40 protein-coding genes are annotated in these 51,462 nt (G+C 43.8%); 38 read left to right on the top strand and 2 right to left on the bottom strand.

Annotation, left to right across the window (positions count from 1 at the left end; all coding sequences use genetic code 11):
- The 6 genes from A3762_RS20320 to A3762_RS20300 all read left to right on the top strand — a co-directional run.
- A partial coding sequence (locus A3762_RS20320; RefSeq protein WP_231878876.1) for an ATP-binding protein occupies positions 1–200 on the top strand: 200 nt, incomplete at its 5' end.
- A gap of 12 nt (positions 201–212) precedes the next feature.
- A complete protein-coding gene (locus A3762_RS28625) occupies positions 213–335 on the top strand; it encodes a hypothetical protein (protein ID WP_255375068.1) in 123 nt (40 codons plus the stop codon).
- A gap of 38 nt (positions 336–373) precedes the next feature.
- Entirely contained in the window at positions 374–739 is a 366-nt protein-coding gene (locus tag A3762_RS20315; protein ID WP_156493627.1) for a response regulator, read from the top strand.
- A gap of 11 nt (positions 740–750) precedes the next feature.
- Positions 751–1,896 carry an HDOD domain-containing protein gene (locus A3762_RS20310; RefSeq protein ID WP_068757364.1) on the top strand — a complete coding sequence of 382 codons (1,146 nt, stop codon included), beginning with the start codon at positions 751–753 and terminating at the stop codon, positions 1,894–1,896.
- Positions 1,897–2,165: 269 nt separating this feature from the next.
- Positions 2,166–3,095 carry a hypothetical protein gene (locus tag A3762_RS20305; RefSeq protein ID WP_068757362.1) on the top strand — a complete coding sequence of 310 codons (930 nt, stop codon included), beginning with the start codon at positions 2,166–2,168 and terminating at the stop codon, positions 3,093–3,095.
- Positions 3,096–3,243: 148 nt separating this feature from the next.
- Positions 3,244–3,684 carry a VOC family protein gene (locus A3762_RS20300; RefSeq protein WP_068757361.1) on the top strand — a complete coding sequence of 147 codons (441 nt, stop codon included), beginning with the start codon at positions 3,244–3,246 and terminating at the stop codon, positions 3,682–3,684.
- A gap of 987 nt (positions 3,685–4,671) precedes the next feature.
- Here A3762_RS20300 and A3762_RS20295 read toward each other — a convergent pair.
- Positions 4,672–6,003 carry a DASH family cryptochrome gene (locus A3762_RS20295; protein WP_068757359.1) on the bottom strand — a complete coding sequence of 444 codons (1,332 nt, stop codon included), beginning with the start codon at positions 6,001–6,003 and terminating at the stop codon, positions 4,672–4,674.
- Between the two features lie 192 nt (positions 6,004–6,195).
- Between A3762_RS20295 and A3762_RS20290 the strand changes: the two genes are divergently transcribed.
- Entirely contained in the window at positions 6,196–8,109 is a 1,914-nt protein-coding gene (locus A3762_RS20290) for a PhoX family phosphatase (RefSeq protein WP_068757357.1), read from the top strand.
- 357 nt (positions 8,110–8,466) lie between these two features.
- Complete coding sequence (locus tag A3762_RS20285) at positions 8,467–9,300, top strand: SDR family oxidoreductase (protein ID WP_068757356.1); 834 nt, start codon at positions 8,467–8,469, stop codon at positions 9,298–9,300.
- Positions 9,301–10,225: 925 nt separating this feature from the next.
- Here A3762_RS20285 and A3762_RS20280 read toward each other — a convergent pair.
- Positions 10,226–12,655 (bottom strand): DUF748 domain-containing protein, encoded by a 2,430-nt coding sequence (locus tag A3762_RS20280; RefSeq protein ID WP_156493626.1) that lies wholly within the window; start codon positions 12,653–12,655, stop codon positions 10,226–10,228.
- A gap of 267 nt (positions 12,656–12,922) precedes the next feature.
- On the opposite strand from A3762_RS20280, the gene A3762_RS20275 reads away from it, so the two are divergent.
- From A3762_RS20275 to A3762_RS20135, 30 genes are all read left to right on the top strand, one after another.
- Positions 12,923–14,305, top strand: a complete 1,383-nt coding sequence (locus A3762_RS20275; RefSeq protein WP_068757352.1) for a hypothetical protein — start codon at positions 12,923–12,925, stop codon at positions 14,303–14,305.
- Positions 14,280–15,152 (top strand): hypothetical protein, encoded by an 873-nt coding sequence (locus A3762_RS20270; protein ID WP_156493625.1) that lies wholly within the window; start codon positions 14,280–14,282, stop codon positions 15,150–15,152. The genes A3762_RS20275 and A3762_RS20270 overlap by 26 nt, the downstream gene beginning before the upstream one ends.
- 708 nt (positions 15,153–15,860) lie before the next feature.
- On the top strand, positions 15,861–18,257 hold the full coding sequence (locus A3762_RS20265) for a fatty acid cis/trans isomerase (protein ID WP_068757349.1): 2,397 nt from the start codon (positions 15,861–15,863) through the stop codon (positions 18,255–18,257).
- Positions 18,258–18,353: 96 nt separating this feature from the next.
- Positions 18,354–19,391 (top strand): zinc-binding alcohol dehydrogenase family protein, encoded by a 1,038-nt coding sequence (locus A3762_RS20260; protein WP_197469441.1) that lies wholly within the window; start codon positions 18,354–18,356, stop codon positions 19,389–19,391.
- 88 nt (positions 19,392–19,479) lie between these two features.
- Positions 19,480–22,236, top strand: a complete 2,757-nt coding sequence (locus A3762_RS20255; RefSeq protein WP_082869268.1) for an SLBB domain-containing protein — start codon at positions 19,480–19,482, stop codon at positions 22,234–22,236.
- 449 nt (positions 22,237–22,685) lie between these two features.
- Positions 22,686–23,678, top strand: a complete 993-nt coding sequence (locus tag A3762_RS20250) for a Wzz/FepE/Etk N-terminal domain-containing protein (protein ID WP_068757346.1) — start codon at positions 22,686–22,688, stop codon at positions 23,676–23,678.
- Positions 23,679–23,683: 5 nt separating this feature from the next.
- Positions 23,684–24,946, top strand: coding sequence for a dTDP-glucose 4,6-dehydratase (gene rfbB, locus A3762_RS20245; RefSeq protein WP_082869267.1), 1,263 nt, complete (start codon positions 23,684–23,686; stop codon positions 24,944–24,946).
- Entirely contained in the window at positions 24,943–25,821 is an 879-nt protein-coding gene (gene rfbA / locus A3762_RS20240; protein WP_068756115.1) for a glucose-1-phosphate thymidylyltransferase RfbA, read from the top strand. The genes rfbB and rfbA overlap by 4 nt, the downstream gene beginning before the upstream one ends.
- Positions 25,822–25,837: 16 nt before the next feature.
- A complete protein-coding gene (locus A3762_RS20235; protein WP_068756112.1) occupies positions 25,838–26,923 on the top strand; it encodes a DegT/DnrJ/EryC1/StrS aminotransferase family protein in 1,086 nt (361 codons plus the stop codon).
- On the top strand, positions 26,920–27,624 hold the full coding sequence (locus A3762_RS20230) for a WbqC family protein (protein WP_068757344.1): 705 nt from the start codon (positions 26,920–26,922) through the stop codon (positions 27,622–27,624). The genes A3762_RS20235 and A3762_RS20230 overlap by 4 nt, the downstream gene beginning before the upstream one ends.
- Before the next feature lie 44 nt (positions 27,625–27,668).
- The gene (locus tag A3762_RS20225; RefSeq protein WP_068757342.1) at positions 27,669–27,896 is read left to right on the top strand and encodes a hypothetical protein; all 228 of its coding nucleotides are present in this window, start codon (positions 27,669–27,671) and stop codon (positions 27,894–27,896) included.
- A complete protein-coding gene (locus tag A3762_RS20220; protein ID WP_156493624.1) occupies positions 27,877–28,854 on the top strand; it encodes a hypothetical protein in 978 nt (325 codons plus the stop codon). Before A3762_RS20225 ends, A3762_RS20220 begins: the two co-directional genes overlap by 20 nt.
- The gene (locus A3762_RS20215; RefSeq protein WP_068757338.1) at positions 28,851–29,843 is read left to right on the top strand and encodes a sulfotransferase; all 993 of its coding nucleotides are present in this window, start codon (positions 28,851–28,853) and stop codon (positions 29,841–29,843) included. Before A3762_RS20220 ends, A3762_RS20215 begins: the two co-directional genes overlap by 4 nt.
- A gap of 204 nt (positions 29,844–30,047) precedes the next feature.
- Positions 30,048–30,770: a sulfotransferase gene (locus A3762_RS20210; RefSeq protein WP_197469440.1), complete on the top strand. Its 723-nt coding sequence runs from the start codon at positions 30,048–30,050 to the stop codon at positions 30,768–30,770.
- A 68-nt stretch (positions 30,771–30,838) separates the two neighbouring features.
- Entirely contained in the window at positions 30,839–30,997 is a 159-nt protein-coding gene (locus A3762_RS28945) for an IS3 family transposase (protein WP_156493628.1), read from the top strand.
- A 186-nt stretch (positions 30,998–31,183) separates the two neighbouring features.
- On the top strand, positions 31,184–32,641 hold the full coding sequence (locus A3762_RS20205) for a lipopolysaccharide biosynthesis protein (RefSeq protein WP_068757337.1): 1,458 nt from the start codon (positions 31,184–31,186) through the stop codon (positions 32,639–32,641).
- Positions 32,642–32,733: 92 nt separating this feature from the next.
- Positions 32,734–33,705: a sulfotransferase gene (locus A3762_RS20200; RefSeq protein ID WP_068757335.1), complete on the top strand. Its 972-nt coding sequence runs from the start codon at positions 32,734–32,736 to the stop codon at positions 33,703–33,705.
- Positions 33,677–34,723 carry a glycosyltransferase gene (locus A3762_RS20195; protein WP_156493623.1) on the top strand — a complete coding sequence of 349 codons (1,047 nt, stop codon included), beginning with the start codon at positions 33,677–33,679 and terminating at the stop codon, positions 34,721–34,723. Before A3762_RS20200 ends, A3762_RS20195 begins: the two co-directional genes overlap by 29 nt.
- Positions 34,724–34,731: 8 nt before the next feature.
- Entirely contained in the window at positions 34,732–36,612 is a 1,881-nt protein-coding gene (gene asnB / locus A3762_RS20190; RefSeq protein ID WP_068757331.1) for an asparagine synthase (glutamine-hydrolyzing), read from the top strand.
- Positions 36,613–37,094: 482 nt separating this feature from the next.
- The gene (locus A3762_RS28490) at positions 37,095–37,871 is read left to right on the top strand and encodes a hypothetical protein (protein ID WP_231878875.1); all 777 of its coding nucleotides are present in this window, start codon (positions 37,095–37,097) and stop codon (positions 37,869–37,871) included.
- A complete protein-coding gene (locus tag A3762_RS20180) occupies positions 37,862–38,935 on the top strand; it encodes a glycosyltransferase (protein WP_068757327.1) in 1,074 nt (357 codons plus the stop codon). Before A3762_RS28490 ends, A3762_RS20180 begins: the two co-directional genes overlap by 10 nt.
- An 8-nt stretch (positions 38,936–38,943) precedes the next feature.
- Positions 38,944–40,833 (top strand): asparagine synthase (glutamine-hydrolyzing), encoded by a 1,890-nt coding sequence (asnB, locus tag A3762_RS20175; protein ID WP_068757325.1) that lies wholly within the window; start codon positions 38,944–38,946, stop codon positions 40,831–40,833.
- Complete coding sequence (locus tag A3762_RS20170) at positions 40,830–41,921, top strand: glycosyltransferase family 4 protein (protein WP_068757324.1); 1,092 nt, start codon at positions 40,830–40,832, stop codon at positions 41,919–41,921. The genes asnB (A3762_RS20175) and A3762_RS20170 overlap by 4 nt, the downstream gene beginning before the upstream one ends.
- Before the next feature lie 39 nt (positions 41,922–41,960).
- On the top strand, positions 41,961–43,853 hold the full coding sequence (gene asnB, locus A3762_RS20165) for an asparagine synthase (glutamine-hydrolyzing) (protein ID WP_068757322.1): 1,893 nt from the start codon (positions 41,961–41,963) through the stop codon (positions 43,851–43,853).
- Between the two features lie 85 nt (positions 43,854–43,938).
- A complete protein-coding gene (locus tag A3762_RS20160) occupies positions 43,939–46,125 on the top strand; it encodes a bi-domain-containing oxidoreductase (RefSeq protein WP_068757367.1) in 2,187 nt (728 codons plus the stop codon).
- On the top strand, positions 46,122–48,089 hold the full coding sequence (locus A3762_RS20155; protein WP_082869266.1) for a heparinase II/III family protein: 1,968 nt from the start codon (positions 46,122–46,124) through the stop codon (positions 48,087–48,089). The genes A3762_RS20160 and A3762_RS20155 overlap by 4 nt, the downstream gene beginning before the upstream one ends.
- On the top strand, positions 48,089–49,351 hold the full coding sequence (locus A3762_RS20150) for a glycosyltransferase family 4 protein (RefSeq protein ID WP_068757320.1): 1,263 nt from the start codon (positions 48,089–48,091) through the stop codon (positions 49,349–49,351). The genes A3762_RS20155 and A3762_RS20150 overlap by 1 nt, the downstream gene beginning before the upstream one ends.
- A complete protein-coding gene (locus A3762_RS20145) occupies positions 49,348–49,941 on the top strand; it encodes a sugar transferase (RefSeq protein ID WP_068755312.1) in 594 nt (197 codons plus the stop codon). The genes A3762_RS20150 and A3762_RS20145 overlap by 4 nt, the downstream gene beginning before the upstream one ends.
- A complete protein-coding gene (locus A3762_RS20140; RefSeq protein ID WP_068757318.1) occupies positions 49,938–50,570 on the top strand; it encodes an acetyltransferase in 633 nt (210 codons plus the stop codon). The genes A3762_RS20145 and A3762_RS20140 overlap by 4 nt, the downstream gene beginning before the upstream one ends.
- Positions 50,567–51,462, top strand: an 896-nt coding sequence (locus A3762_RS20135) for a DegT/DnrJ/EryC1/StrS aminotransferase family protein (RefSeq protein WP_068757316.1), incomplete at its 3' end; no start/stop codon positions are given. The genes A3762_RS20140 and A3762_RS20135, both read left to right, overlap by 4 nt.

Below are 51,462 nucleotides of genomic sequence, written 5' to 3'. Positions count from 1 at the left end.
ATGCAGCGCATGCCATTGAAGAGCGACGAGTAAAAGAAAACAGTGCAGGGCTTGGGCGTATCCTCGTGTCTGCAAAAACAGAAGGAAAAGTCTTAACGCTAAAAGTGACAGACAATGGCTGCGGAATTTCAAAAGAAAACCAAGAAAAAGTTTTTGAACCATTTTTTACGACTAAGGTTGTTGGCAAAGGAACAGGGTAAGGCCTCAATATTGTGTATTCGGTGATTGTTGAAAAGCATCGAGGATCGATTGATATCAAATCAAAAGAAGGTGAGGGAACGACATTCATTCCGACGTTACCCACCACACAAGACGAACAAGAGTCTGAAATATAAGCTCTTATTAATGAGTGCTCAAAGGTGAGATTGAAACGATGGATATTCTATTTGTAGATGACGAACGGATGATTATCAGCGCATTAGAGCGCAATTTGCGAGATTCAGATTGGTATATCGATTACGCCCTAAGTGGACCCGAAGCATTGATTAAATTGGGTAAGCGTCATTTTGATGTAGTGGTGACCGACATGGCAATGCCCGCAATGACAGGAGATCGACTTTTGCGAGAGGTTAAAGAACTAGATCCGGAGATTACACGCATCATTATGTCTGGTCATGCTGATCAAAGTTTAGGTGTTGCAGATGGTGAATTGGCGCACCGTTGGCTCGATAAACCTTGTGATCCCACCTACTTGTTGCAGGTGCTTCAAGAGGTCGAAAAAGAGAAACGATTTAACTAGGAACGCTTGCGATGCGCATTTTATTTGTCGATGACGAGCAAATGATATTAGACGGCATCCAGCGCGCTCTATTTGATTCTGATTGGGAGATTGATACAGCCGATTCTGGACAAAAAGCACTCGGTCTTTTTGCAGATGAACCTTATGACATCCTTGTCTCAGACATGCGTATGCCCGGCATTGATGGCGAAGAGTTACTGTCAAAAATCGAGACGAGCTACCCTGATACAGTGCGTATTGTTCTGTCTGGGCAAGCCGATCAAGCGGCCGCGTTGCGAAGCAGTTTTATTTCTCATCGATGGTTAGATAAGCCCTTCGACCGTGATGCTTTGCTGCACATTCTTAGCTTGATTGAAAATGCACTTGAGTCGATGCCAAGTCGTGAAATGCGCACACTCATTTGCGGCATTAGTTCGCTACCTAGTCCTCCTCGTGTCTATGCCCAAATTCAAACCTTCATTCAACAACGCGCTGACCTTGAAGACGTTGCTAAAGTGATCAGTGAAGATGCCGCACTGACAACGAAAGTACTGCAAGTCACCAATTCGGCCTTATTTTCAAGAGGTGGTGAAACCACAGATGTGCAAGCCGCTGTCGTGCGTTTAGGCGTCGAAATGGTCAGTGAATTTGTCTTGTTCGCTGAAACCTATTTCTTGGCAACGAGCTCGCCATTTTTGAATGTTGATAAGGTCACCAAAGAAAGTTTTGTGATCAGTAAAATGGCGGCAGAAGTAGCTGAAACCATAGACGAAAGCTTAGTCTCTGAAGCGAAGCTTGCTGGTCTATTAAGTGATTTAGGACAGGGCGCTTTACTACAAGCCTTCCCCGACAAAGCGCAAGACTATCTTGACAAAATTGCTTATGCCAATGAGGCTGAAATCGAACAAATTGAACTTGAAATGTTTGGTCTTGCGGATGCTCAGATTGGTGCCTATTTGTTACTCATGTGGGGTTTTTCTGCTGAGATTTTTAATGCGGTATTGATTGGTCGTCAATATGAACGAAGTATCAGCTCTTGTTCCACATTGCCCATCATTATTCATATCGCTCGACATCTCGCGAGAGGCCGTGATATTCATGAGGAGGTTGTGAGCTCTCTTTGTATTGCAGATAAATTGCCTGAGTGGAAAGAGCAGGCAGAGCGATTGAGGGCATGATAAATCATGGATGAGAACCTACCAAAAATATTGTGTGTGGATGATGAACCCCATCAGCGACTCAAACGCCTAGCTATCTCAATATCGGGGGGGGGGCAGAGTAAAAGTACTCTTACCCCATTTTCAAAGGCTTAGGTATCTCGCAAGTTTCTAGCTTTTTACAAGCGTTGACGTTTGATATGACGGATTGTCTGGTTACTTTCTGATCGCACGCTACACTCAAATTAAAGTAAGACAAAAATAAATGAGCTTTAAGACGAGAGTGTCCCATGAACTTAATTAAACCACTTAGCTCAGGCTTGCCCGTAATCGTGTTATCAGCCGTGACCATGATCGGCTGTGCAAGTAACCCTGCCGTGGATGAAAATATTGATGCTCCACCTGCGGAGCAAACAGAATCAAACCCAGCGAGCGCTGAGCAGCAGGCTGCGAATTCAAACCCAGTTGAATTAGAGCCTACAGCAGATAAAGAGCTTGCAGTTAATAAAGAGCCTTCAGCAGATAAAGAGCCTTCGGCCAGTAAAAATCCGTCAGCCGACACCGTATCTGCAGCAGTGAAAGAAGATGCTGAATCTAGTGCAGAACAGAAAACCGAAGAGAAACCTGTTGATGTACCTGTTGTTGCAGATCAGCAAAAGCAAGCTTATAAGCCAGAACAAAAAGCGAAGCCTGAGCCGAAGTCTAAATCTAAACTTCAAGAAAAGGTTGCTAAAGCTAAGGTTCCTGTAAAAGCTGAAAAACCAAAGAAAGATCTTACAAAGAACGCATTGAATGTGAGTAAAAAAGATCTTCCGGTGCGTCTAAAATTGTGGTCTTTAGGTACCAGTTATCAGGAACAGGGTGCGCTTGTTTTAAAAACGCCTACTATGCAAATGGGTGATGGCGATTTTTATTCTCAAGTATGGCTAACTCTGACCTCAGAAAAGCTTGAAGTGAACAGCTCTTCAGACATTGATGAGAATCTTGCTGGTATTGGTGTTCGTGTAAACGGTGGTGATTTGATTCCTTTTGATCGTATTCAAGCAAAAAATGCAGGTGTGTTAAAAGGGAATTGGATAAACAAATTATCAGAAGGTGGTGAGCTTGAGATTATGCTCGGGTTCTTCCCTGATAAAGACTTAGATAGTCCCGTATTTAAGCGTGTTGCATCAATCAACGATTTATCTAGTCTTGTACCAACTTACTACAAGCTAAAATAGCCGCAGGCAAGATCGAGTGAACGTAAAAGGCAGAGTAGTTTTACTCTGCCTTTTTTATTGGATTTCTTACAAAACAAAACTTGTCTCTTTACCTCTTCGTAGTACTCTTCCTATTCAAATTCGTTATCAATCAAGTTAAGGAGCTATGATGCAATTTCTCCATACCATGATTCGTGTAAGTGATGTCGAAGCGTCACTGAAATTCTTCTGTGATGGTCTTGGGCTCATCGAAACGCGTCGTTATGAGAGCGAAGCAGGGCGCTTTACACTGATTTATTTAGCGGCTCCCGATGATGAAGAACGAGCGCATGCAGACAAAGCTCCAGAGCTAGAACTAACCTATAACTGGGACCCAGATGAATACAGCGGTGGTCGAAACTTTGGACACGTGGCGTATCGTGTCGATGATATTTACGCGGCCTGTCAGCACCTAGCGGATATGGGAGTGACCATTAATCGTCCACCTCGTGATGGCCATATGGCTTTCATTCGCTCACCTGATGGAATTAGTGTTGAATTGCTTCAAAAAGGTGGTTCGCTAGAGCCTCAAGAACCATGGGTGAGCATGGAGAATATAGGGGAATGGTAGTTGGTTGAGTTTTAGGTTTTGTCCTAATAGCCAATTATTTTGAGTTTGATTTCTTTGGCTAGGCTTCTCTAGGTTTTGACCTAAGGGTTGAGTAAGGGCTTATCCTAAGCCACGCCTTAGGCATTTGTTCCCTGTAGATAAACAGGTTCTGTAATAGTAGTTCTGTGTCGTTAATTTATTATTCGATTTTCTTACTACTATTCTTGTCGGCGGCGGCCGATAGCGCCTCTGCATTTTTAGGTTTCGACCTAAAGGTCGAGTTAAGGGACTTGTGCTGACAAGCCCCTTAACAATCCCAATCAGCCCCACTGACATGCCCTTTGGGGTCATTCGTTGCTCAAAAATAAACAGCGTCTGCGGGACTCGCCTTCGGCTCAAACAATCCTCGACGAATTCCTGTTTATTTTATCCGCGACTCATCATGTCAGAAGGGGATTGGCGCAAGACCGAGGCATTATTTTTTCCGAGATTTAGCAAAGCGGCATCTGCCTTCTCGTAGGATGAGTGACGCCTGTTAAAAATGGATTAGAAACGATTAATCTCAAGTCAACGAAAGCTTTCGTAAAGCAGAGCCAAATGCAAAAGTGGCATTCGGGCCAAAACCGAAACTCAAGCAATTTACCGATTGCAACAATAGAGTTTTCGACTCTCGTGACGGGGGATTGGTACTAGACGGAGATCTTGATTGTTTCCCCGATTCATCGAAGCGGCACATGCCTTCTCGTAGGATGAGTGACGCCAGTTAAAAATGGAGTAAGCGAGGACTGTTCGACGACTGCGAAGCGGGCTAGTTACCGCAGCGCCATTTTTAACCAGTCACGAATGTACCCGCAGGGCCGAAGAGCAGGTACGCATTTCTTTGGTTCTTTCTTGTGCGAGCAAGAAAGAACCAAAGAAAGATTAGAAGCGATTAATCTCGAATCAGCGAAAGATTTTGTAAGGCAGAACCAAATGCAGAAGTGGCTTTTTGGCCAAAACCGAAACAAATCATAAAATAGGCCAATCCGCCGCATCGGTATAATCCAATCGATGATTCTCATCGCTATCCGTCCATTTCGCTATGAACTCTCCATTGGGATCATACATTTGAGTTTGTTTTTTTAAGTTGAACTGGCGGCCTCCTCTTGGATCAGCACCAACGCCCGCAATATATTGCCAATTCCCCCAGTTTGAAGCGGGATCGTAATCGATCAGTTGTTGCTCGAAGTAAGACGCGCCACATCGCCAATCTAAACCCAATTCATTTATTAACGCGGATGCGACAATTTGTCTCCCACGATTGCTCATGTATCCCGTCGCGTTTAGTTGCCGCATACAGGCGTTGACGATTGGATAGGGTGTATTGCCTGCGCACCATTGCTTGAAGCGTTGAGGATAAAAAGTGCCTCTAAGCTTTCGTTTCTCTTGATCGAATAAACCATCGACTAAAAACATGCGCTTGTTGAAGGCGCGTGCATACCATTGAAAGTATTCCCGCCACAGCAACTCGAACATCAGCCACCCGTTATCTTCATTTTCACCATGAACAACTTGAAATTCTTTGAGAGCTTGCGCTGCTTGTTTAACGGATAAGCTGCCATTGGCTAGCCAGAACGACCATTTCGATGAGTTCTCCCAACCATCGAAGGCGTTTCTTGTTTGCTTGTATGTGTTTGCAGCCGTGCTAGAAAAATAGTCATGCAAGTGATCGAGTGCAGTATCTTCCCCGCCTCGTGCAATCGGCTGTTTGTTCAACACCCAAGGGTCGAGAATCAATCGATCAAAATTGAAGGCCAGCAGCGATAGGCTCGGTGGTAACGATCGAATCTCACCATTAGGAACTCGGACGTTTAATCGCTCGGCCAAACGTCTGAATTTACTGAAGGTCGCCGGAAAACTATCTGCCTGAAATTCGATTTCTGCTGCACTAAATAAACACCGTGTCTCTACGCTAATCATATTCACATCAGGCAGCATGGATTTTAGCTGTGCCCACGATTGCGATTCATTAAACGCGACGGGTGTTGAGCGATACACGTGAGTAATTGGAAGATTGGAGCAGATAGACTCGATCGAAGGAATTGGTCTAGCTAAGAAAACATTTAGCGTTTGACCAAGCTCTTTCAAACGGTCATGCATAATGAGCAGTGATTCGGCCAAGAATTGGCGCCGATGAATGCCCAGCGGCTGGCAGCCATATATGTCTCTTTTCAGTTCGCTTGGATCTACGAAATAACAAAATATAAGTTCTTGGCACTCATTTGCCGCACGTTCAATCAAGGGATTGTCGTGTAATCTGAGATCTTCACTTAACCAAACTAACCCAGTCGCGTTCGTCATTTCTACTCCTTTGCTTTGCCTCAAGATATACGTTAGGTAAACAAAATTGGCTTTGCGTTGATGTGACATCTGTAGAAATAAAACTGACAAAAAAGCTTAAAACAATTGCCACTTAAGTGTCATTCATCGGTTTTAGTGTGTTGATCAAATCTCTCGAATCTGAGGTTTGTTAATCAGCTAGGAGCTATCGATATGACACAAGAAAATAACATTGAAAACGTAGTAGCAGGTTTCCAAGATCCTGATGATCTTTCTTCAAATCCATCTGACAACCGTCCGTTTGCTTCAGTTCTTGATGCATATGTGAGTCGTCGAAAAGTTGTTGCTGGTACGCTTGCTGGTTCTACTGCAGCATTTTTGGCGCCAGCTGCACAAGCCGGTTGGGGCTGGCAAAAACCAAAGAAAAACCAAGAATTGGTCGGCTTTAGACCAGTAGAAATCGCGGATGTTATCGATACAACGATGCCTACGATTTCAAAAGACTATGAGTACCAAGTTTTGATTCCTTGGGGTACACCGATCGAACCAGATGCTACATCAGCCTATGAGGGTGACCCTAATTCACGTCCAAGTTCAAAAGAAGCAGCACTTCAGACAGGTCTTGGTCACGATGGTATGTGGTTCTTCCCAATGGATTTCAAACGAGCGAGCCGTTACGGAAAGCATTACCCTATGCGTAACGATGCGGGCATGCTGTGTATTAATCACGAGTACGGAACGAATACGCACGCATTAGGGAAAGATCTTCCAGAGAACTTGGAAGATGTGCGTTTGTCGCAGAATATACATGGCGTTTCTGTCTTGAAGATTAAGCGCAATTGGAAAGGCCAATGGCGCACAGTTAAAAGCAAAAATACGCGCCGTATTACCGTTAATACGCCAGTGCAATTCTCTGGGCCAGCGGCGGATTCTCCATTATTACAAAACCCAGCAGGTAATATTGCACTTGGCACTGTGAACAACTGTGGTGCCGGGTACACGCCATGGGGTACGTATCTGACTTGTGAAGAAAACTTCAATGGTTACTTTGGCTCTATCAGTGAAGTGACACTAACAGAAGAACGAGCGCGTTATGGTTTTAATCAATTTGGTTTTGGTTATGCATGGTACGCATTTGATAAGCGTTTTGATTTGAATGACGAAGACTACGTGAATGAGGCAAATCGCTTTGGTTGGATTGTTGAGATCGATCCATTCGATGGCACGCAAAAACCTGTTAAGCGCACTGCACTTGGTCGTTTCAAGCACGAAGCTATTGCGATTAAAGAGCTAGATGACGGTCGCGTTGCTTGTTACATGGGCGATGACCAACGCTTCGATTATTGCTACAAGTTTGAGTCATCGATGGCATGGGAACATGCAATTGCTGATGGCAAGAGCCCGCTAGATGAAGGTACTTTGTATGTTGCTCGTTTTAACGAGGATGGCTCTGGGGACTGGTTAGAATTGTCTGTGGATGTTCCAGCTCTAGCGGCTCGTTTTAATGATATGGCTGAGTTGTTAATCAACACGCGCATTGCGGCAGATATTGTTGGTGCAACGCCTATGGATCGTCCAGAGTGGACGACGATAGGCAAAAATGGAGAGGTCTTCTGGACGCTCACTAATAACTCTCGTCGAACTGAACCAAACGCGGCAAACCCTGAAGCGCCAAACTCTAATGGCCATATTATTCGTACGACGGACAATGGTTCCGGTAGTTTCTCTTGGGATATTTATATTCTTGCTTCAGAGACTGTGAATGAAGAGATTGCATTCTCATCTCCAGATGCAGCATATGCGGATGAAGATGGTCGTTTATTTATCGGCACAGATGGAGGTCAGCCACAAGGTTTGCAGGATCAGTTGACAATCTTTGATACAACTAAGGATCTCGATGATGGTGAAATTCCTCAGCCAAAACGTCTTTTGGTTGGAGTAAATAGTGATGAAATTACAGGCTTTACTCTAACGCCTGATCGTCGAACTGCTTTCGTAAACATACAGCACCCAGGAAATGGTGATCCAAGTTCTACGAACTTCCCTGCGCCAACAGGTAGTGGGTTAATACCACGTGACTGTACCTTAGTGATTACCCGCAAGGACGGCGGAATTATTGGTTCTTAATCAGGTATGAGTTACACGGATGTGCCCTCAAGGAAGAGGGCCTTTTGGCCGGATCTTTCAGTTTCGTCCTGATGGCCTTGTTAAGGGGCTTGTAATGACAAGACCCTTAACTATGTCCAGGCTACTCTCTCTTACTTCGCAATTTACTTTGATTCGTTCGCTCCGCCCGCTCAGTCTTTGGCAATAATCTTGAATAAAGCTTAATGCTCGTCATCCTGGATGGGGGATTGGCTGGCACTCTAACCCCCCACTTCGTTAGTATCAAAAACAAATCCAAAAGCTTCCTTTTAGCGAAGACTAATCAGCCCATCCTAGCTTACTTTGGGTTTAATAAGAACAAATCAAGCGAGGTTCATCATGCAATTTCAGGATCAGGTAGTTATCGTCACAGGCGCGTCAGCAGGTGTAGGTGAGGAGTGTGCACGTCAATTCGCCAAGCAGGGCGCTAAGGTCGTGCTTGCTGCTCGTTCCAAAGACACCATCGAGTCTTTGGCTAAAGAGCTCGGTAATGGAGCGATTGCTGTCCCAACCGATGTTGCCAAACGTGAAGACTGTGAGCGTTTAATTGAACAGAGCGTTGCCGAATTCGGACGCGTTGATGTTTTGGTGAACAATGCTGGTTTTCACGGCCGAGGAAATGTCGCCGAGGCAGATTTAGACGAAATGGATCAGACCATTGATATCAATCTTAAAGGATCTATTCGTCTCACGAAATTAGCTTTGCCATATTTACTCAAAGCACCTAGTGCGGCAGTGGTGAATGTTGCTTCGCTCGCAGGGCGCATTCCCTTAGAAGGAGAAGCGACTTACTCATGCAGTAAATTTGCACTTCGAGCATTTTCATTAGCGCTAGCAGAAGAATTGAATGAAACTGCTGTGACTGTTTCTTTGGTTTCGCCAGGGCCGATCGACACAGGATTTATTATGGGGCATATCGAAGAAGTGCCTGATCTGGTTTTTTCTCAACCTATGAGTACCGCAGCTGAAATTGCCGAGGCAGTATTGGCTTGTGCGCAAGACGGAAAGCGCGAACGTGCGATACCCGGTTCTTCAGCGATTCTCACGACCTTTGGATATTTATTTCCGGGAATTCGCAGAGCACTTAAGCCTGCGTTGATGAAAAAAGGCGCGAAAGCAAAACAGTTTTATCTAGAGCGAGAAGCGCGACAGGGGCAGCAAACAAAGAAATAGAACGTCGGAAAATAAAAAGCCCGCTGTCGAGGCCTATTCGACAGCGGGCGTAGAAACTTTTAAATCTTTAAGAAGATGAAAGGCTTTATAGAAAAGGGCCTGAATCTTTTCTGTAACGCCTTTTGATGGTTCCCATTTTAGGGGCGTAGGGGGCGTAGTCACATCGTCCGGAGGGCGTAATCCCCCCTAAAAGGGTTAAAAAATTGGTTTTTTTCCGGTTTTTATTTGATGAATTCTTATTTTCTTAAGCTTTTATTGATCTGAAATTTATCGTTTCTAATCGTTTTTATGTTCTTTCTTGCTCGCACAAGAAAGAACCAAAGAAATGCGTACCTGCTCTTCGGCCCTTAGGGTACATTCGTGAATGGTTAAAAATGGCGCTGCGGATGGCCCAGGCCACCTTCTCTTGCTTTGCAATTCACCTTGTCTAGTCCGCTTCGCAGTCGTCGAACAGTCCTCGCTTACTCCATTTTTAACTGGCGTCACTCATCCTACGAGAAGGCAGATGCCGCTTCGATAAATCTGGGAAACAAACAAAGTCTTGGTCTTGCAACAATCCCCCGTCACGAGAGACGAAAACTTGATCGTTACAATCGGAAATACGCGAGGACTGTTTGAGCCGAAGGCGAGTCCCGCAGCGCCGATTGAAACAAGAGTTTGAGTGAAGCCGAAGGCCTCGAGAGCTTGGGCGCGTTTAGATTCTTAAGACCTTTGGCGTCAAAGGTCTTAAGGCGCTGTCGGCCGCAGCCGACAAGAATAGTAGTAAGAAAATCGAGTAATAAATTAATTAATACAGAAACTGTTTGTCTTGAAAGGGTAAGTTGCCCTAGGTGCAGCTCAGGCTAAGCCCTTAACTCGACCCTTAGGTCGAAACCTGAAAAAAACCAAAGACTTCGGTCGCCGCCGACCAACTAATAACGTAAAACTAAAAAGTAAACTCAACTCTCGCTTTAGCATCCTCTCGGGTATCAACCTTCGATTTACAAATCAAAATCCTCGATGAGGCAAGTTTCTTTTCGTTGACTAAATATTGTTTGAGATTCTCTGCTCGCTGATTCGCAAGTGCTTTTGGGTTTTCGTCATCTTCGTCTGGCAGAGCAAACCCGCATATTCCAATATGGATGTCTTCTTTGTCGTTAAGTAAAGCATCCAGCTTGTCTGCAAAGGCTTTTTGCTCTTCGTCTAATTCAACTTCGCCTTCATCAAAATATAAAGGTTCTACGCGAGGTTTTAAGGCGTAACTTCCTGCGATGGTAGTGAGGGTTACGATATTTGCGTAAGGCACAAAGGTGTTAATTAAATAGCTTTGCGAAGCGGCAAGTGCGGCACGCTGTGCGACTAAATTAATAAAACCATTTAAACCAAAGTCGGGGTTGTTGACGTTGCCTTTGAGAGGGATGTCCAGCTCAATGCGTCCGTTACTATCTTCTAAAGAGCTAAGTGCCAGATTCAATGGAATGAATGTTTGCTCTGCAATGCTACCAGAGTGAACATCGCCTGCGTTATCGATTTCTAAACCGCGAATATGAAGGTCGACCGTGCCGTCAATTTCGTCATCTACAACAGAGACTTTTGTTTCTGAGTCGAGTTGCCCTGCAGACATATCAAAACCTGCAGCAGTCCTGATAAATGGCGAGATCTTAGGAAGTGAAAACTCTTTGAGATTCATTTCTAAGCTGAGATTGGTTTTGTCCTTAAACGGAGCAAGTTCACTTTTGATTTCTGCTGATGTGTATTGGCCAGCTGTGAACATAGCATGAAGCTGAGCAAAGCTTTCTGGCGTTGTGCTATCAAGTTTTGCCAGAGTGAGTTTATCGATATTTAAGCTCTGTTTAAATGATGGTGTTACCCCTTCATAGATAAAGTTCACCATCCCCTGATCTTTCAGGGCAAATTTGGATAAAGAAAAACCAAAGGCTTCTTGTTCTGCTGGCTGCTCAGCTGATTGCGCGTTTGGTTCTTGAATTTGTTCTTGTTCAGCTATTTCATTTTGCACATCTGCCTTTTCGGCATCTGCTTTTTCAACTTGCTCGTGGGCTTCTTGATGAACTGTTACAAGGTTAGAGACATTCTGCTCTGCATCGACAAATACATTGGCGTTTAGCCCCTCGAGCTCGATTGTCTCAATACTCAGGTTATTTGGGTTTAGGTAAAGTTGATCAACATGAATCGAATTAAGTGTAAGCAGAGGTGTGGGATCTATCTTTTGTTCGTTCTCGTCGGTTTGAATCACTTTAGAAGCGAGTAGTTTTCTTACGGTAATAGACGCAATTTGTCCTATGCTTAGCCCCGAGTCTTTTAGTTCATAGTCAATGCTTGGAATGCTTAGTGCGTTAATAGCAATAAGTATGTCCTTCTTATTGCTGGGGCCGAGTTCTAAGTCTTCGCCCTCTAGGCTAACGATGCCATTTGAGTTCAATACGCCTTCGGATGAGCGGCCCAATGACAGCTCAGATGTTGAGATGTTTAAAGAGCTTTCTCGAATAATGAAGGGATCAATATTCAAGGTGACATTCTCTAAAACGACATTTGTGTTCGTTAATTCAAGCGTCAAATTCTGCGCTTTATCAAGAGATAGTTGACCATTAATTTCATAGCTAATGGCTCCCTCGGCTCGTGAGGTAAAATCTTGGGCAAGATATGCAAAAGCTTTTGTTTGCAGCTCTGCGAGGGACGATGAAAATGATGCCTGGCCCGACAATCCTTCATCTGAAGAATGGAAATCAAAGTCGGTGTCTAGATTCAGCGCAGCGTCGTTCACTAAAGCGTCTAGATGAAAGGTCCCTCTAAGTGAGTCGCTAGCTAACGTCAGTTCAGATAGATTAAACTTGTTTAGTTGCGCGCTATGTTGTTTGTCGTTGTTGCTGAATTCAATGCTGAGAGCATCAATCTCTAACAGCGGTATATTCAAACTCCATGCTGTAGGGGTAGCGTCGTTATTAGTGTTTGTCTCTTGCTCGTTTTGGTTTGAGTTTTCTGGAATATCAAAAGCGGCAACTCGAATCGCATCACCATTTCGTTCAATGTTTAGTTGAATATTGTCGAAATCTAGGGTGTCGAACGACACGACATTTTGAGTGAGAGACCAAAAGTTAAGATCAATCACGGCTTCAGAGATCTCTATGCCTAAGTTTTTGTCTTTCGTGTTGATGAGTTGGAAATCTTCAATGCTGACTGCGCCTTTGAACGGATTGAGGCGTACATGACTCGCGTCACTTAATTGCAGTTTATAGTCTACAAGGACTTTGGGCGCATAGTACTGAATAAGGTAAGGACTGAGCAGCCAAACAAGCAACAAACTTGCAATGATCAGAACTATCACAAGAGCAAGAAGTCGATTTAATAATGTGTACACAAGCGCATCCTCATTCGAACGAAACTCAGAGAACAAAATACCTTACCACAAGTTCCTTGTCCTTCCATCGATGTTTGGCTTGATGGCCGAATTTTCTTCGGCTTCATGACCGAGGTGATTTACTTTTGACCGACTACATTTTTGCACTGTAAGTCTTATTGTCTAGACTAGAAAGAGTACTTTAGACAACGCTCATATTCAGGTAATAGTCGTGCAATTGAGCATTGTAAGTGCGACGCTTATTCTAATATTGAGGTTTTGTGAATTATGAATTATTTATCATTGATTGGCGGATGTATCATTGCATCTGTTTTTGTTTCGGCTTGTAGCTCAAGCTCAAACTCAAGCTCTTCTTCTGGGGTTGACTTTGTTGAGAACTCAGCTCCAACACCTAATGACCTTGCCGATGTAACGAAGTCTGTCGATAGCGCTCTGCCATCGTATGGTAGCAATCAAACGGTGGCTCGAGGTTTTGAAAAGTTGCGTCATGGTATCGAAGGCATATTATTTCCCTCTCAATCGTTCGCGATTGCGGCGCCGGTGAATGCAACAGAAAACATCAGTGCCTTGTGGGCAAGTATAAACAATACTGACAAAATTCAGCCACCTGGTGGAGTAGTTCAAACCGATGAAGCCTATCCTAATATCACGGGTATCTTCAGAGCAGGTGAAGATGTTGAAAATGTGAATCTTCAAGATTTCATTGGATATCATCTTGAGTCGGGTTATGCGCGCAGCAATGACGATGGCATTTTTAAACCGACACTCTTTGGTCAGTTGGACGGGATGTTTAATGTGCTGGGTGTTTTAGCGGGAGGAATTCCAGGAGCAATGGCAGCGGGCACATATGATTTTTGTGTGAGAGAAGACGATACAATGACGCTAGACAATGTCGCGTGCCCCGACCCTATCGACGATACGGTTTTTTCAGTGTCTGTGGAAGTGGTTGATATCAGTACCGAGCAGTCTCTGTTTGATCGAGCGGTGCAAGTGTCAGCGGGGGGCGATCCGTTTGTTTGGTATTGGATTCGCAATAGCGTTACGGCACTAAATGTTTTGCAGTTAGAGCCTGTTAATCAAGACAGAAATGCTGTTGGCATTAATACGCTGCTTCAAAATAAAGAAACGGGTGAGATGCGCTTTGAATATCTGAATGTTTCAGATGATTCTGAAAATGATGCGCAATCTAAGTTGATGCGTTTGTTGATTGAGGGGGGCGATGATGCAGATGTGTATTTTGCAGCTTTTGAAGGTAACTCCGGTGGTCCGGGCACTTACCATAACGCTTTTATCGTTGCGGCGGAATCGGCGGTTCTAGCTGATGCCGCGGCGTTTGCTGAGGTGTCGATGAACATTGAAGATCAGCGTGACAGCACTTCTGCTTCAATCACTGGTACCATTTGTGTAGATCTCGCAGACGGTAGTGTGACTAGCTCATCGAGTTGTGCTGTCGCTACGCCGGATCTGACGGTAAACAGTGGTGCCGGTTTTATTGAGTTCGTTCAAGAAGCGATTGATGTCACGGACTTGAATGACATTCAAACAGCCTATAACGTAAACGCATGGACAGATGCAGCAGATGCCCTCGCGGGGCCATCTGGCTTATTTACGAATGCAGGCGATTTTGATAGTTCAATCCTTTCTCCATAAAACAGATTGGGGTCAGAGCACCCATACTCTTACCCCATTTTTATCGTTTTTATTTGTTCTTATTTTCTCTTCTCAGTTGCGTGCACAAGAAGTATTCGAACCGCACTTCGCGTTTTCGAATTACTACGGCTCTGGTATTTATCAAACCGCTGACAACGATGTCACTATTTTGAACTTGATGCCGCGGTTTGAGGATGACAGGACGATCTTACCGTCACTAGGTGATTTTCGATGGCGAGTTCCTGTTTCATTGGGCTTATCTAACTTCGATTATGAGCGAGTTGGTAATACTGATCTCGAGCAAGACGCTTCCACTATGTCGATTGGGCTAGGGATTGAAAAAGACTATTGGGACTCGGAAGCACTCAAGTTTGTGCCGTTTGCCGATGTTGGGTATGCCCGGGATTTACGCTCGCACAATGGCGCCACGACTTACGCAATAGGCTCGTCTATTTTTCGGTATACGGATATTTGGGGAGAGCAACAAATACTGTTTGCGAAGGTGCAGCATGCTGGCTTCTCATCCAGAGATGCGGCTTCTGAAAACTTTAGTTCGTTCCAGATTGGCGCTGATCTCAAGTTTCCTGAGCGACTTATGCTTGGGCCTTTGAGTAGTTTCTTCTCATTCTATGTGACGAGTTATTATTTTGCAGTCGGCTTTGATCTTCAGGAAAACGAAGCTCTTGTTCTTCAAGATGAATATGTACACGAGCTTGGTTTTACTTGGGGCTTAGATAAAGCCATTGAAACCTCAGTTGGTGATATCGAGCGCATTGGCTTTGGCTATCGTTTTGCTGATGCAGAGGATGGTGTTTTTCACTTAGCGTTTAATTTTCCATTAGATTAGGGAACAGAGTCGGCGGCGGCCGACAGCGCCTTAAGAGCTTTGATTGTTCCGCTTTCAGGTTTCGACCTAAAGGTCTAGTTAAGGGACTTGTGCTGACAAGTCCCTTAACAATCCCAATCAGCCCCGCTGACATGCCCTTCGGTCTTATTCGTTGCTCAAAAATAAACAGCGTCTGCGTGACTCGCCTTCGGCTCAAACAGTCCTCGACGAATTCCTGTTTATTTTATCCGCGACTCATCATGTCAGAAGGGGTGTTGGTGCAAGACACAAACCTTGTTTGTTTTCCAGATTTATCGAAGCGGCATCTGCCTTCTCGTAGGATGAGTGACGCCAGTTACAAATGGATAAAGCGAGGACTGTTTGAGAGAGTAGCGCGAACGAGACAAGGTGAATGGCGAAGCAAGAGTGGGTGGCCTGGGCCAGGCCGCAGCGCCATTTTTAACCAGTCACGAATGTACCCTAAGGGCCGAAGAGCAGGTACGCATTTCTTTGGTTCTTTCTTGTGCGAGCAAGAAAGAACATAAACGGATTAGAAGTAATGAATTTAAGATTAACGAGAGTTTGAAAATAAACAGCTCAACTTAAAAGCTACTTCAAGCGACCTTTAGGTTAAAACAAAAACCTCATCTTGAAGCATTCTCCAGCTGTTCTAAACTGCTACTTAGCCGAACTAAATAGAATCCAAACCAAACTAGCTAGCCGACTATTATGAAATCAAAGCACCTTTTTAGTTACTTCTTCATAAGCCTCTTCGTCATCGGTTGTGCCACGATCGCGCAACATCAACTTGATCAACAATGGGGTGAACCCGAGGTACAAAATCGTGAAGTCGCAGAATATCAGCAAGGTGTCCCAGAATATCATCGCGACATTCAGCCCATCTTTGATAAGCGTTGTGTTAGCTGTCATGCCTGTTATGACGGACCATGCCAGTTGAAGTTATCGTCATATGACGGGCTTGATCGTGGAGCGAGTAAAGAGTTGGTATATGACGGGGCTCGTATCGTAGCGGCTGAGCCTTCCCGTCTTGGTGTCGATGCAAAAACAACTGAAGAGTGGCGTGCGCGGGATTATTTCCCTGTGTTGAATGAGCGTGCGCAAAACCCTGTCGCTAACGTGCAGGGCAGCTTGCTTTTAAAAATGTTGGAGCAAAAGCGTCAGCACCCACTTCCGCAAACGGCGCAAATTGACCCCGATGTATTCGATGTCTCAACAGATCGTGCGCAAGAGTGTTCAACAATTGAAGAATATGAACGCTATGCAGATGCCCATCCGCAGTGGGGAATGCCCTTTGGACTTCCAGCCATTAGCGATGAAGACTTTAATACCATTCAACGTTGGGTAGAAGCGGGCTCGCCGGTCTTACCGCAGTCGCCACTAGGTCAGCCTTACTTAGACCAAGTCTCGAAATGGGAGGCCTTCTTTAATGGCCAGAGCAATAAAGAAAAGTTGTTCTCTCGTTATGCTTACGAACACCTATTTTTGGCGAATATTTGGTTTGAAGATTTAGGTAATGGCCAATATTTCAATTTGGTTCGTTCGCGCACGCCTAGCGGTCAGGCGATTGATGAAATCGCCTCACGTCGACCATTTGATGATCCAAATACAAAGAGTTTCTACTACCGATTAAAGCCTGTACGTAGCACTATCGTTGATAAAACGCACATGCCTTATAAGTTCAATGATGCGCGGATGAAAGTGTGGCGTGAGTGGTTTTTGAATGCCGACTATGAAGTGACTAAGTTGCCTGGCTATGATGCTAAGAGAGCATCGAATCCATTCATTACCTTTAAAGAACTCCCGGCTGCAGCGCGTTATAAATTTATGCTGCAAGAAGCCGAATTCACCATCATGGGTTACATCAAGGGGCCTGTATGTCGTGGGCAAGTGGCCTTAAATGTGATCGAAGATCACTTCTGGGTGTTCTTTGTCGACCCTGAAGTTCCTACCATGTTGTATGACCCAGCACGCGCTGAAAATTACGCAGGCAACCTTCGCTTACCTGCTGAAGATCAAAGCACAGCCTCACCATTTAAAATATGGACGAAATACGCTGCGCTCCAAGAGAAGCATCTGAATGACAAAATTGACTACATCAACAGTTTTTCTGATGGTGTTGCTGAGTTGTCACTCGATATGCTCTGGAGTGGCAAAAGTCTGACAAGCGATATCGATGGGAGTGAAGCGCATAACTCAAATGCAGCACTCACTATATTTCGGCACTTCGATAATGCGACGGTCGTAAATGGTTTGCATGGTGATAAGCCGAAAACAGCTTGGGTAATTTCGTATAGTTTGTTAGAGCGCATTCACTACTTGCTGGTGGCTGGTTTTGACGTCTATGGCAACCTAGGACACCAGTTAAATACGCGTTTGTATATGGACTTTTTACGCATGGAAGGCGAAAGCAATTTCTTGATGCTATTACCTGATGATGTCGCGGAGAAAGAATTCTTAAGTTGGTATCAAAGTGCGGAAGAAAAGGTAGAAGACTATCTAAACGTTCTGCATAAAATGAAGTTACCGCACAATGCTATTGAATATGGTTCGAATGATCCGAAGAACGAGTTGCTCGACAGAATCTATGATTATACGCGTGCTGAGAATCGTCGAGTATCGGCATTACCAAAAGCCTATTTGGACCAGTTCCCAGAAATGAATGATCCTCTGCAGCGATTAGAGAAAGTTAGCGGTATAGCCGCTTCATTGTTGCCAGAGTTAGCAATGGTGCGCGTTAAAGCTCCAGACGGACAAATGCAGTTATTCTCAATCGCGAGTAATCGTTTTCATGAAAATGTGTCTTCATTATTTATGGAAGACGACTTTCTTGTTCCTGAGCGAGACACTTTAACGCTTTATCCTGGTGTACTTGGTAGCTATCCAAAGGTGTTTTTTGATGTGCATACGGTCTTGTTTGATCATTTCGTCGAACGCATTAGTCAAATGAAATCTGAAGAAGATTATGTGTCTTTGCTTGATGACTTTGCCGTGCGCAGAACGGATCCAACATTTTGGGACTTCTCAGATTGGCTGCATGTTTGGTATATGTTTAACCAGTCGGAAAAATCTGGCATTGTTGATTTAAATCGATATGAAAATCGATAAACGCACAATAAATCAATAAGCTGCTTGACCGTGAGCGAACAGCTTACGTTATACTTATCAAGTATCGTAACGCGTGATCACTTCAAGGGATGAAGGATGTCGAATCACAATAAAATGAAAGCTGTTGGCTTAATGAAAAACTTATCTTTCAGCGACGATAATGTACTCAAGGATTTTGAGCTCGCGATTCCGAAACCATGGGCGCATGACCTTTTAGTGAAGGTTGCTGCGGTGAGCGTCAATCCTGTCGATGCAAAGGTAAGATCTCTAAAGGATAAAGTCGAAAAAGAGTCGAAGGTGCTTGGTTACGATGCTGTTGGTATTGTAACGGCTGTGGGCGATGCAACACGTTATTATAAGCCTGGTGATCGCGTGTTTTACGCAGGAGACATTACTCGGCAGGGTTCGAATAGTGAATATCAGCTTGTTGATGAGCGTATTGTTGGGCCTGCTCCAAGCAAGTTATCCAATTCAGAAGCTGCTGCTATGCCGCTTATTTCGCTTACCGCATGGGAAGCTTTATTTGAGCGCTTGGGAATCAGCCTTGCAAAAGATAATAGCGAAAAAACATTATTGATTATCGGCGGCTCTGGTTCAGTGGGCGCAATTGCTACACAAATGGCCGCGCGTTTAGCAGGTTTGAAAGTAGTGGTAACAGCGAGTAAGCGTGGCGCAATTGAGTGGTGTGTGAGCCAAGGTGCGGCGCACGTTGTGAATCATCATGATGATATTCAGCAGCAAATCTCGACACTTGGCTACAAGGGCGCTGATTACATATTGTGTTGCAGTCATACTGATCAACACTTCGATGCAATGTGTGACATCATTAAGCCGCAAGGCAAAATTTGCTGCATTGTAGATAATGTGAAACCGTTGCCTCTTAATAAGTTGAAACCTAAATCGGCGAGTTTGGTTTGGGAGTTTATGTTCACTCGAGCGATGTTCAAAACACCTGATATGATCGAGCAGCGACATATTTTGTCAGAAGTATCGCGCCTTTTAGATGAAGGGATCTTGAAGAGTGTGTTGGCAGACGCCTATCGTCCGATTAACGCGAAGAACCTGCTTGCGGCACATCAAGTCATAGAGAATGGCGAGTTGATGGGTAAGTTAGTGTTGGAAGATTGGTTGTAATTATGGTGAGTTGCATAAAAAAACAGCATCATTAACGTAACCGTAACGATGAAAGCTCTAGCTGATAAACAATCGTGTAGTACACTGCATGCTGACTAAGATCCACAACAATATACAAGACAAGAAACATCGCTTCATGGAAAGAATTGCTCGATTTATCTCTTCTTTGTTAGCGCCTGCAATATTTGTAAGTGTTATTACTCCAGCTTCCGCCATTGATGTGGACCCTCTTCTTATTGATCAATTTATGCGTATGGACCCTACGCAGCAACAAGCGCTAGCGGCACAGTATGGCGTAGATTTAAGTCAATTTGGCGGCGGTGCGAGTGGTCGTGGTTTTCAAGAAGACCAAACTAAGCAGCAAGTTTCGGTACTTACTCGAAGCGGGCAGTCTCAAGATCCAAGTAAACAAACATTGCCGCGAGACGATATTTCTGGGGAAGAGTCGAGCGCGCGATATCAAGTGGGCAAGCTTGTCCCTTTCGGCTATGAATTGTTTGCAGGAGCTCCAAGCACCTTTGAGCCAGTGAATGATATTCCTGTTTCAAATGATTACGTGCTTGGCCCGGGTGATACTTTGAAGGTAGAGCTTTATGGCAAAGAAAGTAAGAGTTATCAGCTCGGGATCGACGCGCAAGGAAAGGTCCATTTCCCAGAGCTAGGCCCAATGAACGTGGCAGGCCTTAGTTTTGAAGAAGTGAAGAACAAGCTGCGCGACGAAGTCTCTAAGCGCATGATCGGTATGAAAGCTTCAATCTCGATGGGGGAGCTTAAGTCGATTAGGGTATTTGTGCTTGGTGAGGCGTATGTGCCAGGCAGCTATGTGGTGAGTTCACTATCGACCATTACTAATGCGCTTGTTTTGAGTGGAGGCATTAGTGAAAGTGGCTCGCTACGTAATATTCAACTCAAACGAAAAGGCGAGTTAGTACAAACGCTAGACTTGTATGAGCTGCTTTTGAAGGGTGATACCTCTAATGATGCGGCATTGCGTTCTGGGGATGTGGTGTTTATTCCTCCCGTTGGCAATACTGCAGGCGTAGATGGTGAAGTGCGCCGACCCGCAATTTATGAATTCAAAGAAGGTGAGACATTAAGTGATTTGCTTGGCTTTGCTGGCGGCTTAAAACCTTCTGCTTATCCTAAGAAGAGTACTCTAGAACGTATCAATGATGTCGATCAGCGAACTGTATTGAATGTATCGGCCAAAGCAGAAGATTTAAACGCGAATCCAGCGCAAGCGGGCGACATATTGCGTATTCCTTCAGTGCTTGAAAAAGTGGAAGATACGATTGCCCTGCGCGGCCATGTATATCGCCCTGGTGTACAAAGCTTCAAAGACGGAATGCGTCTAACTGACGTGATTAGTTCAGTCGATCAGCTGAAACCTGGCTCTGATTTGCGTTATGGCTTGGTTAAGAGGTATTTGCCGCCACAGCAAACTTTGAAGGTCTTGTCGTTCCGTATTGATCGCGCACTTGCTGATCCCAGCTCTGAGTACAATGTTGAGCTGCAAAGCAAAGATGAGATTCTTGTATTCGGTTTGTATCCTCGTGATCAGAAATTGTCGCCTGAATATGAAGAGATGGCTGCTCAGGCACAAGAGTTAGCGAGTTCAACGGCCGCATTCTCAGACGTGCGTATGACGGGTTTGCCGCTCGATTATCAAGCGTCATCTACCGATAACGCTCAATCTCCTTTATTAGACCGAGATCGTGCGCATTCACGTACTCGCTTTACCGTTACTGAATTCGAAAAAGAAGCGGCTTACTGGGGGCGTAAGTGGGTCATCGATGAGATTCTTGAAGAACTTCGTGCACAGAGTGAAATCGGTAACCCGTCTCAAGAAGTACGTATTACTGGTTCGGTGCGTTACCCAGGGGATTTTCCGCTTGTAGACGGAATGAACGTTGAAGATCTTATTTACGCAGCTGGTGGTTTAACTGAGAAAGCTTATAAGCTCAGCGCTGAGATTAATCGTACTGATTTCGATGAGCAGCAAAAACGTATTCAAGCCCGTTATGAAATTGATCTGAACATGGCGGCAGGGCGCGAGTTTGAATTTAAATCACGCGATGTGCTTCAGATTCGTGGGATTCCAGAATGGGTTGAAAATCATTACGTAGAGCTGAAAGGCGAAGTGCGCTTCCCTGGGGTATACCCCATTCACAAAGATGACGAGCTCCGCGATGTGCTGAAACGTGCAGGTGGTGTGACTAACTATGCATATGTGCCAGGTGCAGTGTTTACGCGTATCGAGTTAAAAGAACAGCAAGAGAAACGTCTGCAAGAAATGCAGCGCCGTTTGGCAGAAGACATTGCAAAAGCACAGCTTGTTGAAAAAGACGCATCGCGTCGTAGTGGTGATATCGGTAAGGCGCAGGAACTACTTACACAATTACAGCAAACGCCAGCGCTTGGACGTTTAGTGGTTGATCTTCGTAAAGTGTTAGCCGAAGACCCAGACTATAGTATTCCATTGCAAAACGGCGATGCGTTGACCATTCCATCACGCAAAAATAGCGTAACGATTATTGGTGAAGTACAACTGCCTATTTCGCAAGTGTTTGAGCCAAAGCTTGATTACACCGATTACATTGAGCGTAGCGGTGGTACAACAGATAAAGCAGACGAAGATCGTATTTACATTATTAAAGCAAATGGTGGTGTACAACTACCTGATAGCGGTCATTGGTTTGCAAGTAACGATGCGCAAATGGAACCGGGCGACACCGTTGTCGTGCCACTAGATGCAGACAAGTTAGACCAGTTAGTACTATGGCGTGACTTGAGCCAGATTTTCTACCAAATAGCACTCGGCGCCGCCGCCGTGGGTAGTTTATAAAACTTTTATATTTCTGCTGTCATCTTGAGCTTGACTCGGGATCTGAGTAAATTTTATGAGTCGATTTGTTATATCGAAACTCTGATAAAACTGAATTTTAACGAAGGGTCAAACCCCTTCGAGAGAGTCGAAAGGCCGCCAATTAAAATCGGATTAAGCGAGGGCTGTTTGAGCCGAAGGCGAGTTCCGCAGTGCCGATTTTAATTAAGCCTAGAGAGTAGCCGAAGGCCCCCGAGAGCAGGGGCTGTTTGGGATTGTTAAGGGGCTTGTCACTACAAGTCCCTTAACCCGTCGGCCGCGTGGAAGCGGCAAGATAAAAAACGGGTAATAATGTACCTAAGGCGAAGCCTTAAAAGTACAGTCGGCTCAATCGACAAAATAAAAGCACACTTAGCTCCGGTAAGTAACCATAAACACCGAAGCAAACTAGAAACGGAAGCAAAGAAAAAGTGTCAGAGAAACAGCCGCCAACGTTGGGTAACCCTGATTATCAAGCGCCCCAAGCGCAACCACCTTACGACGATGAAATAGACCTCATTGAACTCTGGCGCGCCCTTATGCGCGGCAAATGGATCATCATCGCCTTCACAACTTTATTCTCCGTTGCCTCCGTCTTCTATGCCCTCTCACTTCCAAATATGTACAAAAGTACCGCCGTGCTCGCACCGGCAGAATCATCCGGTGGAGGCTTGGGCAAACTTGCAGGCCAATTTGGTGGCTTAGCCTCTTTAGCAGGCATTAACCTTGGTGGTGGCGGTTCAAATAAAACAGCAGAGGCACTAGAGATCCTCCAAAGTTGGGCTTTTATCGAAGAATTTATTCAAGAACAAAATATCGCCCCTGAGGTGTTCGCAGTCAAAGGTTGGAACCTGGATACCAATACGCTTATATATAACATCGAGGTCTACAACCCGCAAACCCAAACCTGGATGCGCGAGCCTCCTAAAGCTAACCAGGCGGAACCAAGCTCTTGGGAATTGTACGGACGTTTCAAAGAATACCTAAACATTGGCGAAGATAAAGTTTCAGGCTTTATCTCTCTAGACATCGAATACTATTCGCCAGAAGTCGCAAAATTATGGGTGGATGCGCTAGTTCAAAAAATCAATACGCAACTTCAAGCGCGCGATGCTGTCGCGGCTGAAAAAAATGTCTCCTTCCTAAAACAACAAATCGAATCAACCCCGCTCGCTAGCATGCAAAGCGTGTTTTATGACCTCATCGAAGAGCAAACCAAAACACTCATGCTCGCCAAAGGCTCAACAGAATACGTATTTAAAACCGTAAGTGAGTCGCGTGTGGCAGAACAAAAGTCGAAGCCAAAGCGCGCGTTAATTTGTATTTTCGGCGCAATGCTTGGTGGTTTGATTGGTTGCATTATTGCGCTAGTCCGTGGCTTAAAGTCTGACGGTCGATCTGAAGCTAGGCTAGGAAGTAATTAGCAGTAATGGCAAATCAATTAAACCCAAAAAAAGTATTGGTCACAGGCGGTGCTGGATTTATTGGTTCAGCCTTGGTTCGATATCTCATTAATGATCTTGGCTTAAGCGTTCTAAATATCGATAAGCTAACCTATGCGGGTAACCTAGAGTCGCTAAAAAGCGTTGAGCAGAACGGGGGGTACACTTTCTTACAGGCAGATATTTGCAACCAAGCAGCAATGCAAAATGCGTTTGCTGAGTTTAAACCCGATGTGGTTATGCACTTGGCTGCAGAAAGCCATGTAGATCGTTCAATTGATGGTGCAGCAGAATTTATTCAAACCAATGTGGTTGGCACGTTTACGTTGTTAGAGGTTGCTCGTAAATACTGGGATAGCCTAGATCAAGCGGCAAAAGAATGCTTTCGCTTCCACCATATCTCAACAGATGAAGTGTATGGTGATCTAGAGGGTACATCCGACCTATTCACCGAGGATACAAGCTATGAACCAAGCTCACCATACTCTGCATCTAAAGCAGGGTCGGACCATTTAGTTAGAGCCTGGTATCGTACCTATGGCCTACCTGTTGTAATCACCAACTGCTCAAACAATTACGGCCCCTATCAGTTCCCTGAAAAGCTGATCCCGTTAATGATCTTAAACGCCCTAGACGGCAAGTCGCTGCCTGTTTATGGTGAAGGCAAACAAATTCGCGACTGGTTATACGTAGATGACCATGTTGAGGCACTTTGGCAAGTCGTCACAAAAGGCGCGCTGGGCGAAACCTACAACATCGGTGGCCATAACGAAAAACAAAACATAGAAGTCGTGCATGCCATCTGCGATTTGCTTGAAGAACTAGTGCCTATTGGCAATCCTGTCATACCAGCTCCAAAATCAGTCATTCCGGCCAACGAGCCGGAATCTGCCCGTCATCCTGAACTTGACAAGGTGAATTGCGAAGCGAGAGAGGGTGGCCTGGGCCATTCAGGACCTATGTCAAACTTAGAGAGTAATAAAAAGTCATATCGTGACCTAATAACTCACGTCCAAGACCGCCCCGGTCACGACCTCCGTTACGCAATCGACGCAAGTAAAATCGAATGCGAACTTGGCTGGAAGCCCAAACAAACTTTCGAGATAGGGCTACGCCAAACCGTGGAATGGTATTTATCTAACAATGAGTGGGTGAAACACGTACAGGACCGTTCTTACCAACGCGAGCGCCTTGGTGTGACTTTAGGTAGTGAAACATCTCAATTTGAAAAACAAGGAACGCAAGCATGAAGGGTATTGTATTGGCCGGCGGCACAGGAACGCGCCTTCACCCAATCACCTTGGGTGTTTCTAAACAGCTCTTACCGATCTACGACAAGCCGATGATCTATTACCCCTTATCGGTACTTATGCTCGCCGGAATTCGTGAGATTCTAATTATCTCCACACCTGAAGATTTGCCCCAGTACGAACGTTTACTCGGTGACGGCTCGCAGTTTGGCATTTCGCTTGAATACGCAGTACAAGAAAACCCAGAAGGTCTTGCACAGGCCTTTCTCATTGGGGACGAATTTATCGGACAAGACTCTGTATGCTTGGTCTTGGGCGATAACGTGTTTTATGGTCCAAACTTTACACCAAAACTAATCGACGCTGTGAAAAGAGCCGAGCAACAAAACGTCGCAACCGTGTTTGGTTATCAAGTTAAAGACCCAGAGCGTTTTGGTGTAGTTGAGTTTGATGCAAATAAAAACGCAATCAGCATTGAAGAGAAACCTACAAAGCCAAAATCAAAACACGCCGTCACCGGTTTGTATTTTTACGATAGCAATGTTGTGAACATTGCCAGAGCGGTTGAGCCAAGTTCGCGTGGCGAGCTTGAAATTACCTGTGTAAACAATGCCTATCTTGAACAGAGTCAACTCTTTGTCGAAACGCTTGGTCGTGGCTTTGCCTGGCTTGATACTGGTACGCATGAAAGTATGCTCGAAGCATCACAATTTGTTGAAACAGTTGAAAAACGTCAGGGCTTTAAAATTGCCTGTCTGGAAGAAATCGCTCTGCAAAACGGCTGGCTAACTACACAAGCCATCGTCAATAAAGTAGAGCAGATGGGTAAAGGGCAGTACAGCGCTTACCTCAAAGAGCTATTAGCGGAAGCATGAGGTTTAAAGCAAAAGAATGATCCCTGTTGCAAAACCTTATTTACCTAGCCGTGAAAAAGTCGATAGTTATATCGACTCTATTTATCATACACACTGGTTGACCAATAATGGCCCGCTTGTTCAAAAGCTCACTCAGCGTTTGGCAGATCATTTAGGGCTTGATGCAAATTGTCTGGTGCTAGTAGCAAACGGCTCCCTCGCATTACATCTAGCCTACAAAGCATTAGAGCTAAAAGGTGATGTTTTAACAACGCCGTTTAGCTTTATCGCAACAGCAAGCACCCTCAAATGGGAAGGTTTAAATCCGGTGTTTGTAGATATCGATAAAGATACCTGGAACATCGATCCAAACCCTATGGAGCAAAGTATTACCCCAGATACATCAGCTATTGTACCCGTGCATGTATTCGGTAACCCTTGTGATGTAGAGGCCATCCAGTTGATTGCTGATAAGCACAATCTCAAAACCGTGTACGATGCCTCTCATTGCTTTGGCGCAACGCTCAATGGCGAATCGGTTTTAAAACAAGGTGATGCAAGCACCATAAGTTTTCATGCGACTAAGCTTTTTCATACTGTTGAGGGTGGTGCGGTTATCACCAAAACAAAAGAGCTGGCTGACAAAATCCGTACAAAAATTAACTTCGGTATTGATGGGCCCGATTCGATCGGCATGCTTGGTACCAACGCCAAAATGAGTGAGTTTCATGCCGCAGTTGGTTTGGCAGTGTTGGATGATATTGAGCGGATTCAAACTCAGCGGCAGGATATTTGGGAGCAGTATGCAGAAGCGCTAGCGCCTAAATATCAACTTCAAAAACGCCATCCAGCAGCGAACAATAATTACGCGTACTTTCCGATATTGTTAAAAGATGAACAAGTAGTAATCGATGTGGTTGCTAAATTAGCAGAAAGCGGCGTTCAAGCCCGGAGGTATTTTTATCCATCGCTGAACAGTTTGGTTATGTTTGAGGATGGTTGTGAAGCTAGTGTTTCTAGCGATATTGCTTCGCGGATTGTATGTTTGCCGATCTGGCCAGAGCTTCAATCAGCTGAGGTTAAAGAAGTTTATAAGTTAGTTGTTGGAGTAGTTGGTTCATGAAAGTGGCCATAATGCAGCCGTATTTTTACCCTTATATTGGTTACTTTCAATTGATGAATGCTGCTGACGTTTTTGTTGTTTATGATGATATTCAATACGTTAAACAAAGCTGGATTAATCGAAATAGGATACTTGTCAATGGCGAACCATCTTATATCTCTATCCCCTTAAAGAAAGACTCAGATTATTTGCATATAAGAGATCGCAGTTTGGCAGCGGCTTGGGAGAAAGACTGTTTAAAATTGATGCAGAAGCTAAAGGGTGCGTATTCAAAAGCGCCATACTTTCATGAGGTTTTTGATTATCTGAAGCAAGCAATTACTGCTAGTGAAACTAATTTGTTTAAGTTCCTATTCGCTAATCTAATGGCTGTTAAAAGTCTTTTGAATATAGGTACGAAGATTTTGGTTAGCTCTGAACTAGGCGATTTTACGACTTTAAAATCTCAAGAAAAAGTCATTGCCGTTTGTAAGCAGCTAAGCGCATCTAGCTATATTAATCCGATAGGTGGGTTAGATCTATATGACAAAAATTCCTTTGCGTCCGAGGGGATTGAGCTGGAGTTTATTCGGGCTATACCGAGAGAGTACCAGCAGTTTGGTAAACCATTTCAGCCATTTTTGTCGGTTATTGATGTGCTTATGTTTAACTCTCCTGATGAGGTGTTAGACATGATGGTGCGTGATTACCATGAGGCTTGAGTTTTTTGTTTCCTGAGACTATACGATGTTTCTGGTCTAGCTACATGATCGATTCAACAGAGGCTGGAAAATTCTCACATTTAGATATCTCCGAAACACTGAAAGGCAAAATTGTTGAGCTGGATTTGTGGGTGAATAAATGGGATCAGGTCGAAGTATATGGTGGCTCAAACTGTACCTTGGGCACAATGATTTTATGGTTTGAGTCAATGGCTGAAATGGCTGAAATGATGGACAATATGGAAAGGTACCTTGCAGTTGAACCCGCATAAGTCCATTGGCGGCTACTTCGAACTTGAACTTCCCCCTGTAGCGAATAAGTATCTTTATAGCGAAGCTATAAAGTATATTTCGGCACGTTCTGCGCTTTATGCTTTTTTATTGGAAAAAAAGCCTACAGCCGTATGGATGCCGCGTTATATCTGTGACTCGATGCTAACGCCTCTCAAAGAAGCGAATGTAAGAATAAAGTTCTATTCGATTAACTTGGAGTTCCTTCCTGCGTCGCAAATCAACATTAAAAACGGGGAGCTGCTTTTATACGTCAATTACTTTGGTGTGTGTGGCAAGCAAGAAACAGATGTTTTGGAAAGGTATGGTCGGGAAAATGTTGTATGCGACCACTCGCAAGCGTTTTTTTCTCCGCCGGGTGATGGCGCAGCGTGCACAATTTATTCTCCTAGAAAGTTTTTTGGTGTGCCTGATGGGGGGCTTCTTTTTACAGCCCTAGATATGACTCAAACGGCTAACAGAGACGTTACTAGCATGAATCGGGTTGCACACCTGACTGGACGTCTCCTTGCAGGTCCGGAACCTTATTATGAGCAGTACTTAAAAAGTGAAGAGTCCCTGAATAACCTATCTTTAGATCAAATATCGGTATTTACCGAAAATTTGCTTTCTACGATTGATTATCAGGATGTGCGGCTTCGAAGGTATGACAATTTCGGCTGCTACCAATCTAAGCTAGAGCAGAAAAATGAGCTTCACCTAGATGAAGCTGCCGTACCGATGGTATTTCCTTTGTTAATGAGTGACGGTAAAAAGATACGGGAATGTTTGGCTTCTAAACGCATTTATACCGCAGGTTACTGGCCAGATGTATTGCATAGAGAAGGCTTAACTCTAGAAGAAAAAAGATTAGCTATCGACTTGTTAGCCTTACCGCTAGATCAAAGGTACAAAGCTGGCGATATCGATCAGATATTAGGTTTGGTAGACACAAAATGAGTGATAGAAGAGTAAAAGAATTTGAGCGTAACCTGTCTCTTGAGACTCTATTAGCAGAGGTGAACGATAACCTTTGGTTGGCGGAACGCGAAATACTAGCTCCTGAACCGGCTAAGCATCCTTTTGTATTTATATTTGGCGCACACCGATCAGGATCGACACTGTTAATGCAATGGTTGGCAAATACAGGTTTATTTTCTTACCCAACAAATTTATTGTCGAGGTTTTATAAAGCGCCAGTCTTGGGCTCTAAGTTGCAGTTATTGTTGGCTGATGAACGTTTTAACTTTAGGGACGAGTTAAAGGATTTTTCCAGTAAAGCGACGTTTACATCCTCGAATGGAAAAACAAAAGGTGCGCTTGAGCCAAACGAATTCTGGTATTTTTGGCGCAGGTTTTTGCCATTTTCTGACAGCGTAGATTTTTTGAGTACCGAAAGACTCAATGAGGTTGTCGATAAAGATCTGTTGGTTAGGCAGCTATCAGGACTTGCGAATGTATTGGGGAAGCCATTTGCTGCAAAGGCGATGATATTAAACTATAACATTGACTTCCTTTATCAGCTTTTTCCTAATTCCGTATTTATTCATTTGAAACGAGATCCTGTCGCAAACGTGGTTTCGGGATTGAAGGCTCGTGAACGGCAGTTGGGAAGCGTCGATGCTTGGTATTCGTTTAAGATCCCAGAATACGATGAGTTGAAGGACTTGTCTGCAGAAAAACAGGTGGCGGGGCAGGTTTACTATATCAATAAGGCTGTTGAGGCAGGATTCAGATCAATACCAGCCGATAACAGGTTAGATCTTCAGTATGAAGAATTTTGCCAATGCCCCGCGGATTTTTGGATAGAGCTTTCAGAAAAGTTAGCGAACCTAGGATGTAAGCTGTCTCCTCCAGAGAGGATGAAGCAACGTTTTGAGGTCACCAATGCTATGAAACCAAGCCAGGCAATATTGGATGCATGGGCATTCTTTAACGTTGAGTGTTAAATTTTTACGATGACGTTCTTTGTATAGCGATTTTTTGAACTAGATGATCTTTCATAAAAAATAATTCGATCGTTAACTATTTCAGCCGGATAATTTCATCGTTGTAGCATCGTGATCAAATTACCTCAAATGCTAGAAGATTGTTAGAAATCCAGGGCCCAGAACACTTTATCACTCTAAAGTGTTTAAAAAGAGAGTATCAATATGATTAAAAGCTTGGCTCGTACATGGCTTATCTGCTGGATAAGATTTAGATTGAAATTGTTGATCTATTTTTTAGTGAGACGGAATAGATCAAGATTGGTGGAAGGCCGAACAAAATATTTTTGTATTGGAAGAAATAAGACAGGTACTACTTCAATAAGCAAGGCTTTTAGTGATCTGGGGTTTACCCTAGGCGATCAGCTTATTGCAGAGTACCTGACAGATAAAGATTTCTTTTCGGGTAGGTTTGATCGAATTATCGACTACTGTGAAACGGCAGAAGTTTTTCAGGATGTGCCGTTTAGCCTATTTGATACTATTAAAGAGGTAGATCGAGCTTTCCCAGGTAGCAAGTTTATATTGACGGTTCGAGATGATTCTAAGCAGTGGTACGACTCTTTAGTTAGGTTTCATTCAAAATTGTTTGGGAGAGATGGTCGTGTTCCTACATGTAAAGATATCAAAAGGGAAAAGTACAAAGGTACAGGACTAAAGAGAAATGTAGTTAGAGTTCATGGCACAGATTACTCGGATCCTTACAACGAAAACGTAATGAGATCACATTATGAAAAACACTATTTGGACGTTGTCGAGTATTTTAAAGAGCGGCCGAAAGATCTTTTGATTATTAATCTTTCGCAGAAAGGGGAGTACCAGAGATTCCTTGATTTTATTGGCATGACTTCTCTTTGCGAAGACTTTCCTTGGGAAAATCGAACGTGACGATTCGTGTATAAAGTAGAGATGGAAGTCTTCAGATGACAGGTCAGAATGAGAACTTAAGGTTATGACTGGGTTTTCAAAATAGCGTAGCCAACGAGAGAGCACATGAAGCAAGAGTTGGTGAATATATTCGCTATCACAACCTAGAACGGCTCCATACAGTCAATGGAAATCAATCACCCATTAGCTATGAAAACTCTTTAAAGAACGTGTCCGGCTGGAGTTGACCAGAACACATATCTTTGCCAATGCAAAGCTCTAGGAGCCAGGATCATCGGAGAATATTTTGAAGTTTTTACATTTACCTGAAAATTAATCGTTTTCTATTTTTGTCAAACAAGTCCTTTTGAGGACATTATGGTACGTATGACCTTTTCTCAAACTTTTCATCATTCCTGAGAGAATAAAGCTTAATGCAGTCTCTGAAATTAAAAGTATTCGATAATGTTCTGTGGAACTTTTTGGAGCAGGTCATTGCTAAAGGCATAGGTATTGCTGCAACTTTAATTCTTGCCTGGTTTTTGTCTCCAAATGACTATGCCTTGATAGCGATGTTAACGGTATTCATTTCTTTGGCTTCAGCCGCAGTTGATGGCGGATTTGGGCAAGCGCTTATAAGGAAAACTAACTTAAAGTCTGTAGATCTCTCAACAGTATTTTGGACAAATCTCATATTGTCATTAGTCATATATGGTTTGGCTTACGCAGTTGCACCGTTTATTGCAGAATTTTATAAAGAAGAAAGTTTGGTTTCTTTAATCAGGGTTTCGAGTCTCTCCGTTTTTTTTCAGTCTTTAGTAGTTGTGCCGCAAGCCATATTGAGCCGCTCTTTTCAGTTTAAACTGCAATTAAGAGTTGTACTTCCTGCGGCAATCTTGTCTTCATTGATCGCGATCTTATTGGCTTTTATGGATTATGGTGTTTGGGCTTTGATTGCACAAATAGTCTTCAATGCAGTATTTATAGCAATTTTCTTTTGGCGTTTGAGTTTGTGGCGACCTTCCTTTGTATTCTGTTTTGGCTCACTTGCAGAATTATGGAAGTTCTCCAAGTTCATTGTAATTGACTCCTTTGCGTCAATTCCTTTTCAAAACATGTATTTGATCGTATTACCAAAATATTTCGCCGCTGGGCCGATAGGGTGGTACTTTCTTGCTCATAAGCTAAAGCAAGTGTTACTCAATCTCGCTGTTGTATCAGTGCAAACTGTAACTTATCCTGCACTAGCGCAGGTTAGGCAAGACACCACAGAGTTTAGATCAATGATTACGCAAGTAATGCTGCTCACAGCATTTTTATTGTCTCCGGTTTTGTTTTTCTTGAGCGCACTATCACCGTTGTTATTTGAATCCTTTCTTCCAGAAAAATGGCATGGCTCAGCCGTTTATTTCCAGCTAATGTGTTTAGCCGGTTTATTTAACCCAATAGCTTCGATAAATCTCAATGTACTAAGGGTGAAAGGTTACTCAAACATTGTCTTCTATATAGGTGTTGTTAAAAAGGCCTTGGCAATAGCGGTTTTTATTTGCACTCTCCCGTATGGTATTACTGAAGTGATCGTTGGCCAAATTGCCGTTTCGATAATAGGTTACGTGCCAAACGCATACTATTCTACGAAACTACTTAATTATTCTATTCCCACACAGCTCTCTGATTTTTTGCCGAGCTTTGTCCTGTCTGGCGTAATCGCTTCTATGATCTTTTGGTTGCAATATGTTTTGGATTGGCGACCTATATATGAGCTTGCGAGCCTTGGCTTGATCGCTGCAATGCTATATCTGGCTGTTGCCTCGTTACTAAACCTCAAGGGGTATCAATTGGCCTTAAACTTGTTGAAGAGAAGATTTAATAAGTGGCGCTTTATACCTTAAACCGAAGACCTTACTTGTTAGTTTGCAAGTATTCAAGAGTTAGTGAATTTTGTTTTACGACGCTTAATTGAAAGCTTACTTAGGAAAAAAATATGTTGTTTTTTTTAATGTGTTCCGAAAGATCCGGAAGTAACTTTATAACAAAACTTATGAACGGACATAAGAATATTTGCGGGCCGTCAGTCAAACATATAATCAACCCCGTGGCACGTAACCTCTTTCGTTATGGAGATCTAACGCAAGAAGAAAACTGGCGTACTTTGGTTCGTGATATTTTTGAGCTCTTTCAAGTGAAGTTTTCCATATGGAAGTATTCTCCAACCGTCGATGAGATGTTGGCGTTGGCTCCTAGAGGTGATGTGGTTAGTCTTTTACGAAACTTGTTCATGGCTGAGGCGAAAGAGCACGGAAAGCAGAGCGTCTTTATAAAAGAGAACCATACCTATGAGTTTTTGCCTTTCTTGTTGTTTAACTTTCCAGAGTCTAAATTTGTTTATTTGGTTCGAGATCCTCGTGATATGGCTTTGTCGTGGAAGAAAAACTCGGACCACCTAGGAGGAGTTGTTCAAGCGGCTAGACAATGGAAGCAGGACCAGCAACAGAACCTTAAGAATGCTTCCTTAATGAAAGGTTTGGGTAAAGCGCATTTTGTTAGATATGAAGATTTAACTGCTAATACCGAGATTGAGCTACATCAGATTTGCGACTTTTTGGGGATGCAATATGACCCGGGAATGTTGGAGTTCCACAAAGATAAATTGACGCAAGAAAACTCCAAAATGCAGAAAGCTTGGAATAACTTGTCGACTGGTATTATCGAAGATAACAGTAATAAATATTTAAAAGAGCTTTCTAAACAAGAGCTTATGGCAATAGAGAGTATCTGTCGATATGAAATGAAACATACTGGATACGAGCCCGTGTCAAGTGAGAGGGAGTTGGATAGTGTAACCGATGCTGACGTGGCTGTACTGCATAAACAAGAACTTGATGCGCTAGATTATTCTCGCACTGAAGGCGTTAAAGGAAATATGGTTGCGAAAGCAAAGTTTTATCAGCGGTAGTTATATGCATATTGAAGACAACAAAGTAGATGTTCCTGAAGTTTCAGTCCTAGTTCATACATTTAATCAGTCTGAGTATATTGAACAATGCTTAGATAGCGTGTGTTCTCAGAACACCACATTTAAATATGAGGTGATTGTTCACGATGACTGTTCAACTGACGATACAACAGAGATCTTATTAGCGTATAAAGAACAATATCCAGAAAAAATTCGTTTAGTAATTCAAGAGCAGAATAAGCGAAGCCAAGGGCACCGTGTTATATCGCTTTCATTGCCTCATGCAGAAGGAGATTATGTCGCCATCTGTGAGGGCGACGATTATTGGATTGATGAGCATAAACTCCAAAAACAATATGACGCCCTGCAACGCCATCCAAATGTCGATCTTTGCTTTCACCCCGCCAAACAATATCGAAACAAGAAATTTCATTCCATAATAAATGAATATTACAGCGAAGAGACCGTTATCCCTTTCGAAAACGTAGTGGAAGGGCGAGGGGGCTATATGCCGACGGCCTCTTTGTTTATTCGTAAATCTTCGATTTACCCGTTCCGGGATTGGTTTATTGAAAGAGCTCCAGTAGGCGATACTTTTATTCAGGCTCTAGGCTCTTCAAGAGGAGGCGCGCTTTTTTTGTCTGATTCAATGAGCGTTTATAACCGTTATAGCATTGGCTCTGCAACCGCAGGCAATTTGCGCAAGAGATCATTAGAACAGATAGCGAATCAAGCTGAGAATTATCGTGATTGCTACAATCAGCTATCAGTGGGGCTGAGCGAAAGTGAAAAGATGTCTTGCCGAATCGCTTTGTCTCAATTGATTTTTGACTTATCAGTGAAAGCGTTAGACGATGGATACATTGATTTGTTTAAATCGCTTTTTGATCGCGCTTGGCCTGATAAGCATAAGAAAAGTGCGTTTGTATACATAGTCTGGCTTGCTCGATATATTCACTTTTGTCGCCCAATAGTAAGAAAAAAGCTAGCTCATAAAAGAAACTTAGTTGTTACCTAAGGGATAGTATGTGCGGTTTTTCCGGTCTACTGAAAACACCTAGTGTAAGCCCGAGTGATGAATTATTGGTCAAGGGTAGTCTTGAGAGAATTCTTCAGCGTGGCCCCGATCAATCTGGTATTTGGGTTGGTGAAAAGATAATTCTTGGTCACCAACGCCTTTCTATTCATGATCTGAGCGCCTTGGGTAAGCAGCCAATGCTTTCTAGGTGCGAGCGTTATGTACTGGTTTTCAATGGTGAGATTTACAATTACGAAGAGTTGCGTGAGGAGCTTGTTGATTCAGGTTGCAAGTTTAAGGGAAGTTCAGATACCGAAGTGTTGCTTGCCGCTTTTGTACTTAACGGAATTGATAAAACTCTTTCCTCGTTGGTTGGTATGTTTGCTCTGGGGCTCTGGGATAGAGTAGAAGAAAAGCTAACTATCGCGCGGGACCGCTTCGGTGAAAAGCCATTGTACTATGGCTTGGTGGCAGGTAAGTTTGTTTTTAGCTCGCAGCTAAACTCGTTGCCTTTCAGTAAGGACGAAACTCCAAGCATTGATTTGGGTAGCTTGGGGCTTTATTTTCGGCATGGGTATATTCCAGCTCCGCATACTATATACCAGCGTGTACAAAAGTTAGAAGCAGGTTGTGTGGTTACAGTAAATTGCGCTGTTGGCGAATTAATGCTCAGCGAGCCTCGAAAATATTGGGATGGTTTTAGCTTTCTCAATCGGAAAACGGAAAAAGAATGTGGCTCTATTGCAGAAGTTACATGCGACCTTGATCTGTTAATAAACCAAAGTGTAGCTCTTCAAGCAAAGGCAGACGTACCTTTAGGTTGCTTTTTGTCAGGTGGCATAGATTCATCTACTGTTGCAGGTGTACTTCAATCGCAAAGCCCCTCTGCAATCGATACGTTTACGATTGGTTTTGATGATCCTCAATACAATGAAGCAAGGTTTGCTAAAGAGGTGGCGGGCCATATTGGTTCGCGACATCATGAGCTTTATGTAAACAGGCAAAATCTTTTGGATGTTGTACCTGCTATATCAACCATGTTTGATGAGCCGTTTTCGGACGCGTCACAGATCCCAACTTTTCTGGCTGGCCAATTGGCAAAAAAACACGTTACTGTTGCTTTATCTGGTGATGGAGGGGATGAGTTGTTTTGTGGATACAATCGATACCAGACATCAGCCAAGCGTTGGGAACAAGTGATTAGAATTCCTCGTTCATTTAGAGGGTGTACAAAAGGTTTTGTTAATCTTTTTGGCTCGAAACTGGCCTTCTCGGGCTCAAAGTTCTTAAAGGACTCGGGTCGAGCTGTTGAATATTTTTCATCACGAAATTTTCAGGCCTTTTATCGGCGTAGCGTCTCTTCGATTAATAACCCTCAAATATTAATACACGAAGCTCAATCCAAAGACGATAAGTTTTTTGATTCTCGGCTAGTCGGACTACCTCCACTCGATTATATGATGGCGCTGGATGCTAGGCATTATATGGCTGATGATATTCTTGTTAAGGTTGATCGTGCCTTTATGGCATCAAGCCTAGAAGGTAGGGTCCCGTTGCTTGACCATCGGATTTACGAGTTTGCGTGGTCTCTTCCGTTGTCGTACCACACCTATGATGGCCGTGGTAAGTTTCTACTGCGGCAGGTATTGAATAGATATATACCGGAAGAACTATATGACCGTCCTAAAACCGGCTTTGGGGTTCCTTTGGCTCAATGGCTTCGAAACGATCTAAAAGACTGGGCATATTGTGGGATTGAGATGTCAGGAGATGAACTTAACAAACCTTTGATCCACAAGCTGTGGGAGCAGCATCAGGCATGTAAGATTGATTGGTCGGGGCTGCTTTGGTCGATAGCCAACTATAATTATTGGAAGGTGAGCATTTAATGGCATTGCCAAAGCGGTTCACTTTTTTTTTAAAAACGATTTTATTGTTTTTCTATGTGTTCAATCTCAAGTTTATTGGAGTAGAACTGTTACCCACGATTCGAATTGCGTTCGTGCTATTATTTTTTATGTTTGGCTTGGCTGCATTGCGTTTTTTGAAAGAAGAGGTTCGTCAAAACCCAATCATATTTACTATATTTTCAGCTGTTTTTGTTTGGGCCTTCTGTTCTTCAGCTATCGGTTATTCGGAGCCTCCAGGTATATTTAATTCGGTATTCGTACTTTTTGTGTTTAGTGTATTTGGGGCAATACTGTTTAGCTTTGTTTTCAAGAGCCGAGAAGAGTTGTTAAAGGCATTCTTATTCATTGTTTTTATTCAAGCTTTCTTTGTTTATGTAGGTTTTGCTAGTCTCGAGTTTCGGCAGTTTACTGCGTCTATTCTTGTGGAGTCAGGGAATATACCTTTGTTGTCGGGTAGTCGAGTGGCGGGCTTCACGAACAGCTCAGGTTCAAGTCTATCGTTCACGCTGGCTTTAGGAGTTTTTTCGGCGATGCTGCTGCTTATGAAAGCGGACAGTTTAAAAGTTCGAACGGGATATATGGCTGCAGCGGTGTTTATCACTGTTGCTTGTATTTTTGTGGGAAAGCTGGGGCTGCTGTTCTCAGGTTGTGCGGTTTTGTTAGCCAGTCTGTTAGTTTCTATGAAGTCTTTAAAGGGTTTGTCGCATTTGTTGGTGTTATGGTTGGGTGGGGCGTTTGTAGCTATCTGTTCTTTGCTAGTACTATTCGTTTTTTTTCCAGAAGTGCAAGGTCAATTCGCTTACGCGATGCTTCGTTCGTTCTCTATCTTTATCTCCGGTGAAGATTCTACTGCGACGGCGTTGCTGGAGATGCCAATCCCAGAGCTTGGCATAAATACTGTTATCGGGCATGGCGGGCTGAGTGTATTTGGCCATGAAAATGCCACCCATTCAGATATTGGTTATGTCCGATCATATTTTTCATTGGGATTGATTTTCTCGTTTCTCTTATATTCGACATTGTTTCTTTTCTTATTGAAAAAATTGTTAAGAGAAAAGAGTCGTTCTTCATTCGTGTTTTTATTAAGCGTGATGATGTTTTTGTTTGTGTCGGAGTTAAAAGAACCTTTTATATTCAAAGTGAATTTTGTCTTTTTTCTTCTTGTTCTCTTTTTTGTCACAGCTAAAGAATCGGCCCGATTTAAAGCGCATAGTGCAGCGGAGCTCGTATGTCGATGAAGCTCATTATGTTCGTTCTCCCTAACCTGAGTGCCGGTGGAGCTGAACGTGTAACCTTAAACTTCATACGTCAGTTAGAACCTAGCTCTTATAAAGTTGACCTTGTTGTATTCGATAAAACGCCCGATTTGTTATCACTAGTTCCTTCAATAGCAGAGTTAACAGATCTCAAGACGTTCAAAGCAAGTCGGTCGTTGTTTCGTTTGTATAAAACTATCAGGCGGCTTAAACCTGATTTCGTCTATAGCTCCCACTCTAGGGTTGCCGTCCTATTGGCGTTGATTAAATTGGTAGATGGAAATTTTAGGTTTATTGCTCGTGTGCCTAGTATGCCTTCTCTAGAACGCGAACAAGGTTACACAAAACCTGTTACAGCAAAGCTTTATGCCTGGGCATTCAAGTGCGCCGATGCTGTTTTAGCCCAAACAGTGGAAATGAAAGATGATGTGGCAGCTGAATACGGTGTCAAAGCCGAAAAAATAATGGTTGCTAGCAACCCTCTGGATACGCGTTTTATTAATGAAAAGCTCAAAGGTGTAAATTCGCCTTTTAGAAGTGATGAAATAAATATAGTTGCATCGGGGCGTCATTCGCGGGAGAAGGGTTTTGATATCTTGCTTGAGGCCTTTGCAAGCGTTGTCAGTAATATTCCTAATGCGAAATTGACCGTCTTAGGGCGCGAAGGTGAACAAACCTCAGTATTAACCGGCTTAGTTGAAAAGTACTCGTTGCAGAACTCGGTCACTTTTACTGGATTTACGGATAACCCCTATCTGTACTATCAATATTGTGATGTGTTTGTTCTCAGCTCTCGATGGGAGGGTTATCCAAATGCCTTGCTCGAAAACTATTACTTGAATACACCTTTGGTTGCTACACAATGTGTGCCTGTGGTGGCTCGCCTTGTTAAAAATGAGGTGAATGGTTTTGCTGTACCTAACGATCCACAACCCGCATCTCTATCTGATTATATTATCAAAGCACTGAGCTTAAAGCGGAACGATATTAAGAACGAGTTAGTCGCTAGTTTTGATTTTAATAAACTTCTTGAGAGTGAAATCTAGGGATAATTATGTGTGGTTTCTCTGGGGTTATTGGACAGTATTCTGAAGAACTTCATAAACAAGTGATGTCCGCACTACGCTATATTCATCATCGAGGCCCCGATAATAAAGATGTCTGGAGCTCATCTAATATTATCTTGGGTCATACTCGCTTAAGCATACTTGACCTTTCAGACCACGCGAATCAACCCTTTACTTCGAAGTGTGGTCGATACACGATCGCTTACAATGGTGAAGTGTATAACTATAAAGAGCTGGCAGCTCAACATGGGCTGATCAACTTAAAAACAAGTTCCGATACAGAAGTGGTTGTCGAGCTCTTCGCGAAGTTGGGTGTCGAGAGTTTTGAAAAACTGAACGGTATGTTCGCGTTTGCCATCTACGATTCGGAAGATAACAGGACTTATCTCTGTCGAGATCGACTTGGTATTAAGCCTCTTTATCTCTCTAAATTGGAGAAAAAGATTTGTTTTGGTTCTGAAATAAAAGCCTTGGAAAAACTTGCCGCAACTTCAAATGACTTAAATGCTCCCAAGTTGCATGAATGGTTTTATTACGGCAATGCCTTAGGCCGTGAAACTCTTTTGAAGGGTGTCGAAAGAGTCATGCCCGGTACCTATGTCGTGATTGATTGTGGGTCGCATTGTATTGATGAACAGAGATATTGGTCTGTTCGTAGCTCGCTTCCTGAGAAAGCTAATTCACAGGTCCTGAGTGAAGATGAAACGGTTATCAAAGTGCGAGAATTATTGAATTCTGCAGTCAAACGCCAGTTGGTTAGCGATGTGCCTGTTGGGGTATTTTTGTCAGGCGGAATTGATTCAAGTGCAATTACCGCGTTTGCTGCACAAGAGCTTGGTTCTGATTTAAGCACTTATTCCGTTAAGTTCGATTATGACAAAGGCATCAACGAGCTGCCTAGGGCTCGGCAGGTTGCCGAGATGTATGGCACGAATCATCATGAATTTGAGATTGGTGGATATGACGTTGCAGATACGGTCGTTAAGATGGTCGAACATCATGATCATCCTTTTTCTGATGCTGCCAATATCCCTCTTTTTCTACTTTCCCAGCAGGTGGGAGATAAGACGAAAGTCATTCTCCAAGGTGATGGTGGCGATGAGTTGTTTGCTGGGTACCAGCGGTACAATACCTTAGCTAATTTTCGAAGAATGAAGTTGCTCGCTCACGTTGGCAGTGTGGTGAATAAGTTTTTACCAGAAAATGCAAGGTCGCACTCTCGACAGAGGTATATTGATGCCTTGTTAGCTGACGAGGATTACAAGGTAATGGCCGCGTTGCTAACTGTTGAAAGTGAACGTGTTCCCCCTACTCGAGTTTTATCTGATTCTTATCGTTCCAATGTCGAGCGATATGATTTTGGGGGGCGTTATAAAGAAGTAGCAAAGAGGTTTGAGGACCAAGATCTGGTAAATAAAATGTTGATGACCGATCTTGAAATTATATTACCTGATATTTTTTTAGAGAAAGTAGATCGTTCAACAATGGCTGGCAGCGTCGAAGTTCGTGTGCCGTTTTTGGATAATGATATTGTCGATTTTTGCATTAGTTTGCCCTCGCATTTAAAGGTAAAAAAAGGACAACAAAAATATTTATTGAAACGCGCACTTGATGGTATTGTGCCTGCGGATATTTTGTACGGTCCTAAGACTGGTTTTGGTGTTCCGTTTGGGTATTGGTTAAAAGGGCCTCTACAAGAATTATTTTGGGACAGTTTTTCGAGGTTTAAGCTTGCTAACTCGCAGGTCCTTGATGAGACGAAAATGAGGCGTATTTTTGCAGATTTCAGTGATGGGCGAAGGGATGATGGTTTTCTATTTTGGAAACTACTCAACTTAGTCATATGGGCCAACAAGAATAAAGTAAGTTTTGGATGAGAAAATATATACTAGTCGGGGCTAAACCTGGCTCATTCAACGAGAGCGCTAATAATCCAGGGGGGCAGCTCACAGCCTCCAAAGGTTTATATAGTTATGCGCAATCTAATGGGGATGAATTGCATGTCATTGATACGTTGCAAACGAGTTTCCCAGTACCTCCAATACGCGAAAGATTGAAGAAAGGTTTGAGACGAATAAAGGAGCTGATAGCTCTGCTGGCGAAAGGTAATGTCGAAGGCTTAATTGTTTTTGCATGTGCGGGGTTTAGCTTTTACGAACGCGTTTTGATGTGTGGTTTGGCTCGGCTCTACGGTGTAAAAAGCGTTTTCTTTATGAGAGACGGTTTCTTTCAGCAATTTGTAGAGAAGAGTAAAGTCACATACTTGATCGTAAAGCTACTTCTTAGGTTACCCCACGTGATGGGCGCTCAGGGCGAAAGTTGGGTAACTGTGTTCAAGCAATTAGGGGTATCTGACGACAAAATCGTAGTTGTGAGGAATTGGCTAAGTAAAGAATTCCCAGTAAGAACGACGCCTATCAGTCTAGAAAAAGGGCAAAAGCCTAAATTTATATTTGTAGGTTGGCTCGTAGAAGATAAAGGGGTATTGGAGCTAATTGAGGCGTGTGAAAACTTATCAAGAGACTACGCCTTTGAGATGCAACTAGTAGGAGATGGCTCTTTAATGGAGCAATTAGAGGCTAGACTTGTGGGTTCAGACTTATCGCAAACTATATCTCTGTTAGGTTGGCGTTCTCCTGAACAAGTCTTGGAATTACTGAGGACATCTCATATTTTTGTTTTACCATCGAAAGCAGAAGGGTTCCCGAATGCTATGTTGGAGGCTATGGCTATTGCCTTGCCATGTATTTGTACAAACGTGGGAGCTATAGCCGATAGCTTAAAGAACGGCGTTAATGGGGCCTTGCTTGAAACAGGTTCTAGTGAAGAGATTGCATCGGCAATGAAACAGTATTTAGAAAATACTGAGTTGATTGAATGTCAATCTGCTGAAGCAATTTCGATTGTTCAAAACCAGCACAGTTTAGAAGTTAACTGTGCCAAGCTTTTTAGCCAGTTCGCATAATTTTTCATAAGCCCAGTATTTGTTATAAGGAGTTAGTTTGTGTGTGGCATTGCAGGAGGTGTGGGACGCCTTGATGAAAGCGTATTGTTGCGCATGGCTAAAAAAATGTCTCATAGAGGGCCTGATAATCTCGCTACCTACTCTGAAGGAGATGTTCACTTAGCGCACGCGCGGTTAAGCATAATTGATCTTTCTCCCACTAGCGACCAGCCTCTGTGGGATACTGAAAGACGCGCTTGTATTGTATTTAATGGTGAAATTTATAACTTCCAGGAACTCAGAAATGAACTGGTTGAACAAGGTGTTCTATTTAATTCTGATGGGGATGCAGAAGTCCTTCTTAACCTATATTTAAGCGACGGTTTGGACTTTTTCAAAAAGATTAATGGAATATTTTCATTTGCAATTTGGGACGCTCGACATCAAAAACTTGTGATTGCGAGAGATCATTTTGGTGTAAAGCCACTTTATTATGCGCAAAATAGCCAAGGCTTCTATTTTGCAAGCGAAATTAAGTCATTGCTGGAAATAGACTCTGTGGAGCGCACTTTTAATTTTAATGCGCTATACCGTACATTGATTTTTCTGTATAGCCCTGGATCAGAAACGCTTCTGAAGTCCGTTCATAAGGTTCCGCCAGGTGAGTACTTGGTAGTGGAGTTAGGTGAAATAGTAGAGCGAAAAGCTTACTGGCACTGGCCATCCTACTCTCCTGTTGAAACTTCTATTGAGGCTCATGCTGATAAAGTTCTAAATGCTTTGAGGGATTCGGTAAACGACCAGTTAGTTTCCGACGTACCCTTAGGCTCATTTTTGTCCGGGGGCTTGGATTCCAGTTTATTAGTGGCTCTTGCTGCCGAAAAAAAGCATGATGACCTGCCATGTTTTACGATTGATTCTAATGATGGTAAAGCTAACGATGGTTTCGAAGATGATTTGCCATATGCTAAGAAAGTGGCAAATCATCTCGGAGTACCGTTGGATATTTTAAAAGCCACCCCTGACATCGTTAACCAACTACCGGAAATGATTTATCACCTTGATGAATTGCAAGCTGATCCTGCTCCACTTAATGTGCTGATGATTTGTGAAAGGTCTAGACATCAAGGTGTAAAAGTCCTCCTTTCGGGGGCAGGTGGTGATGATATGTTCAGTGGTTATCGTCGACATTTGGCTATTAAATTTGAAAGATATTGGAGTTTCTTACCAAAGAGTATACGAAAACTGATTAAATCAGTCAGTTCGAGTTTGCCGAAAAATAATGCCCTTATGCGTCGTATCTCCAAAGCGTTTTCATATGCTGATCTTGATGCTAACGAACGCTTATTATCTTATTTTTTCTGGTTGGACCCTGCACGAGTCAGGGATTTATTCACTGATGAAATTAAGCTGAAGCTTTCTCCAGACCCCCTCGGTTTCATCTATGAAGAGTTGGATTGTCTTGAGTATAAAGATGCGCTTGAAAAAATGCTATTTCTAGAGCGTCGCTATTTTCTGGTAGATCATAATTTTAATTATACTGACAAAATGAGTATGGCTCGTGGCGTAGAGGTTAGGGTTCCCTTCTTAGATAAGCGGGTTGCAGAGGCGGCTTCTCAGGTACCTTCGTCCTTAAAGCAGAATGGTAAGATAGGAAAATGGATACTGAAAAAAGCTGCTGAGCAGAAATTGCCTAAAGAAATAATTTATCGATCAAAATCCGGTTTTGGCGCTCCACTGAGAGAGTGGCTAAAGGGTGATTTGTCCAACATGGTAGATGACGAATTGCGTGCTTGTAAAATTGCGCGCCGCGGAGTGTTCGATCCTCAAAAAATCAAGGAACTAATTGATCGTGATCGTTCAGGTAAAGAAGACGCCTCCTATACAATTTTCGCGTTATTGTGTTTTGAAGTATGGTGTCAAACTTTTATTGACGCTGGTGTTGACGGGTGATTGGCAAAAATTGGTGAGCTAGGTTAACTGTAATCTAGTTGTATGACTGTAAAGAACTTATTCACATTTAGTATTGGATAGTATTTTGAAACAAATCCTCCAAAATATGGGGAGCGGTGAAACGAGTATCATCGATTCGCCCGCTCCTTCAAAAAAAGCAAATCACCTTTTAATTAACACTACTTGTAGCTTAGTGTCCGTGGGTACTGAGCGCATGCTTGTTGAGTTTGGTAAAGCCAATTATTTAGACAAAGCTCGCCAGCAGCCAGATAAGGTGAAAATGGTACTGGATAAGGTTAAAACCGATGGTCTCGTCACAACCATTGATGCCGTAAAAAGCAAGCTCGAACAGCCTTTACCCTTAGGGTACTGCAACGTAGGTGTTATATATGAGGCTGGTGTAGGTTGTGAGGATTGGAGATCAGGCGATCGTGTTGTTTCTAACGGCCCGCATGCAGATGTGGTAAATGTGGGTAAGAACCTTTGTGCGAGAATTCCTGATAACGTTAGCGATGAAGAGGCTTCTTTTACTGTCATCGGCTCAATCGGCCTGCAGGGCATTCGTTTGGCTAAACCGACACTTGGCGAAGCGTTTGTGGTTACAGGTGTTGGCCTCATTGGTCTAATGGCTGTTCAGTTACTGGTAGCCAATGGTTGTCGGGTTTTAGCCATTGATTACGATCAGAGTAAGCTTGAACTAGCGAAGCAGTTTGGCGCGAATATTTGTAACCCCGGGCTTGGTGAAGACCCTGTAAGCGCAGGGATGGCCTTTAGCAAGGGGCGTGGCGTGGATGGTGTGATTATTACTGCCTCTACTCCTTCAAATGACCCTGTCTCCAATGCAGCCAATATGTCGCGCAAACGTGGCCGTATAGTTTTAGTTGGCGTGGTTGGTCTTGAGCTGAATCGCGCAGAGTTTTATGAGAAAGAACTTAGCTTTCAGGTGTCTTGTTCTTATGGTCCAGGGCGATATGACCCAGTCTATGAGGCGCAAGGGCAAGATTACCCTTTAGGCTTCGTGCGTTGGACGGAGCAACGTAACTTTGAAGCCATTCTCGATATGATGGCGGCAGGTAAACTTAATCTCGAGCCGTTGATTAGCCATCGCTTTGATTTTGATGCAGCAACGCAAGCGTATGATGTACTAACTTCGGATAAATCTGCACTGGGTATTTTGTTGGAATATTCCAGTTCTTCAGCGAGCCGGCATTTTGCCAATGTCAAACTGAAAGAGGTTTGTAAGCCCTCTGAGTATGGTCTTTCTGACAGTACAGATGCTTCTTCAAAAAGTGAGGGTGTTCAGCCGCAGGTTGCGTTTATTGGAGCGGGTAACTATGCATCGCGTATGTTGGTCCCGGCCTTCACGAAAGCTGATGCCGAGCTTGTAACAATCGCTTCCTCAGGCGGCGTGAGTGGCGTTGTACATGGTAAAAAGCATGGCTTTGCAGAAGCAACTACCGATACCAAGGGCTTAATTGAAAGTCCAGATAACAATACGGTTGTCATTGTTACTCAGCATAATACGCATGCTGCGTTTGTAGCTAAATTATTGGCGGCGGGCAAGCATGTGTTTGTGGAAAAGCCTCTGGCAATTACGCGCGAGCAGCTCGAAGAAGTAAAAGGCGCTTATCAAGCTGCTTCTGAAAAGACACAACCACCAAAGCTAATGCTTGGTTTTAATCGCCGCTTCTCACCGCATGTACAAAAAATAAAGGCGCTTTTGGAGCCAGTAAAAGAGCCGAAAACGTTTTTGATGACTATGAATGCCGGGGCGATACCCTCTGACCACTGGACGCAAGATGCTGCTGTGGGTGGAGGCCGAATTATTGGTGAAGCATGCCATTTTATTGATTTGATGCGTTTTCTGTGCGGAGCAAAGGTTAAATCTGTACATGCTCAGTGTATGGGGGCTGTTGACGGAGTAGATGTTACTGAGGACAAAGCGGTTATTAATCTAGCTTTTGAAGATGGTTCTTTCGGTACCATTCACTACCTTGCAAATGGCCACTCTTCTTTTCCAAAGGAACGGGTTGAGGTATTCACTGCAGGGCGAGTTTTGCAGCTTGATAACTTTAGAAAGTTAAAAGGCTTTGGCTGGCCAGGCTTTAAAAAACTCAACACTTGGAAGCAAGATAAAGGGCAAGAGGCTTGTGTTAAAGCATTTCTTGATTCAATCAAGAGCGGGGCGGCTTCACCTATCTCTTACGATGAGATTATTGATGTGGCTGAAGTGTCGCTCGAGGCGGTAGAGCAAATTAGAGCTTGCGAGTGAGTTCGAGGATTAGCTTGTTTTCTCAGAAGTTAAAAGCAGTAAAAGCTTTGGGCTTAGTGGGCGTAGCGCGCGCGGTGGTCTATCGTGTGAGTCTGTTGTCTGGTCTGAACCCGGTAAAGCGCCTTAATCATTCTATACCTGAAGCGCCATTTTTCAAGCCTTCAAGCACAAGCGCCGATAAAGTAGCGACGCTGCATGGTAATACTCAGTGGGATGTAAAGGGACCGGGAAGTGCCAAAAGTGTTAGTGCTTTGTGTTACTTCGGTTCTTGCACCGTTCCTTATAACTCTACAAACCCACCCAACTGGTTCTATGATCCTTTTAGTAAAACTGTCTTCGAACACACCGCTAAGCCTTGGTGGTTGATTCCGGACTTTGTAGAACCAGGTCGAGATATTAAGAGCACCTGGGAGCTTTCTCGTTTTGACTGGGTAATTCCCCTCTCGCAACGCGCAGCTCGTGAAGAAGGCGGTGCTTTAGAGCAACTCAATATTTGGCTGAAAGACTGGGTGAAACAAAATTCTCCCTATCTGGGCCCGAATTGGAAGTGTGGCCAAGAAGCTTCAATTCGTGTGATGCATTTGATATTCGCTGCTCTGATTCTGCAGCAGCAAAAGTCCGCTTTACCATCGTTGAGTTCTCTTGTTGAAATGCATTTAAAGCGCATACGTCCAACTCTGATGTATGCGCTTGCGCAAGACAACAATCACGGAACCTCAGAGGCAGCAGCTTTATGGTTAGGCGGGAGCTTCCTTGAGTTGAATGCTGAAACTCGAAAAGAGCAGGGGAAAAAGTATCAGAAAATAGGTGCCCATTTTCTTAATGAACGAGTAAACGCATTGATCATGGATGATGGTAGTTTCAGCCAATATTCTGTGACGTACCACCGCCTGATGCTGGAAACCATGAGCTTATGTGAGGTTTGGGCCCGAAGTTTGGGAATACAAGTATTCTCAGAAAAAAGCCAAAAACGACTCGCGCTCGCAACGCGCTGGTTAGAAGCGATGGTAGTGAGTGAAACGGGAGAGGCAGAGCAAAAGGGAGAACGTGAAGGTAAGAGTGATGTTCCGAACCTTGGGGCGAATGACGGGGCGCATCTTCTGCCGTTAACGGATGCAGGTTATCGGGATTTTCGGCCGGCAGTGAATTTGGCATCGTTTTTATTTTATTTGAGAGTGCCATATCAGAACCGATCTGCATTGGAGCATTTAAGGTGGCTTGGCTTTGGTGTCAGCGAGATCGGCTCATGCGTGACTAATACAGAAGCCGAAAAAAGCGATTTATCAGAACTTACTCATTTTACTGATGGCGGTTTTGTAAAGATGAAGCTTGAGGGTTTAAGTGTTTTCTTCCGTTATCCGCGTTTTCGGTTTCGCCCCAGTCAATGTGATGCCTTGCATATCGATGTCTGGCGAGGCTTGGACAATGTTCTTCGTGATGCTGGCTCATACTCTTACAATGCTCAGGCAGCCGAATTGAATTACTTTAATGGCCCCGCAGGACATAACACCATTGAGTTTGACCAGCGTGCAGCAATGCCTAAGCTAAGTCGTTTTTTATACGGGGAGTGGCTCAAGCCTCAAGGTGTTTGTGTAGAAGAGGCTACCGATGCTATGTGCTTTGAAGCAGGTTATACCGACTATGAAGGCGTGAGTCATCACCGTAGCCTTCATTTGAGTGGGAAGGTACTCACCGTTACTGATACTTGCTCGGGCTTTACGCATAGTGCCGTGCTGCGTTGGCGTTTGATAAACGCAGACTGGCAGGTTAACGATAGTTCAATTGCATCAGAGTTTACCTCGATTACTATTAGTTCGAGTGAAGAGCCAGTTCGGCGTGAGATTGTTAACGGATATGAATCGCGCTATTACATGCAGAAAGCTGAACTGCCCGTTCTTGAGCTTGAGTTTGCCGCACAACCAGATTCGGTATTAACAATCACAACAGAGATCAACATTCGCTAATGCACGTACTTTACTTCCACCAACATTTTTCAACACCTAAAGGCGCCGCAGGAATCCGCTCTTACCAGATGGCGCGACGTTTAGTACGTGATGGCCATAAGGTTACGATAGTTTGCGGAAGTTATAGTGGTGGCCAAACGGGTTTGGATAGCAACTTTGTCAAAGGGCGTCGTGTCGGTGAAGTAGATGGAATCAATATTATCGAGTTTAATCTTGCTTACTCTAATGCTGACGGGTTTGTGAAACGGGCAATGACCTTTTTGTTGTTTGCGATGAAGAGTATCGGTATTGCTCTGCGTTTGAATTACGACGTTGTTTTTGCGACGACGACACCGCTCACTGCCGGTATCCCAGGAATTTTTGCTCGCTGGTTGCGTCGCAAAACCTTTGTCTTTGAAGTGCGTGACCTATGGCCTGAACTTCCGCGTGAAATGGGGGTGATCAAAAACCCGTTTGTGTTGTCTTTGATGTATCTTCTTGAATGGGCTTCCTACCGATCGGCAAATCGCTGCATAGGGCTTTCTCCTGGAATCGTTGAAGGTATTACTAGGAGAGGTGTAGCGGCCGATAATGTTTGTTTAGTTCCTAATGGTTGTGACCTCGATATTTTCAACGTGGAGCTTGATGCGTGGCGTCCAGAGGATGTTGATAGTACCGACCTTATGGCTGTTTTTACCGGCACCCATGGTCAGGCCAATGGCTTGGATGCGGTGATTGACGCAGCCCTAGAACTCGAAACCCGAAAAGAGACGGGGGTTAAGATTGTGTTGATCGGTCAAGGCCAAATGAAGCCTAAGCTTCAAGAGCGCGTTAAAGAGCTCGGATTAGGCAATGTTGTATTCCATGCGCCCGTCGATAAGCAGCGTTTAGCGGGTTTGATGCTCAGTGCTGATATTGGTATGCAGTTGCTGGCAAACGTAAAAGCGTTTTATTTTGGTACTTCGCCTAACAAGTTTTTTGATTATTTAGCTGCAGGTCTACCAGTGTTAAATAACTATCCGGGCTGGGTTGCAGAACTTGTTACTGAGAACGAGTGCGGATTTGCCGTTCCCCCTGATGATCCGGAAGCGTTTGCTTCGTCATTGATCAATGTACGGGATAATCGAGAGCAGCTTAAGCAGATGGGGATGAATGCACGTAAGCTCGCCGTAGAGCGTTTCGCCCGTGAGGACTTGGCCGATGAATGGCTACGTTGGGTACTATACGCAGAAAAGTCACTTCAGAATAATACTGGCGCATATACCTTGGGCAATAACGTATGAAGCGTCTGCTTGATGTGCTGCTTTCTGCTACGGCATTGTTGGTGTTGTCGCCAGTAATAGTGCTAACAGCTATATTGGTGGGGCTAGGTTTGGGCCAGCCAGTGTTCTTTCGTCAACCCCGTCCTGGTTTAAATGGTAAACCCTTTGAGATGATTAAATTTCGAACCATGCGTGATGCGTTAGATAATCATGGAAATCAACTACCAGATTCAGAGCGCTTAACTAAGCTAGGCAAGTTTTTGCGTTCGAGCAGTCTGGATGAATTGCCAGAGCTCTGGAATGTATTGAAAGGCGATATGAGTTTAGTCGGCCCGCGTCCATTATTAATGGAATACCTTCCTCTTTATAGCGATGAACAGAAACGTCGGCATGAAGTGCGCCCTGGCGTAACAGGTTGGGCGCAAGTGAATGGCCGTAATGCGATTTCTTGGGACGAAAAGTTCAAACTTGATGTTTGGTATGTTGATAACCAAACCTTCTGGCTCGATGTAAAAATCCTGTTTTTGACGGTTTTTAAAGTGTTTAAGCGCGATGGGGTCTCGCAAGAGGGTGAGGCGACGATGGAGCGATTTAAGGGTTCTAACTCATGAGCCGTTTGGTCGTTGTCGGTGCCGGTGGGCATGGGAAAGTATGCGCTGATGTCGCTACGCTCATTGGTAATTGGGATGAGGTCGTTTTCGTAGATCAGAAGTACCCCGAGATTAAAAGCTGTGGGCGATGGCCAGTCGTTGCTTCTAGTTTAGAAAGTTTAGGGGATTGTGAGTTTTCCTTTTTCGTTGCGATCGGAGACAATCACGTACGTGCAAAGGTTTATGCTGAATGCACTGAATTAGGTTGTTCGCCTGTTACGCTTATTCACCCAAATGCGGTTATCGCAAGCGATACCCAGATTGGGGCCGGAACAGTCGTGTGCGCGGGTGTTGCGATTAATATCGGAGTTAAGGTTGGCGACTGCTGTATTGTAAATACTGGATCGACTATTGATCATGATTGCTTACTTGGTAAGGCCGTACACATATCCCCGGGTGCGCATTTAGCAGGTGAAGTAACAGTAGGTGATTATTCCTGGATTGGCACTGGTGCTGCAACCAAGCAGGTTTTACGTATAGGTAGTGATGTAATGATTGGTGTAGGTGCCGCAGTAGTGAGCGATTGCATAGAGCCGGGTATATATGCAGGTGTACCTGCTAAACGATTAAGTAGAAGAGATCCCTTTTGAGTTTTCAAACATTCCCTCCCTGGCCTGCCTTCACACAAGAAGAAGCAGATAAAGTCTCCGAAGTTCTATTATCCAATAGAGTGAATTACTGGACGGGTACTGAAGGCCGCAAATTTGAAAAAGAGTTCGCGAAGTTTGCTGATTGTGAATATTCGATTGCAGTTGCCAATGGCACGGTAGCTTTGGATCTCGCGCTTAAAGCATTAGGCATAGGTGAGGGCGATGAAGTGGTTGTCACGCCTCGTACCTTTTTTGCTTCGGTGAGCGCTATTATTAATTCCGGTGCAATGCCTGTGTTTGCGGATGTGGATCGAGATTCGCAAAACATCGCCCCCGAGACTGTTCGAAAAGTATTAACCTCGAAAACCAAAGCCATTGTTTGTGTGCATTTAGCCGGCTGGCCATGTGATATGGACGGCTTTAAGCTCTTGGCCGAAGAGTATAATCTAAAAATTATCGAAGACTGTGCCCAAGCACATGGTGCCAAGTACACAGGTACAGATGGTGTGACTCGTTCAGTAGGCTCGATTGGGCATATTGGTGCATGGTCGTTTTGTCAGGACAAGATCATGACCACTGGTGGTGAAGGCGGCATGGTTACGACCAATGACAAATCCCTTTGGGAAAAGATGTGGTCATTCAAAGATCACGGTAAGAGTTATGATGCGGTCTATCACCGCGAGCATGCTCCGGGCTTTCGCTGGTTGCATGAATCTTTCGGTACCAACTGGCGCTTAACCGAGATGCAATCAGCGATTGGGCGAATTCAATTAACACGTATACCTGATTGGACATTGGGTCGCACGCGCAATGCGAATGCAATTGCAGATGTCTGCCGAAAATTTGATTTCCTGCGTGTACCTGAGATTCCAGCCAACATCGTTCACGCTCA

This window comes from Oleiphilus sp. HI0125 (assembly GCF_001635355.1).
The sequence above is the reverse complement of the archived record's forward strand: the minus strand, read 5'-3'. Positions and strand labels throughout refer to the sequence as shown.

Excerpts from the sequence above, each read along its gene's own strand:
- A3762_RS20315 (WP_156493627.1), top strand. The coding sequence starts at position 374 with ATGGATATTCTATTTGTAGATGACGAACGGATGATTATCAGCGCATTA.
- A3762_RS20310 (WP_068757364.1), top strand. The coding sequence starts at position 751 with ATGCGCATTTTATTTGTCGATGACGAGCAAATGATATTAGACGGCATC.
- A3762_RS20305 (WP_068757362.1), top strand. The coding sequence starts at position 2,166 with ATGAACTTAATTAAACCACTTAGCTCAGGCTTGCCCGTAATCGTGTTA.
- A3762_RS20300 (WP_068757361.1), top strand. The coding sequence starts at position 3,244 with ATGCAATTTCTCCATACCATGATTCGTGTAAGTGATGTCGAAGCGTCA.
- A3762_RS20295 (WP_068757359.1), bottom strand. The coding sequence starts at position 6,003 with ATGACGAACGCGACTGGGTTAGTTTGGTTAAGTGAAGATCTCAGATTA.
- A3762_RS20290 (WP_068757357.1), top strand. The coding sequence starts at position 6,196 with ATGACACAAGAAAATAACATTGAAAACGTAGTAGCAGGTTTCCAAGAT.
- A3762_RS20285 (WP_068757356.1), top strand. The coding sequence starts at position 8,467 with ATGCAATTTCAGGATCAGGTAGTTATCGTCACAGGCGCGTCAGCAGGT.
- A3762_RS20275 (WP_068757352.1), top strand. The coding sequence starts at position 12,923 with ATGAATTATTTATCATTGATTGGCGGATGTATCATTGCATCTGTTTTT.
- A3762_RS20265 (WP_068757349.1), top strand. The coding sequence starts at position 15,861 with ATGAAATCAAAGCACCTTTTTAGTTACTTCTTCATAAGCCTCTTCGTC.
- A3762_RS20260 (WP_197469441.1), top strand. The coding sequence starts at position 18,354 with ATGTCGAATCACAATAAAATGAAAGCTGTTGGCTTAATGAAAAACTTA.
- A3762_RS20255 (WP_082869268.1), top strand. The coding sequence starts at position 19,480 with ATGCTGACTAAGATCCACAACAATATACAAGACAAGAAACATCGCTTC.
- rfbB (WP_082869267.1), top strand. The coding sequence starts at position 23,684 with ATGGCAAATCAATTAAACCCAAAAAAAGTATTGGTCACAGGCGGTGCT.
- rfbA (WP_068756115.1), top strand. The coding sequence starts at position 24,943 with ATGAAGGGTATTGTATTGGCCGGCGGCACAGGAACGCGCCTTCACCCA.
- A3762_RS20235 (WP_068756112.1), top strand. The coding sequence starts at position 25,838 with ATGATCCCTGTTGCAAAACCTTATTTACCTAGCCGTGAAAAAGTCGAT.
- A3762_RS20230 (WP_068757344.1), top strand. The coding sequence starts at position 26,920 with ATGAAAGTGGCCATAATGCAGCCGTATTTTTACCCTTATATTGGTTAC.
- A3762_RS20225 (WP_068757342.1), top strand. The coding sequence starts at position 27,669 with ATGATCGATTCAACAGAGGCTGGAAAATTCTCACATTTAGATATCTCC.
- A3762_RS20215 (WP_068757338.1), top strand. The coding sequence starts at position 28,851 with ATGAGTGATAGAAGAGTAAAAGAATTTGAGCGTAACCTGTCTCTTGAG.
- A3762_RS20210 (WP_197469440.1), top strand. The coding sequence starts at position 30,048 with ATGATTAAAAGCTTGGCTCGTACATGGCTTATCTGCTGGATAAGATTT.
- A3762_RS20205 (WP_068757337.1), top strand. The coding sequence starts at position 31,184 with ATGCAGTCTCTGAAATTAAAAGTATTCGATAATGTTCTGTGGAACTTT.
- A3762_RS20200 (WP_068757335.1), top strand. The coding sequence starts at position 32,734 with ATGTTGTTTTTTTTAATGTGTTCCGAAAGATCCGGAAGTAACTTTATA.
- asnB (WP_068757331.1), top strand. The coding sequence starts at position 34,732 with ATGTGCGGTTTTTCCGGTCTACTGAAAACACCTAGTGTAAGCCCGAGT.
- A3762_RS20180 (WP_068757327.1), top strand. The coding sequence starts at position 37,862 with ATGTCGATGAAGCTCATTATGTTCGTTCTCCCTAACCTGAGTGCCGGT.
- asnB (WP_068757325.1), top strand. The coding sequence starts at position 38,944 with ATGTGTGGTTTCTCTGGGGTTATTGGACAGTATTCTGAAGAACTTCAT.
- A3762_RS20170 (WP_068757324.1), top strand. The coding sequence starts at position 40,830 with ATGAGAAAATATATACTAGTCGGGGCTAAACCTGGCTCATTCAACGAG.
- A3762_RS20150 (WP_068757320.1), top strand. The coding sequence starts at position 48,089 with ATGCACGTACTTTACTTCCACCAACATTTTTCAACACCTAAAGGCGCC.
- A3762_RS20145 (WP_068755312.1), top strand. The coding sequence starts at position 49,348 with ATGAAGCGTCTGCTTGATGTGCTGCTTTCTGCTACGGCATTGTTGGTG.
- A3762_RS20140 (WP_068757318.1), top strand. The coding sequence starts at position 49,938 with ATGAGCCGTTTGGTCGTTGTCGGTGCCGGTGGGCATGGGAAAGTATGC.